This window comes from Aeromonas sp. FDAARGOS 1417 (assembly GCF_019046985.1).
In the GTDB taxonomy this organism is placed as follows: Bacteria; Pseudomonadota; Gammaproteobacteria; order Enterobacterales; family Aeromonadaceae; genus Aeromonas; species Aeromonas veronii.
In genome coordinates, this window is record NZ_CP077221.1 from 1,383,100 (window position 1) to 1,440,770 (window position 57,671).

A 57,671-nucleotide genomic window follows, 5' to 3' on the forward strand; every position below is an offset into this window, starting at 1 on the left:
CAACGGTATTCTGGAGTCCGAGATCGCCGCCATTCCGGCGATGCAGGCTACGCTCAACCGGCGCTACGGGGTTGAGGTCACCGGTCGACTGCTGCTGAAAAAAGACAGTCATCTGCCCATCTCCGGCTCCATCAAGGCGCGAGGCGGTATCTACGAGGTGCTGACTCACGCCGAACAGTTGGCGATCAAGGCGGGACTGCTCTGCGAAGATGATGACTACCGCAAGCTCTTTAGCGACGAGTTTCGCCAGTTCTTCAGCCAGTACAGCATCGCGGTAGGCTCCACCGGCAACCTTGGCATGTCCATCGGCATCATGAGCGCCAAGCTCGGCTTTACCGTCATCGTCCACATGTCAGCCGATGCGCGAGAGTGGAAGAAGCGCAAGCTGCGTGAACACGGTGTCATCGTGGTCGAATATGCCGAAGATTACGGGGTGGCGGTGGAACAGGGGCGCAAAGAGGCCGAACGCGACCCCAACTGCTTCTTTATCGACGACGAGAACTCCCGCACCCTGTTCCTCGGCTACTCGGTGGCGGGCGAGCGGGTGAAAAAGCAGTTCGACCAGATGGGTATCAAGGTGGATGCCGACCACCCGCTGTTTGTCTACCTCCCCTGCGGCGTGGGTGGCGGCCCGGGTGGCGTGGCCTTTGGTCTCAAACTCGCATTCGGGGATAACGTCCACTGCTTCTTCGCCGAGCCCACTCACTCCCCCTGCATGTTGCTGGGGGTCCACACCGGATTGCACGATGCCATTGCGGTGCAGGATCTGGGCATCGACAACCTCACCGCAGCCGACGGCCTCGCGGTAGGACGCGCCTCCGGCTTCGTCGGCCGTGCCATGGAACGGCTGCTTGATGGCTTCTACACCCTGAGCGATCAGGAGATGTATGACCTGCTGGGGCTGCTGGCACGCGATGAACAGATCACACTCGAACCTTCTGCTCTGGCGGGTATGGCCGGCCCGTGGCGGGTGGCTGCCAATCCCGAGTGGCTCACCGGGCGCGGTTTCGATGCCGCAACCATGGCACAGGCCACCCATCTGGTGTGGGCCACCGGCGGTGGCATGGTGCCCGCCGAGGAGATGGCAAAGTACCTGGCCAGCGCCAAGATCTAGGCTGTTTTGCCACATTTATCTGCAAATAAACCCGCCATCACGGCGGGTTTTCTGTTTTGGGAACAAAGGGATGGGGCAGTTCTGTCGCAATCCATGGCGACAATTTCCCCAAGTTGGTCAGTTTGTGCTAAGATGGCGCTCATTTTTTGACATCTCGCGTCACGTTCGCCGCCAGATTGCCCATCGGGCTCTCTGCCCGGGTCGTGACTTTGCACCATCATGCCTGATGATGTTCCCCCCAGGATGAGCCGACAGGCTCCCGTCAAGGTGGGCACCCTCAAAGGCACATGAGATAAGGAGATCGGGTAATGAAACAATATCAAAGCTGGCTGGGAGATTATCTGATGAGTCGACGTGACGGAGATCATGCGATGGCTTCGGAACTTGCCAACACCATCTGCGCCTTCTGGAAAGCCCAGGGTGATGAAGCAGAAACCAGCAAATGGCAGCAACGCTATCAGCAACACGTAGAGCAGGCGCAATAAGCCCCTTTACTCTTTCGCGATAAAAAAACCGGCGCACATGGCGCCGGTTTTGCATTTATGGCAAGCAGCAGATTACATCTGGTCGATCATGTCCTGAGCAAACTGGGAGCAGGAGCGCAGGGTGGCCCCTTCCATCAGACGCTCGAAGTCATAGGTGACGGTCTTGTTGCGGATCGCCGCTTCCATCCCCTTGATGATGAGATCGGCCGCTTCGACCCAGCCCATGTGGCGCAGCATCATCTCGGCGGAGAGGATGAGGGAGCCTGGATTGACCTTGTCCTGACCGGCATACTTCGGTGCAGTACCGTGGGTCGCTTCGAACAGGGCCACGCCGTCACCGATGTTGGCACCCGGTGCGATGCCGATACCGCCTACCTGAGCGGCCAGCGCGTCGGAGATGTAGTCGCCGTTGAGGTTCATACAGGCGATGACGTCATACTCGGCCGGGCGCAGCAGGATCTGCTGCAGGAAGGCATCGGCGATGACATCCTTGATGACGATGGTCTTGCCGGTTTTCGGGTTCTTGAAGGAGCACCAGGGGCCGCCGTCAATCAGCTGGGCACCGTACTCGTTCTGGGCCAGAGCATAGCCCCAATCCTTGAAGGCACCTTCGGTGAACTTCATGATGTTGCCCTTGTGCACCAGAGTCACGGAGTCACGATCGTTGTCGATGGCATACTCGATAGCGGCACGCACCAGACGCTCGGTACCAGCCTTGGACATCGGCTTGATGCCGATCCCGCAGGACTCGGGGAAGCGAATTTTCTTCACGCCCATCTCGTTTTGCAGGAAGGCGATCACCTTGTTCGCTTCGGCGCTGTCGGCCTTCCACTCGATACCGGCGTAGATGTCTTCGGCGTTTTCGCGGAAGATCACCATGTCGGTCAGATCAGGACGTTTCACCGGGCTCGGGGTGCCCTCGTAGTAACGCACCGGGCGCAGGCAGATGTAGAGATCCAGCTCCTGACGCAGGGCTACGTTGAGGGAGCGAATACCGCCACCGACCGGCGTGGTCAGCGGGCCCTTGATGGCCACGCAATATTCACGAATGAAATCTAGGGTTTCGGCCGGCAGCCAGGCACCTTCGCCATAGACATGAGTCGATTTCTCGCCGGTATAGATCTCCATCCAGGCGATCTTGCGCTCGCCCTTGTAGGCTTTCTCGACCGCAGCATTCACCACATTCAACATGGCCGGGGTTACGTCAACACCGATGCCATCCCCTTCAATAAACGGAATGATCGGATGGTTGGGAACCTGCAGCTTGCCGTTGGCATCGACTGTGATTTTCTGACCTTGGGTCGGGATTACTACTTTGCTTTCCATCGGCATCTCCTAACTTCCGTTTGTTATCAACTTGTTTGTTGCGCGCGGCCATCTTAGCCCATTCATTTTCATAATAAAACGACAAGAAAGCATGTCAGACCAAAGAGGTAGCCACCCGCCAGTACGCCGTCACCACGCCTTCCCGACACAGCCCCGTTATCCCTCCAGCTCGCTGGCCGCCGCCTGCGGCTGACTCAGGGAACGGTACTGGGAAGGAGTCAAGCCGGTCTTCTGTTTGAACACCCGGCAGAAGTAGTTCACGTCACTGTAACCGCAGCGACTGGCCACCTCTTCAAGCCGGAAGCGGTACTTTTTCAGCATGAATTTGGCCCGATCGATCCGCACCCAACTGATGTAATCGGCAAGGCGCATATGACCCTGCTCGCGGAACAGGTGGGAGAGATGGCTGGCTGAAACGTTGAAGCGGTGGGCGATGGAGTCACGGGTGATGGAGCGGTGAAAGTTCTCCTGGATATAGATGCAGATCCCGTGAAAGAGCTCTGCCCCCCGTGGCCGATCCGTGGCGGACTCCAGCAACAGCTGACGGGCACTCGCCAGCAGAGCCTGCAGCAGGTGATCATCGGTGGGGGAGCGACCGGGATCCTCGGTCAGTACGTTCAGCGCCGCCAAAATGTGTTCGATCACATGGCCCGCCCGCGCCATGATGCTGTGCTTTTGCACATCGAAGAAATCGGGATCTTCACGGCGCTTGCTCACCAGACTGAACCCCAGCTGGCGTTTGCCAAACAGCAGGCTCAGCACCGAGCAGTCGGTGGTCCAGAGCGGCTTGTTCCAGCCGTTGGGAGGGATATAGAGCACCTGTCCCGGCAATACACTGATCTCTCTGACCCCCTCCTCCCTGTCCCAAATTTGGTTGAGATACTCGCCGCTAAAGACCAGCTCGAGGCGGGGAAAGTTGACCTGATAGCTGAAACTGGGTGGCACCCCCTGTTCACTGGCAAACCAGATTTGGTCAAATGGAACCTGTTCGCTCAGGGCTCCGTCGAGCAGTTGGCTGAAGATGAGAGACATGGTGATCCTGATCAAGAGAGAGGCAAGCGGTTGCGGCGCGCACGACCGCCCATGTTATAGTCCGGTCCACAGCAGTAATGCCACCCTTTTCTGCACCCGATTTTCTTCAAACTAGACGAGGCGTCCCTTATGAGCAGTAGCGATCTGCCCTCCTTTCTGTTGATGCAAAACCCGATTCAAGGCTATGACTGGGGCAGTCATGACTCCCTCACCACCCTGTTTGGCATTCCCAACCCGCAAGGCAAACCCCAGGCCGAGCTCTGGATGGGGGCTCACCCCAACGGCTGCTCCGAGGTGACGCTGGCGGGCAGTGTGCAAAAGCTTTCTACGGTGATCGACCGGGCCCCGGCCGCCGCGCTGGGTGAGGCCACCTTCGCCCGTTTTGGCAGCCTGCCGTTCCTGTTCAAGGTGTTGTGTGCCGAGAAGGCTCTCTCCATTCAGGTGCACCCGAGCAAGGCTCAGGCCGAAGCGGGCTTTGCCAAAGAGGAGGCCGCAGGCATCGATATCAAGGCGAGCAATCGCAACTACAAGGACCCGAACCATAAGCCGGAGCTGGTCTTTGCCCTCACCCCCTATCAGGCGATGAACGGCTTTCGCGCCATTCCCGCCATTCTGGCACTGTTCGAGCGGGTCAATCTGGCGGCCATCGCCGATCTGACCGCAGCCCTTGCCGCCAGCCAGAATGAAGCGGGCCTGCAGCACTTCTTCCACCAGCTGCTGGTACTGGAAGGGGCGCGCAAGGACGAGGCGTTGGAAGGGCTGCTGGCCTATGCCGCCGCCCATCAGGATGAGGAGACGTTTGCCCTCATCACCAGTCTGGCGGCCCAGTACCCGGGAGATGTGGGCCTCTTCTCGCCGCTGCTGCTCAACGTGGTGACGCTTGAGCCCGGTCAGGCGATGTTCCTCGATGCCTGCACCCCGCACGCCTATCTGCGCGGCACCGGCCTCGAGATCATGGCCAACTCGGACAACGTGCTGCGCGCCGGTCTCACCCCCAAATACATCGATGTGGCAGAGCTCTTGGATTGCACCCGCTGCCAGGCCAAGCCGGATGACCAGATCCTGCTTGCTCCCCATGTTGAAGGATCGGTGCAACACTTCGAGGTACCGGTACCGGACTTCACCTTCAGCGTCTACCCGGCTGGCGAGCATCAGCTCACCACTGCCAGCGCCGAGATCCTGTTTGCCATCGATGACACAGTGACCCTCAAGCAGGGCGAACAGTCACTGCGTCTGGAAAAGGGGCAATCTGCCTTTATTCCTGCAGCGACTGGCACTTATCAACTGCTGGCCGAAGGGCGGGTCGCCCGCGCCGGCAACCGCTGCTAATCAGCATAAGAGCCGACTCTCGTTGGAGGGGGAATATGCCCCCCTCCCAACAGAACAATATGGCCTACCAATCAAGTCCGTCTGTATCTCTACTGCTCTCTTATGCCTACCTTCCTTCAGGCATATCACTCTGAAGCCCATCCCTGACTGCATCCTGCCCACAACCAGCTCCACAGGTTTGTCGCCTGAGCTTGGCGCACCCCTGATGCAGATGACTGGGTCTGCTGAAACGAAGAAAATTCCAGCCTGCACAAGCAACGGCGACACTCTGAGTATCCGAAAAAATGGAGGCAATAAAAATAACAACTCTATCCTCTACTATTTTCACCCCCTAATGAAAACTAAAACAGCGCATAGATGCATCATCATTAAATCTTTCCCCAGCTATCATCATTCGGTCTGTAAACATTTAGCACACGTAGTCATACAGAGCCATCAATAATGAAAACGAAAGAAATCTCTTTTGAATTTTCGAGATGCAGCCCTATTTTTTAGTCGTTCTATAATTTAATTCCAAGCAGACCATTCGATCTTTGTCGAAAATAACAACTTAAGAAAAAAGCATAACACTATGATGCGTAACATTTTTTTCTTTTACACCACACCTTCGACTGACGTAATCCGTAAAAAAGCCAGGCTGCATGAACTGACAATTCAATCAATTTAAAAGCAGGGTAATGAGAGATTTTATATTTATTTTTTGATATGCCAGCCAAACCTCATTGCAGTAAAGAAATAGACCTTAAATACCCTCTGTGATTAAGATTACTTTTATTTGATTTATTTTTAAGGTATCACATCTATTCGCCGACATAAATTTCACACAAAGATTCGCTGACAAAAATAGATAAAAGAGGATATATGCTGACAAAAATGACAATTGGGCAAAAGCTGACCATGGCGTTTACCACTCTCGCTTTGTTGATGCTGGGTTTTGCCTGGTTTGCCACTTTACAACTCTCCAATATTTACCGTGACGCCAGTGAGGTCAGCGACAATATCGTGCCCTCCATCCGGGCATCCAGCCAGATGCATGTGTCCTTGCTGGACGCTCGCCGTGCCGAACTGAACATGGTGATAGATGCACTGAGCAAGGATCCCGACTCCCTCAACAGCAGCACACAGTCTTTCGAAGCGGCAAAGAGTCAGTACATGGCCGCCGAGCAACGGTATGGATCGATGCCTTTTGTGTCGGAGCGAGATCGCAACATGTTTGCAGAGCTGAAAACTGCAGCAGCCAAATATTTTTCAGCTCATGGTGACTTGGAAACAGCCATACGGCAGGGAGATATTGCCAAGGTGCAGTCGCTGATCAAAAACGAATCTCGTGCAGCCCTCGAGCAGGCAGGACAGGATGGTCTGGAGCTGCGCAAGGAGAACGATCGGGTTGCCAACCTGCTGACCAAGCAGAGTGAGGCCTCCTATGAACGGGCAAAACTGCTGAGCACTACAGTCGGTGCGCTAACCTTGCTGTTCGTCGTTATTGTGGCCTGGCTGCTGATCCGGCAGATCCGCAATCCAGTGATGACCCTGCTGGAGCAGACCCGCCAGGTGGCGGCAGGCAACCTCACCAGCCAACTCGACATGAAGCAATTCTCCCATGACGAGCTGGGTAAGCTGGCTCAAGGGTTCAACGAGATGCAATCCAATCTGCGCATGCTGGTCAACGAGGTTTCCGGCTCGGTAGTGCAGTTGGGTGCGGCCGCCGAAGAGATCAGCGCGGTGGCACAGCAATCGGCCAACAACATGGGCGCCCAGCAACATGAGCTCAATCAGCTGGCCACAGCCATGAACGAGATGCAAGCCACGGTACAGGAGGTGGCCCGCAACACCAACGACGCCGCCAGCGCAGCAACGTCAGCCAGCGACACAGCCGCACAAGGCAGCGAGACCGTCAATGACTCAATCGGCAGGATTGAAAAGGTGGCTACCGCCATCGAAGAGACTGCTCTGGTGATCCGCCAGCTGGGTGATGACAGCCGAAATATCGGCATGGTGCTTGAAGTCATTCAGGGGATTGCCGAGCAAACCAACCTGCTGGCACTGAATGCGGCAATCGAGGCAGCCCGAGCCGGTGAACAAGGTCGTGGTTTCGCCGTGGTAGCAGATGAAGTCCGCACTCTGGCCAAACGAACCCAAGACTCCACTTCCCAGATCAACCACATCATCTCCGAACTGCAGCAGCGTGCTAACGAAGCGGGCGTCACCATGCAACAGAGTCAGGATATGATGTCCGAGACGGTCCACACTGCTCGCGAAGCGGGAGCCTCTATTGCCGAAATAAGCAGCTCGGTTAACAGTATCTCTCACATGAATATTCAGATTGCCACCGCAACTGAAGAGCAGGGGGCGGTAAGCGAGGAGCTCAATCGCAATGTAGTCAACATCAGCAATGCCTCGGAAGAGGTGGCGACCGGCGCCAAACAAATGGCTCAGGCTTGCAACGACCTCAACCTGTTGGCAACACAACTGCAGGAGGTTGTACGCAAGTTTCGGACATAACGCCCGATTGCCCCCCTCATTCATCAGCCCAATAAGGCTGAAGCACTAAACAGCCCGCCATTCATAAAAGTGGCGGGCTTTGTCAAATAAGGAACCATACAAAACCCGAAAACACCAATGCTGCACATAACAAGTGATCAGTGGAGGGATTAACTCACATCAAGAGCAGCCCCCCCTCTTTCTGATTGTTCTCTCAACGCTTTTTGCCAGCATCTTCACATTTTCCGCCCTCAAAGCAGCACACAAATCTCCATACCTCCGAAGGCGAAACCTTTTCGTCGCACTCATGTAAGTAGCAAGATCAACTCGCAACACATTATTTTTATTTAAAAAAATAAAGGTATCGGTATAAATTGGCTTTCATGATGATATGCGAGCTGGGTCACATGGCGACCTGAACAGCACAAAAATCCAGTAAACGGCACATTTGTCCGATTTCGGCACCGCGCCAACGGGAGAACAATATCCAAGTCAATTGTTCCCCCCATCATGCGGCTCGGCAACGGAGCCAGGAGTGTAATATGTTACCCACCATGACCAACGGCAGACTCATCTGCCTGGAGTTGAAGGCCACCAGCAAGGAGGCCCTGTTCGACGAGATGGCACAGATGCTGGCGCGCGATGGCGCCGTGTCTGATCAACAACAATTCGTCAAGGATATCTGGGCCCGCGAACAGCTGGACTGCACCGGCTTCGAGCAGGGTGTCGCCCTGCCCCACGCCAAGAGCAAGGCGGTCAGCCGTCCGGCCATTGCCATCGGTGTCAGCCGTCAGGGTATCGAGTACGGCGCCGAAGATGGCAAGCCGACCCAGCTGATCTTCATGATCGCCTCCCCGGATGGCGGCGCCAACCACCACATCGAAGTGCTGGCCGAGCTATCTACCCGTCTGCTGGAGCCGGGCTTTATCGAGCAGATGAAGGCGGCCACTACCGTCGAGCAAGCCCTGACCCTGCTCAAGCAAGGCCCGAAAGCGGAAAAACCGGCGCCAGCCGCCAAACCGGCAGCCACTGCCCCGGCGGCCCCGGAAGAGCGCACCTTCAAGGATCGCCTCAATACCATGAAGCAGCACCTGCTGTTTGGTACCTCCCACATGATCCCCTTCATCGTGGCGGGCGGTGTACTGCTGTCACTGTCGGTGATGATGAGCGGCAAGGGCGCCGTGCCGGAAGCGGGCTTCCTCAAAGACATGGCGACTATGGGTATCGCCGGTCTGACTCTGTTTACTGCCGTACTGGGTGGCTACATCGCCTACTCGCTGGCTGACAAGCCGGGCCTGGCCCCGGGCATGATCGGCTCCTGGATTGCCGTTCAGCACTATCAAACCGGTTTCCTCGGCGCCATTCTGGTGGGCTTTATCGCAGGTTTCGTGGTCAATCAGCTCAAACGGATCAAGCTGCCTGACTCCATGACCTCCCTTGGTTCTATCTTCATCTATCCGCTGATCGGTACCTTCCTGGTGTGTGGCATTGTGATGTGGGGGATCGGTGCCCCGATCGCCGCCATGATGGAAGGGATGAACCACTGGCTCTCCAGCATGGCGGGCTCAGGTAAAGTGATGCTGGGTGCCATTCTGGGTGGTATGACCGCCTTCGATATGGGCGGCCCGGTCAACAAGGTTGCGACCCTGTTTGCCCAGACTCAGGTCAACACCCAGCCCTGGCTGATGGGCGGCGTCGGTATCGCCATCTGTGTGCCGCCGCTGGGTATGGCGCTGGCGACCTTCATGTCTCCGAAGCGTTACAAGAAAGAGGAGCGTGAATCCGGTAAAGCGGCCGCCATCATGGGCATGATCGGTATCAGTGAAGGTGCCATCCCGTTTGCCGCTGCTGACCCCATGCGTGTTATCCCGGCCATCGTCGCAGGCGGCATCGTCGGCAACATCACTGGCTTTATGATGCACAGTATCAACCACGCCCCCTGGGGTGGCTGGATTGTCCTGCCGGTTGTTGAAGGCAAGATGGGCTACATCCTGGGTACCATCCTCGGCGCCCTGACCACCGCCATCATCGTCAACCTGCTGAAAAAGCCGGTGAGCGAAGAAGATGACGTGACCACCACCCAAACCAGCTTCGAGATCATTGAAGCGGAAGGGGAAGCAGACGTACTGGCCATCACTGCCTGCCCGTCTGGCGTGGCCCACACCTTCCTCGCCGCCAAGAGCCTGCAGAAGGCTGCCGCCAAGCAGGGGATCAAGCTCAAGGTCGAGACCCAGGGCGCCAACGGCATCATCAACCGCATTACCGCCAAAGATGTCGCCAATGCACGCTATGTCATCTTCGCCCACGACGTGGCTATCAAGAACCGCGAGCGCTTCACCAATATCGAGGTCATCGATGTGAAGACCAAGGAGGCGATTCACAATCCGGAAGCGCTGCTGGCCCGCACGCTGGGCAACAAGGTAAACGCCGCCTGATAACCGTCAGACTCCACCTATAACAAGGGGCCCATCACGGGCCCCTTTTCGTTACCTGCCGAGCAACCGCATATCATCCCACCGACCAAGCCACTGATTTAAAACATATTAACCTGTCACATCACGGATCTTGGCGAGCCGTCACAGAACGGTGACGTGTAAAAAAACAGCAATTGAAGCGCTGGTCAGATCTCATGTCAAATGGCTCCGCCTACTAAACTGGAGCATCACAAAAATGATAAAAATCAATAAATTGGTTCTGGCTGTTACCCTCACCCTCACGACTACCCCCTTGCTGGCCGCCCACTGGGCGTGTGGCGACCACGTGCGCTTTGGTCTGCCCTCCGAATCGGATCAGAAGCTCTGTCGTGAAGGGTATGCCGTCGGCTACAACTACGACTACAAGGTGGCGGACTGGGTCTCCTACCGGATGACCGCCCAGAGCGCACAGGGCACAGTGCCCCGCAAGGATGCCTTCGCCGAGGACAGGGAGATCCCGGTTGCCTACCGCGCCACCCTCTCCGACTACAAGGGCTCGGGCTACGACCGTGGCCATCAGGCCCCGGCGGGGGACATGAAATCGAACAAGAACACTATGAAAGAGAGCTTCCTGTTGAGCAACATGACGCCGCAGATCGGGGTGCTCAACCAGAAGGCGTGGCGCGTGCTGGAGGACAAGGTGAACAAGTGGGCGGTCTCCCGCAAGGATGTGCAGGTGATCACCGGCCCCATCTTTACCGGCTCTGAAGAGTCCATCGGTCAGGGTGTGGCGATCCCGAGCGCCTACTACAAGATCGTGATGGACCCGGCCAGACTGCAGGCCATCGCCTTTATCATGCCGCAGGAAGAGGTGCCCATCAGCCAGATCGCCGACTACCGGGTCTCGGTACGTGAGGTGGAGGAGCAAACCCAGCTCAACTTCTTCAGCGATATGCCCGAAGAGCAGCAAGAGACGCTGGAAGCCCGCGTCGCCCCGATGTGGAACTGACCGCGAATACTCATCAGCAGATAGATTGACACACCATCTGTCTTGCATCGCAACAGAGGGAGGGGGAGTCACGCTCCCCCTGTTTCAGATGGCTGCTGACCCGTTGCGGCCATTTTTGCGGCCACTGGTGTGGCATCACCCGACGACCCGCTCCGACTCACAGTTTGCCACGCCGTTAGCTGCTATATTGCCCCCTCTTTGGCACTAACAGACTGAATTGACGCACATTTGCCTCGTCGCATCGGCCCGCAAGCCGCTGCGCCACGGCGCGATTCAGCCCGACAGAGGACCTTTTGATGAAACAGACCCTTCTTGCCCTCACCCTCGGCGGCCTGCTGGCGCTCTCCCCCCTCGCCCTGCAAGCGGCCGAGAGCTCGATGCAGATGGAGCACGACCTCAATACCCTGGTCAGCAAACGCCAGGCGGTGGACATGCTGCTCGGCGAAGCGCTGCAGATCTACAAGTCGCCTGCCAAGATCTCCCACGCCGGTTTTACCGCCAAGATGCCGAGCAATATGGAGCTGGTGACCGAGCGGCTGCTGGCAGCCTACCAGCTTGAACCCTACCGCACCGACCTGCTCATCTCGGCGGCCAACGCCCAGATCTACAACGGCAACCTGAGCCGCGCCATCACCTTGCTGGAGCAGGCGCAGGCCGTCGCCCCAGATGATCTCGACATCAACAGCTATCTCGCCATCTGGCAGCTGGTGAAGGGTAACAAGGAGGCCTCCCGCAGCTATCTGGCGAAAGTGGCGGATCGCAACAGTGGCCGCGCCGCCGATCTGGAGGAGATCATCGCCCGGGTACAGCGGATCACCGCCGCCCCGCTGCAGACCGAACTGACCGAGGATCAGGTCAAGGCCAGCAGGGAGGGCAAGCGCGCCATCGTCACCCTGGGCTACGCCCTCAATCCCGACGGCAGCATGGACAAGATCCTGCTGGGCCGCCTGCAAACCACCCTTGAGCTGGCCAAAGCCGACCCGGAAGCGCTGATCATCCTGACCGGCGGCGTGCCCCAGAACCGCCAGACCGAGGGCAAGCTGATGGCCGACTGGCTGGCCAACCACGGCATCGACCGCAGCCGCCTGATTGAAGAGAACTACGCCACCAGCACGGTGGATAACGCCCTCTATAGCGCCTATGCCCTCGCCCGCCACCAAATTGACTATGCGGTGCTGGTAAGCTCCGCCAGCCATGTGCGCCGCGGTCAGACGGTGCTGGAAATCGCCTGCGACCAGATTGGCCCGGCCAACATCAAGGTGGCGAGCGTCAGCTACCCCGACAAACCCCTCGAGGAGCTGGCCACCCCGAGCGAGAGCGAGCTGCTCGGCATCTACCGCGACGCCCTGCGCACCTACGGCATGTGGAGCTACCGATCAGCACCGCTGATCGAGCGTTGATCGACAATCAACACGAAAAAGAGAGAGAGGCGTGATGCCTCCCTCTCTTTTTATTGACCGATGATTGGCTGATCCGCGCCCGTTAGCTGACGATAAAGCCCTGCGAGGGGGCCGCTTTAGGATCATCACCGAAGCGGTTTGGTCCCTGCTGGCCATTGCAGACCATAAAGTAGATAAGCACCAGAGTACCGATAATGGGGATAAGCCCGAGCAGCAGCCACCAAGCGCTGCGATCGGTATCGTGCAGGCGACGGGCCGCCACCGCCAGCGATGGCAGCAGCACCGCTAGCGAATAGATGGAGCTTATCAGCTCATTGTCGCCGCCGATCAGCTTGTCCACCATGCCGAGCAACAGCATGACGATGACGTTGCACAGCACAAACATCCAGTATTCGGTGCGATGGGCCCGCCCGCTGAATACCGCATATTGCTTGAGGACCGAGATATACCAGTTCATTGCGCCTCCTGAGTGGCCTTTATGCCTATGAATAAAAAGAGAGTCGATAAAACAAGTAGTTAAGAGCTTAGCGCGATCATCCCCCCGAGTCGACAATGATGCCCGAACGCCTCCCAAACTAATCAGCTGCGGCAATCATTGACCGACCGAGCCGGAAGATAATTTGCCCTTCAACAGGGCAAATCACCCCCATCAGCGCATCACTCTCGTCACAAGCAGGAAAATGGTGCTTAATAATCCATTAGCAATCGTATGGACTCAGCGTGAGGATAGCGGTAGATTCGGCGCCCAATCCTGAACAGGATCTGTGTCTCCCTCCCATAATGAATCCACTTATTCATTACTTCTCCTAACACAGGGATAGCCATGAGTATTACACGCAGAGATTTTCTCAACGGCGTTGCCATCACCATTGCGGCAGGCGTCGCTCCCATCAATCTGCTCAAGGCTGCCGAAGGCGGCAGCACGCTGGCGGATAAAACCCTAGCCTACCCGCCCGCCCTCACCGGGCTGCGCGGCAATCACCCGGGCTCCTTCGAACCGGCCCACAGCATCGCCCGTGACGGTAAGCAGTATGACTTTGCCAATATTCCCCTTGAGGGAGAATACGATCTGGTGATCGTCGGCGCCGGGATCAGCGGTCTGGCCGCCGCCTGCTTCTATCAGCAACTGCTCGGCGCGGATAAAAAGATCCTGCTGCTCGACAACCACGACGACTTTGGCGGCCACGCCAAGCGCAACGAGTTCACCACCCCCGATGGCCTGCGTCTGGGTTACGGCGGCAGTGAATCCCTGCAATCACCGCGTTCGGTCTACAGCCCGGTTGCGCTCGGTCTGCTCAAGGCGCTGGAGGTCAACATCGACGAGCTGGCCGCCGGTTTCCAGCAGACCTTCTATCCGGATCTGGGGCTGAGCCGCGGCGTCTATTTCGACGAGAAGCACTTTGGCGTCAACAAGATAGTGAACGGCGATCCGGGTCACAACGTGGCGGATGACATCCCGCGCGATCGCCTGAATGGCCGGCCGCTGGCAGAGTTTATCGGTGACTTCCCCCTCGATGATGCCGACAAGGCCGCCCTGTTGGCCCTGCACGAATCGAAGATCGACTACCTGAGCGGCATGACCCGCGAGCAGCAGGACGAGTGGGTCACCCGCAACAGCTACACCACCTTCCTGCGCGATAAAGTGGGTCTCAGCGAGCGGGCGATCACTTACTTCCAGCAGCGCACCAACGACTTCCAGGCGGTCGGCATCGACGCCACCGCCTGCGCCGATGCGCGCCTCTGCGCCTTGCCGGGTTTCGACGGCCTCAATCTGACGCCGCTGGATGCCGAGGAGCAGGCGGAGCTGGACGATCCCTACATTTTCCACTTCCCCGATGGCAACGCCGGTCTCACCCGCCTGATGGTACGCAAGCTCATTCCGCAGGTGGCGCCGGGTCACACCATGCAGGATGTGGTGCTGGCCAAGTTTGACTACAGCAAACTCGACCTGCCGGAGCACAAGGTGCAACTGCGCCTTGGCAGCACGGCGTTGCAGGCCAAAAACGTGCGCCTCGCCGACGGCAAGCTGGCGGTGGATGTCACCTACATCAAGGAGGGGAAACTGCACCGGGTGCGGGCCAAGCAGTCGATCATGGCTGGCTACAACATGATGATCCCCTACATGGTGCCCGAGATGCCGGAGCCCCAGAAGGAGGCGCTGCGCCAGAATGCCAAGGCGCCGCTGGTCTACACCAAGGTGGTGATCAAGAACTGGCAAGCCTTCGTCAAGCTCGGGGTGCACGAGGTCTACTCCCCCGCCGCACCCTACAGCCGGGTCAAGCTCGACTATCCGGTCAGCATGGGTGGCTATGAGCATCCCAAGAGCCCGGATCAGCCGATGTGCCTGCACATGGTCTATGTACCGACCCTGCCGGGCAGCGGCCTCTCGGCACGCGAACAGTCCCGCAAGGGGCGCGCCATGATCCTCGGCATGCCGTTCGAACAGCATGAGCAGATGATCCGCAAGCAGTTGCAGGGGATGCTGGGCAGCGCCGGTTTCAACCATGAGCAGGATATCCTCGCCATCACGGTCAACCGCTGGTCTCACGGTTACTCCTATGTCACCAACACCCTGTTTGATGACGAAGCGCAGTGCGAAAAATGGATTGAACTGGGTCGCCAGCCGATCGGCAACATCACCATCGCCAACTCGGATGCAGGCTGGAGCCCCTACGCCCACGCCGCCATCGACGAAGCATGGCGCGCCGTCAACGAGCTGGTAGCCATTAGCAAGGGAGGTGCCCAATGAGCCGCGCCCTGTCACTGACCGCCAGCGCCCTGCTGCTGGCCCTGCCCGCCCTTGCCGCCAACGCAGCCCCCGCCATGTCTGCGGGGGAATACGTGGCCAAGCTCGGCGATTGCGCTGCCTGTCACACCAGCGAAACCAGAAAGCCGCTGGCGGGCGGCAAAGGGTTCCCAACCCCCATCGGCACCGTATTTGCCACCAACATCACCCCCGACAAGACCCACGGTATCGGCAACTACAGCCTGCCGGAGTTCATCAAGGTGATGCGTGAAGGGGTGGCCCGCGATGGTCATCGCCTCTATCCGGCCATGCCCTACACCGCCTACACCAAGATGAGCGATAAGGATCTCGAAGATCTCTATCACTACCTGATGAAGGAGGTACAGCCGCTGGCCATCGCCAACAAGGAGAGTGACATCCCCTGGCCCCTCAACATGCGCTGGCCGCTGATGGGCTGGAACTGGGTCTACCACGATGACAGCCGCTTCACCCCGGTGGCTGGCAAGAGCGAAGAGTGGAACCGCGGCGCCTATCTGGTGCAGGGTGCCGGTCACTGCGGCAGCTGCCACACCCCACGCGGATTGGGGATGCAGGAGAAAGCGCTGACCGAGGCGGATCCCGTCTACCTGAGCGGGGCGGCGCTGGATGGCTGGTATGCCCCCGATATTCGCGGCAGCCGTTACAGCAAGCAGGCGCTGATCGACCTGCTGAAAACCGGCCGCAGCCAGCATGAAGCGGTCGCGGGCCCCATGGGGGAAGTGATCACTCACAGCAGCCAGTATTTCAGCGACGCCGATCTGGCCAGCATCGCCACCTATCTGACCGATCTGAAAGATGAGCCGGTCGTGGAGAAAGGGGCCCGTGCCTACGCCAGTGCCAGCGGCAAGGCGGACTACGCCATGTACTGCTCCACCTGTCACGGGGTCAACGGCCAGGGCAATGACCACGTCATCCCTTCGCTGGTCAACAACCGCACCGTGCTGGCGAGCGATCCGTCGAGCCTGATCAACGTGCTGCTGCACGGCGCCGAAACACCGGTTACCCACGACCATCTGGGTTACCACATGCCGGGCTATGGCTGGACCATGGATGACGAGCGGCTCGCCGAGCTGGTCAACACCCTGCGCGCCTCCTGGGGCAATGAAGGCACCGCCGTCAAGGCGGCGGCGGTCAAAGCCCAGCGCGAGCTGCACGGTAAGGAGTAAGGGCTGTCAGCTCTCTCTTGGCCAAGTGCCATAAAAAACGGGCCTCCACTGGAGGCCCGTTTGCTATTGATGAACCACGTTCCGGTACTTATCCCTTGCGGGATTTGGGCCCCGGCAGCGGCGCCGTTGGCTGGCGGTAATCGCCATAGGGGAAGATATTGCGAAAGCGCTGGGCCACCGGTTCGGGGATGGAGCGGGAGAAGATCAGCTTGACGCCATCGCCATCGCGCTGCCCCACAATGCGACCGCGCACCGTGTCGTGGCGCAGGATCTGCTTGGCATGCTCAATAAAGGCGGGTGACACCTTGCCCTGCTTGACCACTACCTTGCCGGGGGCAAGGCGGATTTCGAACAGGGCACCACGCCCCAGCTTCATCAACCACCAGATCAGGGCTATCGCCACTATCAAGGAAATCCAGGCCATCTTCATCCCTCCCAAGCTCTTGATATAAGGCAGTATAAGCGGCCGAGCGTTCCGATTGTTTGGCGCCGATCACAGCCCCCGCCTCAACGTAATAGCGCCTCTTTGCTCAGCAATCCTTGCCCCAGCCCACCAGCGTCTCGCGATAGAGCGCCAGCAAGGCTTCATCGCGCACCGCCACCCCGACCTGCTGCGGGCGATAGGCTGCCCAATCATCGTGGGAGTGACGTTTGCCATCGAACTTTTGCAGGGTGTGGCCGATGGCCGGGCCGCTGGTAATCACCCGCACCGGCCCCTCGCGCAGGGTAAAGAGGGTCGGGTCAATGACATAGGCGATGGCGGACGGATCGTGAACGTGGCAACCAGAGAGCCCCAGCTTCTCGGAGTAGAAGCGCAGGTAGAAGCGGCTGACATCCCACAGGAAGCGGCCCGGCTCCCCCGCCTTGTCCCTGAGCTCATCCAGATAGGCGCTGCTGAAGAAGCTCTGCTGGGTCACATCCAGCCCGATGATCACCACCGGCCAATCGGCGGTAAAGACCCTGTCGGCGGCATCGGGATCGTCGTGGATATTGGCTTCGGCATAGGGGGTGACGTTGCCACGATGGCCGTTGACGCCAAAGGCGCCGCCCATCACTACCACCTGTTTCACCAGCGAGACAATCTCGGGGGCCTGTTGCAGCGCCAGCGCCAGATTGGTCAGCGGGCCGATAGTGACGAGGGTGATCTCCCCCGGCGCGGCTTTCACCGCCTCGACTATGTACTGCCAGGCAGGACGGGGATCCGGGGTTATGGTCACCTCCCCCGCCTCCATGTCGCCAAAGCCGCTCGGGCCGTGGACTATGGTGGTGGGGCCGACCGGCTCGCGCAGCAGCGGGGCGGCAGCGCCTTTGGCCACATCCGCCTTCATGCCGTACTTCTGCTTGAGCCAGAGGGCGTTGCGGGTGCCATTGTCGATGGTGGCGTTACCAAAAACTGTGGTGATGGCGAGCAGCTCGATGGCGGGGTGGGCCTCGGCAAACAGGATGGCCATGGCATCGTCGATACCCGGATCGGTATCCAGAATGATTTTATGGGTCATGATAAATTCCTACGGTGACAAACCCTGCGACAAAAGGGAGAGTCTACCCGGCTGACACCCCCATATCCCGGCATGGGATCACAGAGCGGGCCTTTGCTCTCGGCAACGACACGCTGCTGGCGACAATCTGCACAAGAAACGGCGCGGCCCTGTTGCCAGCGCCGCGCCCTTTATCGTTGTTCGTTATCTGCTATCTGGCAGTGATCTGCCTTACTCCGACCCTCAGTGCTTGCGGTGCCAGCGCGGTGAGGTCGCCTTCTCCCCCCAGGGGGTGACGCAGGGGAGCAGCGCCCCTTCAATCACCATCTCGCTGCCTGCCAGCGCTTCGGCGATCTTCTGGTGCAGCACCCGCAGTACCTTGCCCTCGTGCTCGGCCAGAGAGTGGCCCGCGGCAAAGAATTCCGGCTGATATTGCAGTGCCAGCTTCTGGGCGAATTCGTAGGTGTTGAAGCAATCCGGCATCCGCTCAACCACATCTTCAAGTCGGGCCAACAAGCTGTTCAGTTCCCTGGTCATAGTGCTCTCTCCGTGTAGGTTAATAGCCAAAAACTACCCCTTATTGGATAAGTCACCAACGAGCAAACCACAAAAGTGTGGGGAAACACACAGTTCTCTCTTGCGTCCGGCTCATGGTGAACGGCAGTCAGCTTGCCAGCTTTACATTACGGTAACAAACAGCTAGATTTAGACCGACTAATCAGTCGGTCATTTTTCATGCGGAGAACAACATGGGTGCGGCGCAGCTTCAACACACTCCTGAGGATATCCTCGCCATCAAATTGTCCCTGCCGGATCAGCTGGCGCGGCTCAAGCGGGCGAGTCTGGCTCACCCCATGCCAACCCTGGCCGAGCGCCGGGCGCAGCTGACCAAACTCAAGCAGGCGTTGCTCGCCCACAAGGGGCAGCTGTGCAAGGCGCTGGCGGCAGATTATGGTCAGCGCAGCCACTACGACAGCCTGATCGCCGATGTGCTGCCCTGCATCATGCAGATCAACTACACCCAGAAGCGGCTCAAACGCTGGATGCAGCCCCACCGCCGTCACACCGGCCTGCTGCTGGCCCCCGCCAAAGTAGAGGTGCACTTCCAGCCGCTCGGGGTGGTCGGCATTATCGTGCCGTGGAACTTTCCGGTAATGCTGAGCCTTGGCCCCCTCATCACCGCCATCGCAGCGGGCAACCGGGCGATGCTGAAACTCTCCGAGTTCACCCCTCATACCAATGCCGTGCTGCGCACCATGCTCACCAGCGTGTTTGACGAAAACGAGATCGCCATCATCGAGGGAGATGCCCAGATGGCGGCGGCGTTCAGCTCACTGCCGTTCGATCACCTGCTCTTTACCGGCTCCACCATGGTGGGCAAGCTGGTGATGGCCGCCGCCGCGCCCCAGCTTACCCCCCTCACCCTTGAGCTGGGTGGCAAGAGCCCCTGTCTCATCGCCCCCGACATGCCGGTCGCCACCGCGGTCGAGCGGATGATCTTCGGCAAGAGCCTCAACGCCGGGCAGATCTGCGTCGCCCCCGACTATGTGCTGCTGCCCCGTAGCGAGGTGGATAACTTTATCGCCGCCTATCGCCGCCACTTCAGCAAGCTCTACCCGCAGGGGCTCAATAGCGCCGACTACGGCGCCATCATCAACGACCGCCAGTATCAACGTCTCGTCAGCTGGCTGGATGAAGCCGAGCAGGCGGGTGCCCAACTCCACCCCTGTGGCAGCCCGGCCCGCGATGACCAGCGTCGCCTGCTGGTGCCCCACCTGCTGACCGGAGTGCCGGGCCAGTGTCAGGTGATGCAGCAGGAGATCTTCGGCCCGCTGCTGCCGCTCATCCCCTACGACACCCTGGAGGAGGCGCTCGCCTATGTGGCTGAGCGGCCCCGCCCGCTGGCACTCTATCTGATGAGCTTTGACCCCGAGCTGCAGGCGCGAGTGACCCGGGAGACCCACTCCGGCGGCATGGCGATCAACGAGAGCCTGTTTCAGGTGGCGGCCGACGATGTGCCGTTTGGCGGCATCGGCGCCTCCGGCATGGGCCACTACCACGGCCACGAGGGGTTTCTTACCTTCTCCAAGGCGAAAACCGTGCTGACCCGCGGCAAGTTCACCACCGGCTCCCTGATCCATCCGCCCTACCACAGCTGGATCCAGAGGCTGATGATGGCCTTCTTCCTGCGCTGATGGAGATGACAATGAATCAGGCTATCCCACAGCCACAAACCATGACCGACAAGCGCCGCCAGATCCTGGATGCCGCCCTCGCCCTCTGCGCCGAAGATGGCCTGCAGGGGGCCGCCACCGCCCGTATCGCCAAGGCGGCCGGGGTGGCCAACGGCACTCTGTTCCACCACTTTCCGAGCAAGGAGGCGCTGATCCTCGCCCTCTATCAGGATGTGAAAACCCGGATGGGGTGCGCCATCCATGAAGCAGATCCCACCCTGCCGCTGTACGACCAGACCCGCCACTACTGGCAGCTGGCGATGGAGTGGATGCAGGCTAACCCCAATGAGCTCAAATTTGTGCTGGGCTTCTTTCACTCTCCGCTGCTGGCCAGACCGGCCCGCAGCCAGATCCTGAACGATGCCCTGCGCTTTCTGCCTGCCCTGCTGGCAAAGGGGCAGGCCAGCGGCGAGCTGATGCAGGCCCCCGCGCCACTGTTGCTGGAGGTGTGTCAGGGCCAGTTCCTCGCCTGCGCATCACTGTTTGTCGATCAACCGGAGCTGGGAGAGGACGACTACTGGCAAGCCAGTGCGTTCGCCCTCTTCTGGTCAGCCATCTCAGGAGCCAATCCTCATGCAAACACGGATGTTTGAACCTGCGGCAGCCCTTGGCCGCCGCCTCTGGATCACCACTCTGCTCTGGGTGGTGGGTCGTACCCTCTGCCGCGCCGCCCGCACCGATGAGGCGGTACGCCGCGAATTGGCGCCGTTGCCGGACGGGCTGGCAATCCGCCTCGAAGTGGGCGGCATCGGCTACTCCATGAACATGCACAAGCAGGGTGGGCGCTGGTATCCCGGCGCGCCAGTCGCCCCTCATGCCACCATCCATCCGCTGCGGGTGCGCTTCAAGCATCCCAATATCGCCTTTCGCGCCCTGAGTTTTCGGCTCGGGGTCAATCAGGCATTTGGCGAAAACCGGCTGCTGGTGGAGGGAGACCTGACCGTTGCCATGCATCTGGTGCGGGGGCTTGAGCAGTTGCAGTCCCTGATCCTGCCCGCCTTTATCGCGCGGCCTCTGCTGCGCCACTATCCCGCCCCGACCAACAAGATCGGCCGGGCCTGCAACATCTATCTGGGTCTGGTGACCGGCTAACGCGCAAGGAGCCTTGAAATGAGCCGCTATTACGATTTTTTCTGCCCGGTCAAACTGCTGGCCGGTGAACAGGCGCTGGAGCAGCTGGCCAGCGAGCTGGCCAGCCTGGGTGCCCGTCGCCCGCTGCTGCTGACCGACAAGGGGGTCAATGCCACCGGCCTTGCCACCCTGCTGGCCAATGTGCTGGCCGAGGGGGAACTGCCGGTCGCCGCCATCTGGGACGAGATCCCGGCTGACTCTTCCACTGCCGTGGTGGAGCGGATCGCCAAACGCTACCGCGAGCTTGACTGCGACAGTCTGGTGGCGCTGGGGGGCGGCTCGGTCATCGACACCGCCAAGGCAGTCAACATTCTCACTTCCATGGGGGGGGATCATCTGCTCGACTACTCGGGCGCCGGTTGCCTGACCCGTCCCCTCAAGCCGCTGGCGGTGGTGCCCACCACGGCGGGCACAGGATCAGAAGTGACATTGGTTGCAGTGATCAAGGATGAGGCGAGCGGGCGCAAGGTGCCCTTCACCTCCCCCTTCCTGCTGCCCCAGCTGGCGGTGCTCGACCCGCGCCTGACCCAGGGGCTGCCCCTCAATATCACCGCCGCTACCGCCATGGACGCCATGACCCACGCCATCGAGGCCTTTATCGGTACCGCCAAGAACCCGGTGAGCGATGCGCTGGCCCTGATGGCAGTGGAGAAGATCGCCAGCGCCCTGCCGCAAATCATCCACGACCCGCAAAACAAACAGCTGCGGCTGCAACTGGCGGAAGGCTCCACGCTGGCTGGCATGGCTTTTTCCAACTCTATGGTGGGGCTGGTGCACGCCCTCGGCCACAGTCTGGGAGCCCGCTGCCATCTGCCACACGGGCTGTGCATGAACCTCTTTTTGCCGACCGTGCTCGACTACAACCGCCCCGAGGTGGATAACGAGCTGGCCCGGCTGCTGTTGCCGCTGGTAGGTGCTGAGCGCTTTGCCGCCACCCCGGCCCATCAGCGAGCAGAGGCGACCATCACAGCCATTCGCACCCTGCGCGACACCTTGTGGCAAGCGGTCAAGCTGCCGCGCACCATGAGCGAGGCAGGGGTAAGCGATCGCTCGCTACTGACCGAGATCCGCGATCTGGCGATCAACGACGGCGCCCTTCTGTTCAATCGCAAGGACGCCGACCGTGAGCAGTTACTCACTCTGTTGGAGCGAGCCTGGGCCTGATCCCTCCCCTTTGCCAATACTCTTGTGCTGACACTAACGCAGTGCCCGACTCACCATCGGGCACCTTGATCTGCATCGCGATATCGATGCACCCTCTGTCAAAGGGGTATGATATTGACCACGGGCTCTCATTATCTGTTCTATACCTTGGCTAACAGTTATGTTGTGCCGAGAGACCCAACTTTATGCCAGAGGTGCCCACCATGAGCGACATCATCCATCAAGCCAACCAGCAGCAGTTCATCTGTATGGTGGAGGGGAAAGAGTCGAGACTGCGCTACCGGCGCCTCGATGCCAAGACCATCGACGCCTACAGCACCTTCGTGCCCCCCGAGCTGCGGGTGCAGGGGATTGCCGATCAGCTGGCGCGCGCCTTCTTCAACTGGACTCAGGCGGAGGGGCTCACTATAGTGCCGAGCTGCCGCTACATTGATGTCTGGTTACGCCGCAATGCCAACAACTGAACCTCTGAACACCGTCCTCGAACAGCAATTCCAAGCCAAAACAGAAGCCCTGCTGCGGGCCGATCCGCAGCGGATGGCCTGCCTGCAAGCCGCGGCCGAGCTCAATCTGCCCGACTGGGCGCTGGGGGCTGGTTTTATCCGCAACCTCATCTGGGATCACCTTCACCACAAGGCGGTGCCCACCCTGCTCAACGATATCGACCTTATCTATCTCGATAAAAGCGACCCGCAAGGGCTGGCCGAAGCGGAGCACGAAGCTTGGCTCGCCAAACGCCTGCCCGGCCAGCAGTGGGAAGTGCGCAATCAGGCCCGCATGCACACTCGTCAGCTGGTAGCGCCGTTTGCCAGCAGCCTTGAGGCGCTCAGCCACTGGGTCGAGGTGCCCACCTGCATAGGCGTACGCCTCACCCGAGATGGCGAGTTCGAGTGGCTTGCCCCCTACGGCTTTGCCATCAACTGGTCGCTGCAAGTGAATGCCAACCCCAGATGTCGCCAGGACAAACAGATTTTTACCCAGCGCATCAAGGAGAAACGCTGGCAGGCTATCTGGCCTGACCTTCAGGTAAACTGGCCATAACCTGATTGCAATCTTTCGATAACCTTGGGCACACTAGGGGAAAAGCTGGTTGTAACTCAATGGGTTAAATAATGCGCGACTTCTTCTCTCTCGAACGCTGGCTACCGGGCCTCGCCGCCCTGCTGCATTACCAGCGCGCCTGGTTGATGCCAGATCTTCGCGCCGGACTCTCGGTGGCGGCAGTGGCGCTGCCCGTCGCCATCGCCTATGCCGAGCTTGCCGGGGTGGGTGCCATCGTCGGTCTCTACTCCTGCATCCTGCCCATGCTGGTCTACGCCCTGTTTGGCACCTCCCGCCAGCTGATTGTCGGCCCCGATGCCGCCACCTGTGCTGTCATCGCCGCCGTGGTAACGCCGCTGGCCGCAGGCGACCCCACCCGTCACTGGCAACTGGTGATGACCATGACCGCCATGACCGGCTTCTGGTGCCTGATTGCCAGCCGCTTCAAGCTGGGAGTGCTGGCGGACTTTCTCTCCCGCCCCATCCTGATGGGGCTGCTCAATGGTGTGGCTATCACCATCATGGTGGGCCAGCTCTCCAAGATCTTCGGCTTCACCTTTAGCGAACGTTACCTCATCGAGCGGATCGCCAGCGGGGCCACCTATATCACCCAGACCCATCTGCCGACCCTGGCCATGAGTCTGGTAGCCCTGCTCACCCTGCTGCTGGCCAAGCGCTACAAACCGGCATGGCCCTCCTCCATGGTGGCCATGGTGGTGACCGCTGCGCTGGTGTGGGGCTTTAATCTCGGCCAGTTTGATATCGCCACCCTGGGGGCCGTGGGTTCCGGCCTGCCCGCGTTCCAGATGCCGGAGTTCCCCCCGGGTCTGATGCGGGAGCTGGTGCTACCTGCGCTTAACCTGGCCATGGTGAGCTTCGTCTCCATGATGCTGACCGCCCGCAGCTTTGCCGCCAAGAACGGTTACGAGATAGACGCGGACAAGGAATTTCGCGCCCTAGGTATGGCGAACCTCGCCTCGGCGGTCTCGCAAGGCTTTGCCATCAGTGGCGCGGATTCACGCACCGCGGTCAACGATGCCAACGGCGGCAAGAGCCAGCTGGTCTCCATCATCGCTGCGGCGGTGATCGCCCTCATCACCTTCTATCTGACGGCGCCGCTCAAATATATTCCCACCGCCGCCCTCGGGGTGGTACTGGTGATGGCCTCCCTGTCGCTCACCGATTTTCGTGGCCTCTGGGCGCTGCGTAACTCCGATCGCTCCGCCTTCTGGCTGGCGCTGGTCACCTTTATCAGCGTGCTTACCATGGGGGTGATCCCCGGGATCACCCTCGCCGTGTTGCTGGGGCTGTTCCAGTTCCTGCGCAATGTGATGCGTCCCACCGATCAACTGCTCGGCATGGATGACGAGGGGGTGGTGCGCACCCTGGGGGATAACGAACAGGCCAAGGCGATCCCGGGTATTCTGGTCTATCGCTTCAACTCGCCGCTGACCTACTTCAATGCCCCCTATTTCAAGCGCCGGGTGCTGGCCCTGCTGGTGCAGGATCCCCGAGCCCCCAAGTGTCTGGTGATCGATGCGGTCGCCTGCTTCACCCATCAGGACATCAGCGTGATGAGCATGGTGGGGGAACTGCACAAAGAGCTGAAACGGCGCGGCATCCATATGGTGATGGCGGGTCGCCACGGCCAGATGACTCACTGGTTAAAGCAGGCAGGCGTGCGGGTAGGCGATGAAGGGATCATCCTCTGCCCCGACATGTATCAGGCGCTGCGCCTGACCCGCTGCTATCGCGAGCCGGTGTTCAAGGATGATGCGGTGGTGGAGAGCACCACAGATGCCATCCGCTCAAATTGGCCGCAGGATGATGCCCTGCCCGACTCGGCGCGCCTCACCTTGCCAAGCGAACAGGAGGCGGGCACCACGCCTGCCTGATCCCTTGGCCGGTGCAATCCTGCACAAGGATTGCACCGGCCTTGGCCTTGGTGTTAAATGCGCCCCCAGAGGGCACTCCCCCGTGCCCTCCCAGCTGTTGGACATGCCATGCAATCTCAATCCCATGCAGGCCCGGGCACGCTATTTGCGCTGACCTGGCCGCTCTTTATCGATCTCGCCCTGCACTTTCTGACCGGTGCCCTCAATACCTTCATGGTGGGTCACGTCTCCTATCAGGGAGTGGCGGCGCTGGCGGTCGGCAATCAGGTGTTCGATCTCGCCATCACATTGTTCAGCTTCGTCAGTATCGGTACCAGCGTGGTGATCACCCAGTATCTGGGGGCGGGCGATCGGGAGAAGAGTCGGGTGGTGATCCACACCGCCATCGGCTTCAACCTGCTGATCGGTCTGGTGGCCGCCATCGGCGTGATGGCGGGGGCCAGCACCATGCTGGCGCTGATGAACCTGCCTGCCAACCTGATGAGCGACGGGACGCTTTACTTGCAGATCATCGGTCTCTGCCTGTTGCCGGAAGCGGCAGCCCTCTGTCTGGCGGCCACCCTGCGCGCCCATGGCCACACCCGTCAGGCGATGTATGTGACCCTCATCGTCAACCTCATCACCTTCGTCGGTAACCTGCTGCTGCTCTACGGCTGGTTCGGCCTGCCCCAGCTTGGCGTCGCCGGTGTCGCCATCAGCACGGTCGCGGGCCGACTGGTGGGTGTGGTGCTGCTGGTGTGGCTGGTAGCCCGCAAGACCGGCATTCGACTGGTGGTGCGCGATATCGTCCACCCCAGCCGGGAGATGCTGGGCAAGGTACTCCATATCGGCCTGCCGGCGGCAGGGGAGAACCTCTCCTGGATGCTGCAGTTTATGGTGGTGACAGCCTTTGTCGGACTGCTGGGTGACAAGGCGCTGGCGACCCAGTCCTACTTCTTTCAGATCTGCCTGTTTATCCTGCTGTTTGGCCTCTCTATCGGCCTTGGCAACGAGATCATCATCGGTCATCTGGCAGGGGCCAGGCAGTTCGATCGCGCCTATCAACAGCTGCTCAAAAGCCTCAAGCTGGGGCTGGCAGTCACCTGCGTCATCGCCGTGGCGGCAGCCCTCAATGGCCGCACCATTATCAGCCTCTTTACCGATGATGCCGACATCATCACCCAGGTGGCGCAACTGTTTCTTATCAGCCTTATCCTCGAGCCCGGCCGCACCTTCAATCTGGTGGTGATCAACGCCCTGCGAGCCACCGGGGATGCCCGTTTCCCCCTCTACATGGCGTTGCTCTCCATGTGGGGAATTGCCGTGCCACTCTCCTATTTCCTCGGTATCATGCAGGGTTATGGACTGGTCGGTATCTGGCTGGCGCTGGCCTGCGACGAGTGGGTGCGCGGTCTGGCCATGTTCTGGCGCTGGCGCAGTCGTCGCTGGCAAAACAAAATTCTTGTTGAAACAAAAGCGGAATCACAATGAAGAAGATAGGACTCTTGCTGGCTGCCATCCTGCTCAGCCCCCTGGCCATGGCACAAACTGCCCCTGCCGCTCCCAAGGCTCAAGCCACCCAGACCTGGTATGTGGCCCCCATCGCCATCGATGAAACCAGCGACGCCCAGAAGGCGCTGACCAAGGACTTCATGGCCCAGATGATCAAGACCATCAAGATCAACGAGTACCAGACCGGCAAGGCGGTGGGCAACACCAAAAAGCCCAAGTGGCTGATCCGCACCAAGCTGATCCCCGCCAGCAACGAGCCGCTGGTCGGCAAGAAGCACCCGCAGGGTCTCACCTACGGCAAGGGCAATCCGACCCAGGAGATCGTCGGCGAGCTGTTGATGAACGGCACCCTGGTGGCCCACATCGGCCAGGGCTGGCGCGAGCCTATCGTCCCGGGCACGCCGGTGGCCGAAAAGCTCTCCATCGCCAACTATCGCTACGCCATCGGGGATCAGGCCAAGTCGGCGGATCTGGAGGAGCTGGCGGCCCAGATTGGCTTTGAGGCGGGCAAGGTGATCCACCGCGATGGCAAGCCGCTGCCCGAGAAGAAAAAGAAAAAAGAGCAGGCGGACGAAGATAAAGAGTAACGTTGCCTGCATCCATAAAAAGGGGCCTCTCGGCCCCTTTTTTGATCCTGCACCCTCACGCCAACACTGCCCCTGTTGTGACTTGTCGCACAGATTGGCTCACCATTCAGATTGATAAATCACTTATCTTGTTTTGATTCAACAAGTTATAAATATCCCGCCGAATACCCTAAATCATTGCCCCCAAATCCGATCAGGATCACATTTATCCCCGGCACTAAGGGGTAGCTTTGGTCTTACAGGCACAATCAAACGAAACCAAGGAGGCTCCATTACATGTTCCCAGAGTACAGAGAACTCATCTCGAAACTGAAGAGCAGTGATGTCCATTTCCAGAAGAAGTTTGACTTGCACAACGACCTGGATGCGGAGATTAGAAAGTTGGAAAAGCATCACGCCAGCGACTATAGCGCCGAGGTGAGAGATCTGAAAAAACAGAAACTCAAACTGAAAGAGGAGATATACGACATCCTCAAACAACATCCACAATAGATGCCTCGAAGAATATGCGGATAAGCAATTTATCCCCCAGCCCGGCCCACGCGCCGGGCTTTTTGTTGTTTCAGTCAATTAGTTGACACCCGAGCCTACCGTTCTTGCCGGTAGTTTGTTAAATTTTTCCCTTGGAATTCAGGGAATAACGGTGATGATAACATGAGCAGAAAACGATCTTTTTATCATCTCTTGCTGCTTTGCCTGTTCGCATTGAGCCACCCCCTACAGGCTCAGGAGCCTGAACTGGAGCTGTGGCACTCCCAGCAAGCCGGTTACGTGATCGACGATGTGATCGCCCGCTTCAATCAGGAGGGGAACCACAGAGTACGGGTCACCCAGATTGAGCCGGGCAAGATCAAGGCGGATCTCCTGCTGGCAGCTCAGGCCAGGGGGCTGCCCGATCTGATGCTAATCCCCTCCGATTTTATCGGCCTCTATCGCCAGATGACCCTCGCCCCGCTCCCGGCCGAGTGGTTTTCCCCCGCGCTGATGGCCAGCGCCTTGCGCTATGTCACCCTGGATCGGCAACGCTGGGGCATGCCCATGATGCAGGGCAACCATCTGATGCTGTTTTACAACAAGGCGCTGGTCTCGACTCCGGTGACCCAATGGCAGCAACTGACTGCTATCACCCCGGCCCTCAAGACCAAGGGGGTCTACCCCGTCAGCTGGCCCTATCACGACATGTACTACTTCGCCGCCTTTTTACACACCTTTGGCGGCTCGCCGGTGACCGAAGGGCGCATCACCCTCGACAGCCCGGCCATGGTGCAGGCGCTGGAGGCCTACCGCACCGTCGCCAGCGAACAGTGGGTCGATCCCGAGTGCGACTATGACACCGCCCTCGCCCGCTTCAATGAGGGCAAGAGCGCCTACCTCATCAATGGGGACTGGGCGTTCAATGATCTGGTGAAGAGCATGGGGGATAAGCTGGGCGTTGCCCTGCTGCCCCGCTGGCAAAGCCATCCCATGCACTCCATGAGCGGCGCCTACGTAATGGGAGCCTCCCGCTGGGCGATGGACGATGAGGATCGGAAACCCGTCATCAAGGCATTGATGGCCTTTATCCAGCGTCAGGATATTCAGCAGTTCATCTATCATCAGGGGGCGCTGCTGCCGGTCAATCAGCAGTCTTTTACCGCCATCAGCCGCCGTCCCACGCCTCAGGAAAAAGTGCTGCTGGAACAGTTCACCCTCAGTACCCCCATGCCCTCCGACAGCGCCATGTCCATCGCCTGGCAAGCGATGGAGAAAGGGTTCGAGCGCTTTAAAGAGGGGATCAGTGCCGCCGACACCGCCCGCTATATGCAGCAGCTGGCCGATCAGCAGTACCGGCAGGTCAAAACACCATGAAACATCGCACCTTTCGGCTCGGCCCGACCCTCATCATCATCCTGTTCACCGTCGCCTTGCTGCCGGCACTGCTGGCCAGCACTGTGCTGCTGATCCGCCAGCACCAGATCATCGCCCAGAGCGAGCAGTCGCAGCTGGAGCGGGCCCTCACCAGCATGACCCGCGAGGCCCGCTTTCGCAGCGAGCTGATCGGCACCCAGCTCAATCAGCTCAGCCAGGATCGGGTGCTCCATCAGGCCCTCGACAACTTTCTCTTCTCCAGCCATGCCCGGCTGGCGCTGGCCACCTTTGTCAAATCCAACAGCCTGATCACCTCGGCCTACCTCATCGATGACAAGGGGTTGGTGGTGGAGTACATCAATGGCCAGGCCTCCCACCTCGAGTCGAGCGACCTGATGCCGCAGCTGATGGCCTGGGGCAAGACCCGCGAGGCGAAACAGGGCAAGCATCTGCTGCTGCCCGTCGATGATCCCGTGCTGGTCGACGACATGGAGCAAAACCGCAGCGGCGGGCTGGCGCTGGTGGCCCCTATCTATCGCAACCACCAGCGAGCAGGGGTGATGCAGACCCCTTCCGGCTTCGTGATGGCCATTCTCCCCTGGCGGCAGATGGCCCAGTTGCTGGAACCCTATCTCAAGGGAAGCGAATATCTGGTGATCTCCCAGGGCGAGAACCCTCTTTACGAAGGGGCTCACCAGAGCGCCAACGCCATGGATGACAGGGAGCCAAGCAAGATGGCGCAGCCCCTGGCCATTGGCTGGCCCCAGCTGGAGCAGGAGATCACCCCCACCATCACCCTCTACAGCTACAGCAATGACAGGGTCAGCGAGCTCAACAAATCCCAGCAGTTGCTGACCGTCAGCATCGCTGTCATGTTGCTGCTGGTGGCCATCGGCTGCGTCTGGCTCACCCGCTGGCTCACCCGACCGCTGCGCTCGCTGGCCGCGCTGGTGCGCAGCTATGGCAAGGGCAATTACCAGCAACGGCAGGCACCGCTGCGCTTTGTGGAGTACGACGAGGTGCGCCAGTTGCTGCAGGAGATGGCGAGCACCATCTCGGATCAGGTGCGGGCGCTCTATCAGCAAAATGAACAGCTGCAGCAGGCCAATAGCGAGAAAGAGGCCTTCAACCAGCGGCTGCTCGGCTTCAACGACGAACTGGAGCAAGAGGTCGCCTCGCAAACGACCGCCCTGCGCTCGGCCCTGAGCCGGGAGGAGCGCAGCCGCCATATCCTGCAATCCTGGTTGCAGTTCGGTCTGCACCAGCAGCTGGATATCGATATTGCCGAGCTGGCCAGCTCCGCCCTGCTGCAACTCTCGCAGCTCTATCCCGGCCACCGCTGGGGGCTGGTGATCCGCCGCGATGGCCAGCCTCACTACTCCCTGACCCAGGGGGTCGATGCCCCCTTGCGGGATGCCCTGCAGGAGAAACTGGCTCAACTGATGGATGAGGAGGTCAAACACTCCGAATGCCAGTGGGGTAACGCACTCTGGAAGATCATGACCCTGCCCGGCAGCCAAAGCGGCGTGCTGTTTGGCTATCTGATGGTGAGCGCAGAAGGGTTGGAGTCCGAAGACAGGGCCATCTTGCGGCTGTTTGCCAAGCAGTTGGCGGTGGGCATCGAGGGGCGCCTCTTCACCGACGAGCTGGCGCGGGTCGCCCGCACCGACAACCTCACCGGGCTACCCAACCGGCAGGCGTTCGAAGAGGCCTTCCACCACTATCAAGCAGTGCTGGCGCGCCATCCGGAGCGTCACCTCGCCCTCTTCATGCTCGATCTCAACGGCCTCAAGCGTACCAACGACCAGTATGGGCACGAGGCAGGCGACGCCCTGCTAATCCAGATGGCTCGCCAGCTGCGCACCCTCTGCCGTCAGGATGAGAAGATTTTCCGTATCGGCGGCGACGAGTTCGTCCTACTGGCGGAGGCGGATCACCTCGCCAGCCAGCTGCTGGCAGGCAGGTTGGAGGCAAGCCAGCAGCACGCCATTGTGCAGCATGGGGAGCACAGCTTCCCACTGCGTTTTGCCATCGGCTGGAGCAGCAGCGACCAGACACCGCTGGCGGAGCTGAGCCGGGTGGCTGACGACGCCATGTATGCCAATAAGGCGCGCTTCTATCAGGGGCAGCGATAAAAAGCAGAGGTCTGTGGCGTTGGCGAGCCTTTCGCCAACGCCCTGATCAGCTCGCAAAAATGGCGCGCAACGCTAGACGCGGCGCGGACCATGACTAAGATAGGGGCTCTTGATGTCTCGATTTGGAAGGGAGTAGGAAATGGAGTTAGTACTTGGCCCGCTGGAAGCCCGCGTCATCGGCTGTCTGATTGAAAAAGAGATCTGCACCCCGGATCAATATCCCCTCTCCCTTAATGCACTGGTCAACGCCTGCAACCAGAAGAGCAACCGCGAGCCGGTGCTGGAGCTCTCCGAGCTCGATATCCGCGCCGTGGTGGACGAGCTGATCCGCAAGCGGCTGGTGGTCAACACTGCAGGCTTCAACGCCCGGGTGCCCCGCTATCAGCACAGATTCTGCAACACCGAATTTGGCGAGCTGAAATTCAGTGCCCGGGAACTCGGCATTGTCTGCGAACTGCTGCTGCGCGGCCCACAAACCCCGGGGGAGCTGCGCTCGCGCACCAACCGCCTCTGCAGCTTCGATGATGTCACCGAGGTGGATGCGGTGCTGACCCAGCTTATCGAGCGTGGCCCCTACGTGGTCAAGCTGCCGCGCGAGCCGGGCAAGCGCGAATCCCGCTATGCCCACCTGTTTAGCGGCGAAGTGGATATTCAGGCGATGATGGATGCCGCCCCCGCCGCGGCCTATGCCTCCCCTGCTGCCGACCGTCTGAGCGAGCTGGAGCAGGAGGTAAACGAGCTCAAGAGCCGTCTCGCCGCCATGGAAGCGCGGCTGGCTGCGCTGGATGGTCAGGGCTGATCGCCTTTACCATCGCCACTCTCTATCAGGGAGCCGGGGCAGATGTCCCCGGCTCCCTGCGTTTTTTTATCGTGAGGAAGTGCCCGTGATCACCCTGATTAAAGAGTCTGACCACCAGAAGATGCCTTGGAAAAACCAACAGGGCACCACCAGCCAGATCCTCATCTCCCCCAAGGGGAGCAGCCTTGCCAAACTCGACTTTGACTATCGACTGAGCTCGGCCCCCATCAAGAGCGCGGGTCCCTTCTCCCCCTTTCCCGGCTATCAGCGCATTTTGCTGCCGGTGAACGGGGCAGGCTTTGTGCTCAACGGTCACCCCTACGCCACCTTCGAGGCGGCGCACTTTAGCGGCGATGAGGAGACCCACTGCGAATTGCTTAAAAAAGAGGTGACCGATCTGGGGCTTATCTACCATCCGGACCGCATCAGCGCCAACGTGCGGGTGCTGAACCTCCCCTTTCCGCTGACCCTTACCCTCGAGCCAGAGAAAACCTACCTCTGTCACCTGCTGAGCGGCCAGCTGGCCGTGCAGGGCAAAGAGGTGGCCATCAACGAGACGCTGGTGGTGACCGGTGAAGAGAGCATTCACTTCGAATGCCAGAAGAAGACCGCCATCGCCTTCTTTACCCTGCAGGCCAAATAGCGCGAAAGTCGGCGGTGTGCAGTCATGCCATGCCACGCCACACACAAACAGCAGAGATGAAAAAGCCGGGAAATCCCGGCTTTTGCTATTGAGGCAACCGGCTCGATGCCGGTCAGCGCCTTAGTTGACCTTGAAGGAGCCCTTCATCATGGCGAAGTGGCCGGGGAAGGAGCAGAAGAAGGTGAGATCCTTGCCCGCCAGACCGTCGGTCTTGAAAGTGACGCTGCTGCTCTCGCCGCCGCCGATCAGCTTGGTGTGTGCCAGCACACGGGCATCATCCTTGGGCAGATAACCGTTCTCGGCCCCGGCGCTCATCCCGGCAGTTGCCACTGTCTGATAGTCGGCGGTGCTGGCCAGCACCCAGTTGTGACCCATGGCGGTCACAGGCAGCTTGCCGGTGTGATTCAGGGTGACCGTCACCTCCTTGCAGGTGGCCGGCACGCTCATCTCTTTGAGGTTGTACTGCATGGCATCATTGCCTTCGATGACCAGTGCACACTCATCCGCCAGCACAGGGGCAGCCAGGGTACTCAGAAACAGCAGGGTAATCGCCTTTTTCATCATCTTCTCCTTTGATTGGCAATGGATGGCAACGACTTGGCGGATGCGGTGAACGCTTCGCAAAGATGCCGTCTAAATCGACCTTCATTTTACTCAATTGTCTTCAATCGGCTATGGCTTTTGGCCAAAGCTGCGGGCCAAGTCACCAGACGGTGCTCTACTCGCCACTCTCTCCCTCATGGATGGACGATACGGCGCTCGGCTGTCACAGGTTCAAAACTGTTTAATTTTTTCTGCCCTTTTCCCTCCGATTGGCCCTATCAGGGCTCGCCCGGCGGGCGCCCCTTGGCTAAGCTAGCGCCCCGATATGAACCTTCTCCAGATGAGAGCGCCGGATGATTGCGATAACCCCCGTGGCGGCCCTGCGCGGCCTGCTGCTGACCCTGCTGCTGGCGCTGGCCGGCTGCCAGCCCACCCCGCCTGCCCAGACCCGTATTCAGGGCAAAACCATGGGCACCTACTATGTGGTGACCCTGAGCGATAGCTACCCCGGTGGGGAGCCCGCCCTCAAAAGCGACGTAGAGAGCCTGCTGGCCCGGATGAACAAGGAGATCTCCACCTACGATCCGGGCTCGCTCATCTCCCGTTTCAATCAGGGGCCCGCCAACACCCCGTTTGCCATCCCACCCGCCATGGCCATCATAGTCCAGCAGGGGATTGATGCCGGTAAACTGACCGACGGCAAGCTGGATGTGACCGTGGGGCCTCTGGTCAATCTGTGGGGCTTTGGCCCGGACAAACGGCCGGTCAAGCGACCCGATGAGGCGGCCATCGCCGCCGCCCGCCACAAGGTGGGCATCGACAAGCTGAGCCTGACCCCGCAGGGGGATCACTTCCTGCTCGAAAAAACGATCCCGGATCTCTATCTCGACCTCTCCACTCTCGGCGAGGGGGCTGCCTCTGACGAGATTGCCGCCCTGCTCGAAGGCAAGGGGGTACACAACTACCTGATCGAAGTGGCCGGTGCGGTGCGCAGCAAGGGCAACAACAGCAAGGGCTCGCCATGGAAAGTGGCCATCGTCGAACCCTCCGATCAGCCGGGGGCGTTTTCCGATATCGTCATCCCCAACGGCATGGCGCTCAGCACCGCGGGCAGCTATCGCAACTACTACGAGCTGGATGGCCAGCGTTACTCCCATATCATCGACCCCGCCACCGGCCAGCCGGTCACCCACAAGTTGGTCTCCGCCAGCGTCATCACCCCGACCGCACTGGAGGCCGACGCCCTCGATACCGCGCTGATGGTGATGGGGCCTGAAGCGGGGATGGCATTTGCCAAACAGCACCAGCTGGCGGTCTATCTCATCATCAAGACCGAACAGGGGTTCAAGGCCGAGTACACGCCGCAATTTGCTCCCTATCTGGCAGAGAAAAAACGGTGAGTTCAAGGCCCTGGCAACAGGGCCTTTTTCTTTCACTCATCGCGGACAAAAGGCGGACAAACGGAGATGGTTCGCAATCGACAACTTGGCTAATTGCCTCTTCGGGCGCTTTGGTGGCACACTTTCTCCCATCAGCCCGCAGCGCCTCGACCCAGACAGATGCAGACACCTGAACAAGAGCCAGAAAAAAAGAGCCCAGCCAAGCCACAACGCATTCTGATGGTCAATGAGCAGCGCTCGTTTCAGGTGATGATGAAGGCGATGCTGCTCAATCTGGGTATCAGCAACATCACCTACTCCAATACCGCCGAGGATGCGCGGCGCCGCTGCCAGAAGGGCAGTTTCGACATCTATCTCATCGATTACGATCTCGGGGTTGGCGAGAATGGCCGCCAGTTGCTCGAAAGCCTGCGCGACAAAGACCTGATCCCGCCCCAGAGCGTGGTGATCATGGTGAGTGGCGACAGTTCCCGCGCCATGGTACTGAGCGCGCTGGAAGCCGAGCCCGACGAATACCTGATGAAGCCCTTCTCTCAGGAGCAGTTCTCGTTTCGCTTGAAGCGTGCCCTCGCCCGGCGCAACGCCCTGGCCAGCGTCTTTACCGCGCTGGCCGATGACAATCTGGCAGCCCTCATTACCGCCTGTGCCGAGCGGGCCGATGCGGTGCCCCGTTTTGCCAACTACTGCCGCTGCCTGCAGGCCGATACCCACCTCAAGCTGGGTCAGGCGCAGGAGGCACGCGCCCTGATGCGCCAGCTGCTGGCCGGGCAGGAGAACAGCTGGGCCCGCCTGACACTGGGCAAGGCGTGCAACACCCTGGGGCTCCACGAAGAGGCGGTCAGCCATCTGCAGGCGACCCTCAAAAATACCCCGCTGATGGTGGAGGCTCACCTCTGGCTGGCAGAATCCCTGCTGGCCCTTGGCAATGACGAGCAGGCGCAGCAGGAGCTCAGACGGGCGGTGGATATCTCCCCCCAGTCGGTACAACTCTCCCGCCGGCTGGCGGAGGTGTGCCTGCAGCGCCACGACTACGCCCAGGCCAAGGATGTGCTGATGTCGCTGATCGACCTGTCGCGCAACTCCATTCACCGCACGCCCCATTATCTGGGGGCCTATATCCAGACCCTGACCCTCTACGCCCTCAACAGCAACGACAGCTACCACATCGCCAACCTGCAAAAGCAGGTCAATTCTGCCCTGTCGCGCATCCGCGATTCGCTGATGATGTCGGAGTTCAACTACCCGGTGTTCGAGCAGATCTGTCAGGCCCGGGTGCAGATTGCGCTGGGGGAGCTGCTCAAGGGCAAGAAGATGCTCTATCGCGCCAATCAGAACTGGCTCGATGAACCGGCCACCATGCCCCCCGCCCTGCTTGGTGAGACCATCCTCGCCCTCTATCAGCTCGGCGAGTTTGAATATGCCGAAAGCCTGCAGGGGCTGCTGGCGGAGGACGAAGATCGGCTGCTCACCACCTGCATTCAGGCAACCCGGGATGACAAGACGGTGCTGGAGCGGCGTCAGCGCTACCAGCAGCTCAACGATCTGGGGATCAAGGCCTATCAGAGCGGCGAGCTGGAGCAGGCCCTCGGCCATTTCCGCGAAGCACTGCGCCGCGCCCCCGCCAATACCGGTGCGGCTCTCAACAAGATCCAGGTGCTGCTGCAACTGATGCAGAAAAACCGCAAGAGTCCGGAATTTGGTGCCGAATGCAAAGACACTCTGGACGTGCTCGACGGCATCCCCCTCAACCCGGCCCAGCAGGAGCGTTTTCGCAAGCTGCGTCAGGAGTTCAACCAGTTCAGCTAAGACGACGCCGCCACGCCCCCTTTTCCCCGCCTATGCTGAAACCAGTTCGGCAATGCGAGGGAAACGAAGATGGCGATGTGTCGTTATCTGGTGGCCGATGGCCGCCACTGCAGTGAAGAGGCTGGCGAGCACGATCTCTGCCACTGGCATGATCCCCACCATACCCATCAGGAAGCCCATACCGCCGAGGCGCTTGAACAGTACGTTCGCGCTGGCGGACTCTGCCACGGCCTGCAGCTGTCACGGGCCAATCTGGCGGGCCTCAATCTGGTCAACAAGGAGTCCGATCAGGGATTTTTGCTGGAGCAGTGCAACCTCTATCGTGCCAACCTGCGCGGTGGTCACCTCTACGGCCTGCGCATGAAGGGCGGCAGCCTGATGAAGGCCGATCTCAGTGATGCCAACCTCCAGTGCGCCACCCTCGATGACGTCAACCTGCTCGGCATCCGCTGGCACAACACCCGGCTCGACAACATGCAGACCGGCAAACGGGTGATGCAGGATCGCAAGGGGCGCCGCGAACGGGATCCCAAACAGGCGCGCATCTGGTTCAAGGAGGCGGAAGATACCTACCGGGATCTGCGCAAAGCCTCCGAGGCACAGGGGATCTTCACCATGTCCGGCAACTATATCCAGCAGGAACTCACCATGCGCCGCCTGCAACTGCCGTTCTGGTCGACCCAGCGTTTTACCTCCTGGGTGGTCGATCTCTTCTGCGGCTATGGCGAGGCCCCGATGCGGGTGGTGCTCTTCTCGTTGCTGCTCATCTTTATCTGCAGCATTTTTTACTTCTTCTGCGGACTGCATTTTCAGGGCGAGCACCTCATCTACCAACCCGGTGCCCCGCTCGAGCAAAATGCCATCTTCCTGCTCGAATGCCTCTACTACAGCGTGGTCACCTTCACCACATTGGGGTACGGCGACTTCACTCCGGTCGGCCTCTCCAGGATCTTCGCCGCCTTCGAAGCCTTCACCGGCAGCTTTACGCTGGCGCTGTTTGTGGTGGTTTTCGTCAAGAAGATGACCCGCTGAAAACCTGTCCACGATCCTACTGCGAGGCTGTGATCAAGGCTCATGTGCTGCTCGGAATCCTCATGTATACATATACAATCCGGTTCCTGTGCTGCGCTTCACCTTGCTGACAGCCTCTCGCGACGGATCGTGAACAGGTTACCAAGCCGCTGCACCAGTCACAGCCCCCGAACTTGCATCCACAGCCGATTCCTAGTCCAATAGCCACTTATAAAAATGACATGAGCATCCCGGACATGAAGATTATCTCTTTCAATATCAACGGCCTGCGCGCCCGTCTGCACCAGCTGCAAGCCATCATCGACAAGCACCAGCCCGATGTGATCGGCCTGCAAGAGATCAAGGTGCACGATGAAGCCTTCCCGCTGGCCGATGTGGAGGCCATGGGCTATCACGTGGAGTTTCACGGCCAGAAGGCCCACTACGGGGTGGCCATCATGAGCAAGCAGAAGCCGGTCAAGGTGGAGAAAGGCTTCCCCACCGATGATGAAGAGGCCCAGCGCCGGATGATCATGGCCACCTTCGAACGTGAAGACGGCTCTCTCATCAAGGTGATGAACGGCTACTTCCCGCAGGGTGAAAGTCAGGATCACGAGACCAAGTTCCCGGCCAAGCAGAAGTTTTACGAGGATCTGCAGCACTACCTCGAGACCAACCACACCCCGGACGACCAGCTGGTGCTGATCGGGGATATGAATATCTCCCCCACCGATCTCGACATCGGCATCGGCGAGGCAAACCGCAAGCGCTGGCTGCGGGATGGCAAATGCTCCTTCCTGCCCATCGAGCGCGAATGGATGGAGCGACTGAAAGGGTTCGGCCTGACCGACACCTTCCGCGCCGCCAACCCCACCGAGTGCGAGCGATTCTCCTGGTTTGACTACCGCTCCAAGGGCTTTGACGAGAACCGCGGCCTGCGCATCGATCTCATCATGGCCTCCGACGCCCTCAAGGACAAGGTGACCGAGACCGGTATCGACTACGAGCTGCGCGGTATCGAGAAACCCTCCGACCACGCACCCATCTGGGCCTGCTTCGCCTGATTCGGCACAAGATTAACCGATGAGCCGCGACGAATTCGTAAACTGTGAAGCGGCTCGCGGTTGCCCGCGATAAAAGGGCGTAAAAAAACCATCCAGACAAGGTGCCTTATGGCACCTTATTTTTTGCAGCAAGGAGTGGCTGGCGTGATACGGTTGCGAAGAGCCCTGGCCCGGGATGAATATCCCCGAAGACCCCCGCCCATATCGGAAAAGTCAGACTTTTTTCGTCAATCGGCAACCCTAATTGCCACTTTGAGAAGGTTGTGTTCAAGGTTGCCGCCCTATCATCTCCCATTCCAATCATAAAGAAGTTGTTTTTTTAATCATGAAGTTAATGATGTGTATGGAGAAACATGCTGAACGCAGCAGCCGAAATCGATCCAACAGGAGTGTGATGATGAAGGTGCCCAATGCCGGAAGAGAGGTTTACAAACGCAGCTTGCTGACCCTGGCGCTGATCAGCGGTCTGAGTGCCTGTGGCGGCGAGACGACCCAGACGGCCCAGACCATGCCCGCCGTCCCTGTGGTGGTCGCCGAGGTCAAGCTGACCGATGTGCCGCTCACTACCGAGATGGTGGGAGAGACCGCCGGTTTTCGCGAGATCGATGTGCGATCCCGGGTCAGTGGCATCCTGCTCAAGCGCACTTATGTGGAAGGCCAGCCGGTTACCGCCGGTCAGGAGCTGTTTCTGATTGACCCGGAGCCCTACAAGGTGGCGCTGGAACAGGCCAAAGGGACCCTGGCTCAGGAGCAGGCCCGTCTCAACAAGGCCCGTGCCGATCGGGATCGCATCATTCCCCTCTTCAAGCGTCAGGTGGTGAGCCGCAAGGACTATGACGACACCATCGCCAACTACGAAGCGGCCATCGCCAGTCATCAGGCCGCTCAGGCCAAGGTGAAAGAGGCGGAGCTCAACCTCAGCTACACCCAGGTGACCGCCCCCATCAACGGCATGGCGAGCAAGAGCTCCCAGTCCGAGGGGAGCCTTATCTCCACCAGCGGCGACAACGGCCTGCTCACCACCATCACCCAGTTTGATCCGCTCTACGTCAACTTCTCCTACTCGGAGCAGGATCGCCTCAACTTCGAAAACTCGGTAAAAAAAGGGGTGATTGAGGCGAAGGATGCCACCACCTGGCGCACCCATATTCGTCTGGCCGATGGATCCCTCTATCCGGAGGCGGGCAAGCTCAACTTCTCCGACAACCGGGTCGATCCCCAGACCGGCACCATCCGTGCCCGCGCCATCTTCGACAACAAGGACGGCGTACTGCTGCCGGGCCAGTTTGTCCGCATGACCATCGATCTGGGCACCCGCAAAAACGCCATCGTGGTGCCGCCGCGCGCCATCGTCCAGTCCCAGGCTGACCGCATGGTGATGGTGGTCGATGCCGACAACAAGGTAGTGCCCCGTCCGGTGACCCTGGGCGCGGCAGTCGACTCCGGCGTGCTGATCGAGAGCGGCCTGCAGGCGGGTGAGCGCTATATCGTCGAAGGCTTGATGAAGGCTCGCCCCGGCGCCGTGGTAAAACCTGTCTCTGCCGACGAGATGAAGGCGATCACCGGCAAGGTGGTCAGCCAGTCTGCGGCCAAGTAAGGAGTTCGCATGTTTTCCAAGTTCTTCATAGAACGCCCCATCTTCGCCAGCGTGATTTCGATCATTATCGTGCTGGGCGGTTTGGCGGCGATGCGGGCGCTCCCCATCGAGCAATATCCCCAGATCACCCCGCCGGTGGTCTCGGTCACGGCGTTTTATCCGGGCGCAACCCCGGAGGTGATCTCCCAGACCGTGGCTGCGCCGCTGGAGCAGCAGATCAACGGCGTCGAGCGGATGATCTACATGCAGTCGGGGTCGGCCTCCAACGGCCAGATGAACCTCAACGTCTACTTCGAGATCGGCACCGATCCGGATCAGGCCACCATCAACGTCAACAACCGGGTCTCGGCCGCCATGGCCCAGCTGCCGGAAGAGGTGAAAAAGCAGGGGGTGACGGTCAAGAAGAAATCGACCTCCATCCTGCAGGTGGTCACCCTCCAGTCACCGAACGGCTCGTTTGATACCACCTATCTGTCGAATTACGCCCTGCTCAACATCATCGACGAGCTCAAGCGGATTCCCGGCATCGGTGATACCACTCTGTTTGGCGGTACCGACTATGCGATGCGTATCTGGCTGCGGCCGGATCGACTGGCCCAGCTCGAGCTCACCCCGAGCGACGTGATTGGCGCCATTCGCGAGCAGAACACCCAGTTCGCGGCAGGCAAGATCGGTGCCCAACCCACCACGGCCCCCATCGACTTCACCTACACGGTGCAGACCAAGGGGCGCCTTGAGGATGTGAAGGAGTTCCAGAACATCATCGTCCGCTCCATGCCCGATGGCTCAAAGATCCGGGTCCGCGATGTCGCCCGGGTCGAGCTGGGGGGCAAGGATTATGATCTGGTCGCCCGTGCCAACGGCAAACCGGCCATCGGTATCGCCACCTATCTGCAACCGGGCGCCAACGCCGTCGCGGTCGCCGATGCGGTACACGCAACCATGGAGCGACTCAAGGAGCGCTTCCCGCAGGATATTGAGTACCAGATCCCCTATGACACCACCGAGTTCGTGAAGATCTCCATCGAAGAGGTGGTACACACCCTGTTCGAGGCGATCGTACTGGTGTTCGTGGTGGTCTATCTGTTCCTGCAAAACTTCCGCGCCACCCTGATCCCCTGTATCGCGGTGCCGGTGTCCCTTATCGGGACCTTCGCCGGCATGCTGGTGCTCGGTTTCTCCATCAACCTACTGACCCTGTTCGGCATGGTGCTTGCCATCGGTATCGTAGTGGATGACGCCATCGTGGTGCTGGAGAACGTCGAGCGGATCATGAGCGAGAAGAAGTGTTCGCCCAAAGAGGCTGCCATCCTCGCCATGCAGGAGGTCTCCGGTCCGGTGGTCGCCATCGTGCTGGTGCTCTGCGCCGTGTTCCTGCCGGTCGCCTTTATGGGCGGCATGACCGGGGTGATGTACAAGCAGTTCGCCATCACGGTCGCGGTCTCGGTCGCCATCTCCGGTCTGGTGGCACTGACTCTCTCCCCGGCCCTCTGCGCCGTGTTGCTCAAAGAGGGACACCACAAACCGGCCCGCTTCTTCGTCTGGTTCAACGAAAAATTTGACCAGCTGACCCGCGGCTATGTACGGGGTGTGGCCTTCCTCAACCGTCGGGTGGGGGTCGCCTTTGCCATCATCGCCGTGCTGATCCTCTCGATCTACGGCCTCTTCCTGAAAGTGCCGGGCGAACTGGTACCAAACGAAGATCAGGGCTACCTCATCTCCGCCGTCATGCTGCCGGATGCGGCCGCGATGAGCCGGACCCAGGCGGTGGCGGATCAGTTCGACAAGATCGCCATGGCCAACCCCCATGTGAAGGATGTGATCACCTTCTCGGGCTTTGACATTCTCTCCAATGCCATCATCAGCAACAGCGGCATGACCTTCATTACCCTGAAGGACTGGAGTGAGCGTCAGGGGGCCGGGCAGGACTCCTTCTCGCTGGCCAAGACCTTCCAGGGCTTGAGCCTGATGGGGCTGGCGGATGGCTTTGTCGCCTCCTTCAACCCGCCTCCCATTCAGGGGATGTCCACCACAGGTGGCCTTGAGGCCTATCTGCAAAACCGTGGCACCGGCAACGCCCAGGCCTTCTCAGGCGAAGTACAGCGCTTCCTCGAAGCGGCCAAGGCGCGCCCGGAGTTTGCCAGCGTCACCAGCACCTACCGCGCCAACGTGCCGCAGGTCTATCTCGACCTGGATCGCGAAAAGGCCAAGGCGCTGGGGCTGCCGATCAACGCGGTGTTCGACACCATGCAAGCCACCTTCGGCCAGGTCTATGTCAACGACTTCAACCAGTTCGGCCGTACCTACCGGGTGCAGTTGCAGTCCGAGGCCGACTATCGCGCCAAGAAGAGCGACATCCGCAACGTCTATGTCCGCTCCGACAAGGGGGAGATGATCCCGCTCAGCAGTCTGGTGACGGTGCGTGATGCCACCGGCCCCGAACTGGTCGAACGCTTCAACATATTCCAGGCCGCCAAGATCATGGCCCAGCCCGCCCCAGGCTACAGCTCGGGTCAAGCCATCGCCGCGCTGGAAGAGGTTGCTAATGAAGCTCTTGGCAACGACGCCAAGCTGGAGTGGACCGGCTCCGCCTATCAGGAGAAAGCGGCCGCAGGCAGTGCTGGCATGGCCTTTGGTTTCGGTATCGTGATGATCTTCCTCATTCTGGCCGCCCAGTATGAGCGCTGGAGCCTGCCGTTTGCGGTGATCACCGCCGTACCGTTCGCCCTGTTCGGTGCCCTGCTCGCCACCTGGCTGGTGGGGCTGACCAACAACGTCTACTTCCAGATCGGGCTGGTGACCCTGGTCGGCCTTGCCGCCAAGAACGCCATCCTGATCGTGGAGTTCGCGGTGATGAAGCACGAAGAGGGGATGAGCCTCATCGAGTCGGCACTGGAGGCGGCGCGCCTGCGTTTCCGTCCCATCGTCATGACCTCGCTCGCCTTCATCCTCGGCTGTGTGCCGCTGGTCACCTCCAGCGGGGCCGGTGCGGCAAGCCGTCACGCCCTCGGCTGGCCGGTCATCGGCGGCATGCTGGCGGCCACCTTTATCGCCATCTTCTTTATCCCGCTCTTCTTCCGGCTCATCATGAGAGGATCGGAAAAGCGCGCCAAGCAGTAACGCTCTCCCCAGGCGTTCCACCGATAACAAACTACCTCCGCCCGTGCGGGGGTATTTTTTTGTCTGCGGTGTGCTTCAATGACACACATCGAGACTTTTTTGCACAGGATCCGGATATGCTGGCTCAGCTCTGGCTCGCGACGACCTTGACGACCACGACCCTCTCCGCCTGTGGTCATCACGATTATCCCCCCTGGAACTGGCTGAGCGATGGCAAGATCATCGGCGTTTGTGCCGAAGTAGTCAGTACACTCTATCAACGGTTGGGGTTCAATGTGGATCTCGCCTATGTGGGCCCCTGGGCCCGCTGTCAGCAGAAAGTGGCGAAAGGAGAGGTCGACATCAATATCTGTGCGCTGCGCAACGAAGAGAGAGCGCACTACTCCCGCTTTACCCGAACCCCCATGGCCATCAATGACATGGCGGTGTTCGTGCGCCAACCCGGAAGCCGCTTGCTGCAGCGGCGGGAGGATCTGACCGGACTGCGGGGAGCCATGATGATAGGTGTCAGCCTTGGCAGCGAAATGGATGATTTTTTGCAAGCGAATACCCGCATCTACAGGGTCAACTCCCTCAAGCAGGTATTTGGCCTGCTGGCCAGTGACCGGGTCGACTTCGTTCCTTACGGCCGCTCTTCCGGTCGCCTGTTTCTGAGCGAGAATTACCCGGACAGCGGGCTGGCTGATCTGCAGTGGCCACTGCAGCGTGGTGAACTCTATATTTCTGTTTCACTGCAATCTCCGCATCTTGGCACCCTCGAACAACTGGAGCCCATGTTGCAAGCGCCCGGCATGAGTCAATGGATAGACCAGTTGCTGGAAAAATACAGTGACCTCTACCTGCAACAGCAGCGCCAGCAGAAGCCTTGACCTTCTCCTGCGAGCAAGGTTTAGAGTTTGGCAACTTGCCCCCTAAGGATGCCCGGATTGTCACTCACCCAGCTTGCTGCAAGATTGCCCTCTGTTGCTATGGCCCGGCTATTGCTGGCGCTGCTGCTCGTCTGCAATCTGACTCTCTGCATCAGCTGGCATGGTTCTCCCCTCTCCTCCGAGCCGACCCCAAGCAGCGCCCAGTCGATGGTGATATTCGATTCATCCATGGCGATGGCGGATGGCGATATCTCTCATGCAATGCCCGCGATGGATCACCCGGGCGATGTCAGGACCCTCTCCTGCCATCAGGGAGACGAGGGGTCAACCATGGGCGATGAGTGCCAGATGCAGACCGGCATCAATGCCCCCTCCTTCGGCGCGATGACTCTGCTTGGGGTACTGGTCGCTCTGCTGCTCTTTCCCTTGCTACTTGGCAATAACGTCGCAGCGTCACTGCTTGATAACTGGTTGCGGGATCCCTTCCTGCGCTCGCGCGGTACTCACCCTCCCTCCTGGCCGCGCCGACATCTGATGCTGTCGGTGTTACGCCACTAGAAAGTCCTTCTCTTGCGGCACAGGCAAGCTTCAACTTGCCCGTTCTCTGCCGCCTTGCCTGACCCTGTGCCCCGGCCAAACCGGTCCGCTCACAGGGAGCCGTGCGCACTGATACAGCTGCGCCCCGTTTGCCGCCAGCCCCTTTGGTGATGCCTTGCACCTCACCCGACCGGCGGCCTGCAAAAGAGAAGACGTATTATGTCACCAGCCCACTTTTCACCGTCCAAGGTTGCTGCCTTTGCGGGCGCATTACCCTCCTGCACTTTCTGCATGCAGATCCGCGCCGGAGGCCAGTCATGAACAAGACCGTCCTGATGTCGGCCCTGCTGCTCGCCCTTGGCGCCGGTGGCGGCTACTGGGCCGCCAAACAGACCTCCGATGGCGCCAGCGCCAAAGAGAAGACGCCCCTCTACTGGGTCAACCCCATGGATCCACGCGACAAGCGTGATGGCCCCGCCAAGGACAACATGGGGATGGACTTTATCCCCGTCTATGAGGAAAAACAGGGCGGCTCACCGGGCACCGTCACCATCAGCCCCGAGATCCAGCAGAACCTGGGGGTGCGGCTTGCCAAGGTGGAGAAGCTCCCTATCCACCAGCAGATCGAGACGGTGGGCTACGTCGGCTATGACGAGGACAAGCTGGAGGCGATCAACGCCCGCATGGCGGGCTGGATCCGCACCCTCGCAATCAAGAGCGAGGGGCAGCAGGTGAGCAAGGGGAGCCTGATTTACGAGCTCTACGCTCCGGACCTGGTCAATGCCCAGCACGAGTACCTGCTGGCACTCAACACAGCCAACCCGCTGCTGCTGCGCGCAGCCGAGGGCAAGCTTAAATCCCTGCAGGTGCCAGCGGATCAGATAGCGGCCCTCAAACGTACCCGTCAGGTGCGCGAAACCATCAGCATTTACGCCCCCAGCAGCGGTTATGTCTCCGAGCTCAAGGTGCGCGAGGGCCAGTATGTGGAGCCCGCTGCGGCGCTCTTTAACATCAGCACCCTCAAGAAGGTGTGGGTCAGTGCCGAGGTGTTCGAGCGTCAAGCCGCCCAGCTGAAGGTGGGGGATCCGGTCACCATGACTCTCGACTATGCCCCCGGTCGCAGCTGGCAAGGTAAGGTGGATTACCTCTATCCGACCCTCGATGCCGCTACTCGCACCCTCAAGGTGCGGCTGCGCTTTGACAACCCGGACGAGTTTTTGAAACCCAATATGTTTGCCAAGGTGAGCATTCGCACCGGGCAGGGAGAGCCGCAATTGGTGGTGCCGAGCGAAGCGGTGATCCGCACCGGTAGTCAGGATCGGCTGGTGCTGGCGCTGGGGGATGGCAACTTCAAGTCGGTCGCCGTCACTCTCGGCCCCCAGTTTGGCGACAAGGTTGCCATCAAGGCAGGGGTAGAGGCTGGGGATAACATCGTCAGCTCGGCCCAGTTCCTGCTCGACTCCGAGTCGGCCATCGATTCGGACTTCCAGCGCATGACGGCAGTGCGCCCCGCCCAGGTGTGGACTCAGGGCGAGGTTGAAAGCATCGATCTGGCCAACCGTACCCTGATGGTCTCCCACCAGCCCATCCCCGAGTGGCAGTGGCCCGCCATGGAGATGGAGTTCACCGTCGCCGACGGGGTCGATATCAGCAAGCTGGCCGAAGGGCAGACCTTGCACCTGCAAGTGATCCAGGAGGGGGATGAGTACCGCATCACCAATATCCATCAGGAGAAGGCCCCGACCAGCGGCCACGCTCTGGAGCAGGCAAAAGATGAGATGGAAGGGATGGGCCATAGCCAGCACAATATGGGAGCCAAGCCATGATCCCCTCGATTATTCGCTGGTCCATCGGCAACCGCTTTCTGGTGCTGCTATTGACCCTCATGCTTACCGCCTGGGGGCTCTGGTCGGTCAAGCAAACCCCGGTGGATGCCCTGCCGGATCTCTCCGATGTGCAGGTGATCATCAAGACCTCCTATCCGGGCCAGGCGCCCCAGGTGGTGGAGGATCAGGTGACCTACCCGCTCACCACCGCCATGCTGGCGGTGCCGGGGGCCACCACGGTGCGCGGCTACTCCTTCTTCGGCGACTCCTTCGTCTATGTGCTGTTTGACGACAACACCGACCTCTACTGGGCCCGCGCCCGGGTACTGGAGTATTTGAGCCAGGTCGCCCCCAACCTGCCCGCCTCCGCCCGTCCCCAGCTCGGCCCCGATGCCACTGGGGTGGGCTGGGTCTATCAGTACGCACTGGTGGACAAAACCGGCAAGCATGACCTCAGCCAGCTCACCTCGCTGCAGAACTGGTTCCTCAAGTACGAGTTGCAGACGGTGGACGGGGTCTCCGAGGTCGCCACCGTCGGTGGCATGGTGCGCCAGTATCAGGTGCGGGTCGATCCGGACAAGCTGCGCGCCTACGGCATCCCGCTCTCCCTTATCGAGACCGCCATCAAACAGGGCAATCAGGAGACAGGTGCTTCCGTCATCGAGATGGCGGAAGCGGAGTACATGGTGCGCTCCAACGGCTATCTCAAGAGCGTCGAGGATCTGAAGCAGATCCCGCTCGGCACCACTGTGCGCGGCGCCCCGCTGCTGCTGGGGGATGTGGCAGATGTGGTCACCGGTCCCCAGATGCGGCGCGGTATCGCCGAGCTCAACGGCGAAGGGGAAGTGGTCGGTGGCATCATCGTCATGCGCTACGGCGAGAATGCCCAGCACACCATCGATGGGGTCAAGGCACGGCTGGCGGAGCTAAAAAGCAGCCTGCCAGAGGGGGTGGAGATCGTCACCGTCTACGATCGCTCCGACCTTATCCAGCGCGCCATCGACAACCTCTCCGGCAAGCTGGTGGAGGAGTTTGCCGTGGTGGTGCTGGTCTGCCTCGCCTTCCTGTTCCACCTGCGCTCGTCCCTGGTGGTGGTCATTACCCTGCCCATCGCCATTCTGGTGGCCTTTATCGTGATGCATCTGCAGGGGATCAACGCCAACATCATGTCGCTCGGGGGCATCGCCATTGCCATCGGCGCCATGGTGGATGGCGCCATCGTGATGATCGAGAACGTCCACAAACACATGGAGCGGGAAGCGCTCACCGACAAGAACCGCTGGCGCATCATCACCGAGGCGAGCATCGAGGTGGGGCCTGCCATCTTCTTCTCCCTGCTGATCATCACCATCAGCTTCCTGCCGGTGTTTGCGCTGGAGGCGCAGGAGGGGCGGATGTTCCACCCCCTCGCCTTCACCAAGACCTATGCCATGGCCGCCGCTGCCGCGCTCGCCATCACCCTGGTGCCGGTGATCATGGGTTACTTTATCCGTGGCAAGGTGCTGGCGGAGCAGGCCAACCCGCTGAACCGTGGCTTAAGCCAGGCATATGTGCCGCTGCTCAAGGCCGTCTTGGCCCGCCCGAAAACCACTCTGGCTGTCGCCGCCGTGGTGACGGTGGCGGGCTTCTGGCCGCTCAAGTACCTGGGCTCCGAGTTCATTCCGCCGCTCGATGAGGGGGACATCATGTATATGCCCACCACAGCAGCCAATATCTCGGTGGGCAAGGCGCGGGAGATATTGCAGCAGACCGACAAACTCATTCGTACCGTGCCCGAGGTGCAGAACGTGTTCGGCAAGGCGGGTCGCGCCGAGACCGCTACCGACCCCGCCGATCTGGTGATGATGGAGACCAGCATCCAGCTTAAACCCCGGGATCAGTGGCGCCCCGGCATGACCCCGGAGAAGCTCAAAGAGGAGCTCGACTCCCTCATCCGCTTCCCCGGTCTCACCAACGCCTGGGTGCCCCCCATCAAGACCCGCATCGACATGCTGGCCACCGGCATCAAGACCCCGGTCGGCATCAAGATAGCGGGGCCGGATCTCAAGGTGATCCAGCAACTCGGCCAGCAGCTGGAACAGATCGTTGGCAAGGTGGAGGGCGCCTCATCGGTCTACGCCGAGCGGGTGGCCGGTGGCCGCTACGTCAAGGTGGATATCGACCGGCTCAAAGCAGCCCGCTACGGCCTCAACATCGCCGACGTGCAGGCGGTGCTCGCCACCGCGGTGGGCGGCATGGAGGTGGGCCAGACCATCGAGGGGCGCGAGCGCTATCCCATCAACCTGCGCTACCCCCAGAGCTATCGCGATTCGGTGGCGAGCCTCGAGCTGTTGCCGGTGGTGACCCCGAGCGGGGCGCGCATCGCGCTGGCGGATGTAGCCCGGGTCTACATCAGCGATGAAGCCCCCATGTTGCGCAGTGAAAACGCGCGGCTCAACGGCTGGGTCTACGTCGATATTCGCGGCCGCGATATCGGCTCCTTCGTCGATGAGGCCAAAGCCGAGGTGGGCAAGCAGCTGGTGCTGCCGGCGGGCTACGCCCTCATCTGGTCTGGCCAATACGAGTACATGGAACGGGCCAAGGCGCGCCTCGCCTACGTGGTGCCGCTGACGGTCGCCATCATCGTGCTGCTGCTCTATCTGGCGTTTCGCCGCGTTCAGGAGGTACTGCTCATTCTCACCACCTTGCCGCTGGCGGTGGTGGGCGGGATCTGGACCCTCTGGCTGCTCGACTTCAACCTCTCGGTGGCGGTCGGGGTGGGCTTTATCGCTCTGGCGGGGGTGGCGGTGGAGACCGGCGTCTTGATGCTGGTCTACCTCAACCACGCCTGGGATGACCTGGTGGCCAGCGGCAAGCCGGACAAGGCGGGTCTGCATCGGGCGGTGATCCAGGGCGCCGCCCTGCGCCTGCGTCCCAAGATGATGACGGTGGTGACCATTATCGCCGGCCTCTTGCCCATCATGTGGAGCCACGGCACCGGCTCCGAGGTGATGCAGCGCATCGCCGCCCCCATGATCGGCGGCATGGTGAGCGCGCTGGTGCTGACCCTCTTGGTGCTGCCAGCGGCCTATTACCTGTGGCGCAGCCGAAGCCTTGGCAAGAGCGCGAACCCGCAATCCGAATAACCCGATTTCACGATCCATATTGACTGAACGATGAGGAAACCATCATGAACTACAAGACGCTGACCCTGACATTGCTGCTTGGCCTTGCCACCCAGACCAACCTGCAAGCAGAAGAGATGATGCACCATGAAGGGCACGATATGAGTCAGACGGGTGAGATGAGCGAACAGGCCGCAATGGTGATGACCAAGGGGGTCATTACCCGCCTCGATGAGGGGAGCGGCAAAGTCGGCATCAAGCACGAGGCGATCGAGAATCTCAAGATGCCCCCCATGACCATGGTCTTTCGAGTGGCAGATCCGGCCCAGCTCAAAGGGCTCAAGGTGGGGGATGCCATCCACTTTCATGCGGAAAGCCAGAGCGGCAAGCTCACAGTGACAGCCATCCAGCCGCAATAAACGGCTCTGGCTCGCCGAAAAGGTCACGATAGACAGTGACAACGCAAGAGGGAGGCATCAGCCTCCCTCTTCTTTTGATCAACCTGTTCGTGTGGTCAACCTCTGGCGCGCGATAGCACTCAGCTGCGGGTTGCCAGCAACTGCTCCACATCCTCGATCACCTTGAGGGCCGCCTGCGGGCCGCCGCTCGAAGTCCAGAGCGACCCGTCCACGGCGCCAAAGCGCTTGGCCTTGATCACCGGCAGCTGCTGGAACGCCGGGGTCTGCTCCGCCTGACGCATGGCATCCACCGCATCACCGGTGGCACTCAGAGTGCCGACCACCAGCCAGTCGGCATCCAGCAGATTGAGGGACTCCAGACTCAGCGCCGGTGAGTGGGGTGCGCCAGTGCCCTGCTGCTTGCTTGGGCGTACCAGCCCCATCGACTCCACTACGCTGCTGGCAAAGGTGCCCTGATACATAAAGCTCGGCCCCTTGGGGTTCCAGCGCACTATGCTGATGCTCTCCCCCTGATGATTTGCCAGCTTGCTGCGAGCCTGAGTCAACCGCTCGGCATACTGCAGCAAGAAAGTATCCCCTTGCTGGTCGCGGTTAAGGGTGTGGGCGGTGCGGCGGAAGCTATCCTGCCACGGCTCACCCCACTTGCTGGTTACCACGGTCGGCGCGATCTCCCCCAGCAAGGTCAGCAGCTCGGGACGGGTCTGGCCTGTCAGGATAAGGTCGGGCTCCAGCGCAATCAGCGACTCCAGATTGGGGCTGTCGAGATCGCCGATCACCTGGATCCCCATGCCCGCCTTGTTCAGCAAATAGCGAGGCAAGGTGGGTTGACCACGGCCATTGACGGCGCCGATGGGGGTCAGCCCCAGGGTCAGGGTGCTGTCGAGTTCGAGCTCGCTCAGCACCACCACCCGCGTTGGCTGGACTGGCACCTGCACCTTCTGGCCAAACGCATCGGTCACTTCACGCATCTCCTGCGCCTGAACCAACGGCGCGGCCAGCATCAGGATGGCTGCTGCCAGGGCGGCAAAACGCTTCATCATCTCACTCCTTCTCGTTGCACGGCCCGGATAATCGGCCGCGTGAATACACTCGGTGGGCCCACAGAGCAGGCCCATATGACTCAACTCGCCGAACGCAGGGCGCGGCCATGTTCGTGACGACGGGGCACGATAATGGGCGCCCCGTCGCCGGGGGCATGCAGAATGTCAACACTGGTCTGGTAGAGCCGGTCGATCAGGGACTTGGTCACCACCTCACGGGCCGGGCCCATGGCGGCAATGGTCCCCTCGCCAATGGCGATCAGCTCGTCACAGTAACGGGCCGCCATCGCCAAATCGTGGATCACCAGCAGCACGGTTTTGCCCTCGGCGGTGATGCGGTGGATTGCCTCCATCACCTCGGTCTGGTGACCGATATCGAGGGCGCTGGTGGGCTCGTCGAGCAGTACCATGTCGCTGTCCTGCGCCAGGATCATCGCAAGCCACGCCCGCTGTGCCTGCCCGCCGGAGAGGGACGCTGCGCTCTGCTGCCAGATGCTTTCAAGCTGCATCCGCTCGCAGGCAATACGCACCATGCGGGCATCCTCCTCACCCCACTGATTGAACCAGCCCTGATGAGGGTGGCGGCCATACTGCACCAGCTGCTCCACCAGAATGCCGGCAGGCAGGGTCGGCCGCTGGGGCAGATAAGCGAGCTCCCGCGCCAGCCCCTTCATGGGGTAGCTGGCAAGCGGCTTGCCTTTGAGCAGGATCTCGCCGCGTTGGGCTTTCATCTGGCCGGATAGCAGCTTGAGCAGGGTCGATTTGCCGCAGCCGTTGGGGCCGACGATCCCCACCAGCTTGCCTCTCGGCACGCTGAAAGAGATGTCCCGCAAAATGGGGGTCTGCTGATAGGCGAAATGGAGGCGATTTACGGTGAGCGTCATCAGTCAGCCCTCTGGCGATCGTTAACGAGAAGAAACAGCAGCAACAGGCCGCCGAGAATGCGGGTCATGATGCCGGTCGCCACCTCGTGAGGGCTAGCCAGCACCCGGACCAAGGTATCGCTGGCAAGCAGCAGCAAGGCGCCGCTGAGTGCAGCCAGCCAGAGCGGCACCACCCGGTCTTTCACCAGCCAGGAGGCAAGAATGGGGGCCGCCATGGCGATAAAGACCACGGGGCCGCCGATGGCGGTGCCGAGCGCCGCCACCAGAATGGCCTGCGCCAGAATGCCCAGTTGCACCCGATCGCCGTTGACGCCAAGCCCTCGGGCCATCTCGGGGCCAAAGCGCAGCACCGCCAGCGAGCGGGAGAGATAGACGATCCAGGGGCAGAGCAGCAGCAACAGGATGGCGATAGGGGTGATGGTGCTGTAACCCACGGCGATAAAGCTGCCCATATTCCACAGATAGAGGGAGCTCAGGTGCAGCAGGGCCTGAGTGGACATCACAAACTGGCCGAGCGCCTCGAACAGCTCGGAGAGGCCGATGCCGATCACCACGAACAGATAGCCCTGCTCACCCGGTTTGCGGCAGAGGGCATAGAGCACCAGCGCCGCGAAGATGGCTCCGATAGGTGCCGCCCACCAGGGCCAGCTGCCAACCGTCAGGTAGAGGGAGAAGACGATGATGGCCAGAGAGGCCCCGTTGTTGACTCCCACCATGTCGGGTGTGGCCAGCCGATTGCGAACCAGAGTCTGCACCAGACAGCCCGAGAGCCCCATGGCCGCTCCCGCCACCACCACCCCAAGGATGCGCGGCAACCGGATCTTGAACAGAGTGAGCTGCTCAAGCCGCGTCCCCTCCCCCAGCAGGGTGTTGACCACCCCGGCAAAACCGAGCTTGCCGCCGCCAACGCTCAGGGCCAGCAGAGCCAGCGCCAGCAGCACCACGGCCAGCAGAGCCAGCCAGCGCCAGCTCGGCAGATGGATCAGCAAAGAGCGGTTGCCGGCCCGCAGGCAGAGCATATCGGTAGGTGTACGCATCAGCCCCTCACTTGACGGTCAGCAGGGTACGAAAGCCCCCGCGGTGAACGATGGCGATCAGTACAGGCGCGCCAATCAGGGCCAGAATGACCCCGTTGGGCAGCTCGAACGGCTGGATCAGCCAGCGCGCCAGAATATCGGCCAACAGCAGAAACAGCATGCCGAACAGGGCGGAGAAACAGACCTGCACCGACAGCTTTACCGGTTCTACCAGTCGGCCACAGTAGGCGGCCAGAAAGCCGACAAAGCCGATGGGGCCAGCGATGGCGATGGCACTGGCGGTAAACAGGGTGGCGGCCAACAGCACGCCAATTCGCACCCGGTTTGGGCGGATCCCCAGCGCCTGGGCCTGACTGTCCCCCATCTGCATCAGGGTCAGCTGGCGACAGAGCAGCAGGGTGATGACAAACGCCGCCAGCACGAAGGGCAGCACGGCGATGATGGCATCGAGATTGGCCGCCGACAGGGAGCCGAGGTTCCAGAAGCGGTACTGCTCCAGCACCATCTTGTTGGAGAGCAGCAGAAAGCTGGAGAGACCGCCGAAGGTGGCGGAGAGCGCCACCCCGACCAGAATAAGCTTCAGCGGATTGGAGCGGCCAATCATCATGCCTAGCCCCAGCACAATCACGTTGCCGAGCAGCGCGCCGAGGCCGGCCCAGAGCAGATAGCCGTAGGCGGACTCCACCCCGAACCAGGTGAGCCCCACCACCAGCGCAAAGACGGCCCCGGCGTTGACCCCCAGCAGGCCGGGCTCCGCCAGCGGGTTGCGGGTCGCGCTCTGCAACAAGGAGGCAGCCAGAGATAAAGAGGCGCCGACCACCATGGCGCAGAGGGTGCGCGGCAGTCGCAAGGTATTGAGCACCATGGCGAGCTTCTCGTCACTCGCCCAAGGCGCGTCACCCATCAGGTAGCCGAACACCTCGCGAGCACCATAAACACCCGCACCGGTGGCGAGCGAGAGAGAAAGCAGTACGAACAGGAGGAACAATCCCAGCCAGAACAGCGAGGTCTGGTCTCTAAACACCCTTTAACTCCTTATGATTGCAATGCCATCTTGTTGACACAAAAGCCGTCATCCGAGGTGATACCGTGGCAACAACGGAAGCCCGCCAGTGCGGGCTCCGCTCAGCCATTACAGCTTGTAGGCCACACCGGCATAGACAGTGCGCCCGTCGAGGATCTGATCGGCCTCGGTGGCAACCCAGTCACGCTTGGTATTGGTCAGGTTGTTGAGCCCGAACTTCAGATCCAGTGCCCGGGTGGCGTTCCAGACTGCCCCGATATCCAGGGTGTGGAATCCGGCGGTGGTCTCATAGGTGGTGCCGCTCATGCGCGGAACCGGCAGGATCTGGCTGCCGGTGTAGTTCCAGCCGAGCTGGGTACTCAGGCTCTCGATGACCTGCCACTCCAGCTTGGCGTTGGCGGTATGCTCCGGCGTCCGATAGAGATCCTTGCCGCTGGTCTTGTCCTCTCCGTCGATCAGGGTGACGTTGCTGGAAAGGGTCAGGGTATCGGTGATATCAAACCAGCCGCTCAGCTCCACCCCCTTGATGCGGGCCTTGCTGACGTTCTGATAGGTCATCACCGCCGGACGCCAGGTGGAGGTCCATGCCTCGCTCTGGATCTTGTCCTTGATATCGTTGTGGAAGGCGGTAACCCCGGCGCCCCAGAACGAACCATCATAGGCAGTGCCCAGCTCGTAGCTGACGGCGGTTTCCGGCTTCAGGTCCGGGTTGCCCACCACAGCGCAGCGACCGCGACAGGCGGCTACCGCATAATCCGGGTTGGACTGGGCAATGGTCGGTGCCTTGAATGCCTTGCCAATGCCGCCCTTGACCACCCAGTTGTCAGTCAGGCTGTAGAGGGCATAACCGCGGGGGCTGAACTCGGTGCCATAGGTCTCGTGGTGATCGACCCGGCCACTCAGTGTCAACGCCAGATCGCCAAAGCCAAACTCATCCTGCAGATAGAGCGCGCTCTGGTTGACGCTGACATCACCCCCCTTGAGGTTGACGTTATGCTTGAGTTCGGTGATGCGGTACTCGGCACCACTGGTCAGCAGGTGGCTGCCCAGATTACCGCTCAGCTGGCCATCGAAGGTGTGGTTGGTCTGGCTCACATCGCCGCTGGTCTTGCTCAGCGCCGTCATCAGTTCGGAGTCGTCAAACAGGTCAACCTGCTCGAAGGCATAGCCGACCCGGCTGTCGAACTGATCCCAACGGCCGACGTGAGTGGCATTGAGCCCCAGTCGCTCCATCTGCTGGATATTGCGCGGCGTCTGGCCGTAGTTGTTCCAGTGGGCCTCCCGATCGTCTTTGGCGTAGTTCATCCCTACATCCAGACCCTGACGATCATCGATCAACCATTTGACGTTGGAGAGGATCCCCAGCTTTTCACGCTGCTCGATGGCATCGGCCTTGGGGTTGATGCTCTGCTCGCTCTGCCAGGCATCCCGGTGATTCCCTTCTACCACCAGGTTGGCCAGCAGCTTGTTGTCGATCAGCGCCCCGCCCACATAGGCGCTCGCCTTGTTGATAGTCCCGCCGTGACCATCGGTGGGATCGCTGAAGGTATAGGTGGCCGCCGCTTCGGTCTTCTCCCCAGGTTGGCGCAAGATGACATTGACCACCCCACCCAGCGCATCGGCACCGTAGAGGGAGGAGATAGGGCCACGGATCACTTCGATACGCTCGATGGCCGCCATCGGGATGGCGGAGAGATCGAAATCATTGCCATAACCGGAGGTAAGAGCATCGCGGGAGCTGATACGCCGACCATTGACCAGCAACAGGGTGTAATCCCCCTCCAGCCCGCGCAACTTGATCTCGCTGCGGCCGTAGCTGGTGGCAGGGCTGATATTGACCCCCGGCAACTGTTTCAGAGCGCCGGTCAGATCATTGACATTGAGCTTGTCGAGCTCGGCCCGGGTCACCACAGAGACGCTGGCCGGGGCGGTCAGCTCGCTGTGCCGGGTTTTACTCGCCGTCACCACCATAGTTTCATGAGCGGCGACAGGCGCAGTCCCTTGGGCCAGAACTGGCAGGGTAAAAAGGGACAACACCAGCGGATGCACTGCAAATCGTCGGGATGATGTACGCATCATCAACACTCCACATAAAACAACCAGGGCCAACACCACCGACATCCCTGTCTGACCTCGCCAGACCCGGTGCAAAGTGATGGAGTTCATTGGCATGAACAGTCGTCCATGCCCCATCACCCCGAACATCAGTGCATTACGGCAGGCCCTGCGTTGTGCTATGCCACTCGCAGCCATCAATAACAAAAGCGCCGTACCGACTGACATCGGGACGGCGCAATACTAAATGCAAATCATTTTTATTTGCAAGAGTGAATCAGGTATTCTTTCGCATCCGCTTAATTATCCATCACATCATGACGGGTCTGGTGATAGGCCTCTTCACTCTTGCCCCGGCGCCAGTACGGCACGGCGTAGAGCGACTGGCGATCCACCTCGAGCACGGAACGAAAATGGCGGCGCAGCGGCAGCACCAGCGCCTCTTCCCCACCCAGCCAGAAGAAGCCACCATCGCGCACCAGCGGCAGAGCAATCACATGCTCCAGCAGGCCGCTGGACTCGGGCTCGCCGACAAACCAGTGACAGCGCACCCCGACCGGCAGCGTCAACGGCTGAGCATCGGCCTGATCCGGCACCAGAATCGCAATTTCCCCTCTGGCATCGGCAGGCATCACCTCACACATCGCCATGATGGCGGGCAAGGCGGTGAGATCCCCCACCAGGCAGTAGTGATCGGCCGGTTGCAGCATGGGGTTGGGGCCACCCGGCCCGGAGAGGATCACCTTCTCTCCCGGCTTGGCATGGGTAGCAAAGGCGCTGGCGGGCCCGCCGTCACCGTGCAGCACGAAGTCGATATCAATTTCCTGCTCATCACGGCGAAACGCGCGGATGGTGTAGGTGCGGATCACCGGCTTGTCAGTCGGGTCACTCCAGCGCGGGCCGCTCGGGGTCATGGCAGGCAGCACCGGCTCTACCTGATGGGGCTGGGCCAGCATCACCTTGATATGGGCCCCACCGCAGGTAAAGGGATAGTCAGCCAGTTCGCTGCCACCAAAGGTGATGCGACGCAAATGGGGGGTGATCTGGGTAATGGCTTTGACAGTCAGCAGACGGGGGCGATTGGGAGGCAGAGATGGGGACACGATGGGGCTCCTCGTTGAGTGTGTCGCCCATGCTACACGCAAATAGGAATCACTATCAAATAAGATTGTTTCTCGTCTAATAGCTACAAGATGGATTCAAACATCCCCAACCACTGGCGTCCACACCCCAATCCAGACATAGGCTTTATGCACGCTAGCTCCATGATTGGGCAAAGAAAGCAGCCGGACAACGCCACAATTACAAAGGGTTCCATTTGCTTATTTCGACCATAGTTTTTCGAGAT

47 protein-coding genes (1 of these 47 running past the window's edge) are annotated in these 57,671 nt (G+C 60.3%); 34 read left to right on the top strand and 13 right to left on the bottom strand.

The window, feature by feature from the left end:
- Both I6L47_RS06060 and I6L47_RS06065 read left to right on the top strand, forming a co-directional pair.
- Positions 1-1,114, top strand: partial view of a D-serine ammonia-lyase gene (locus tag I6L47_RS06060; protein WP_216948895.1) — the 3' portion only. 218 nt of this gene lie to the left of the window's left edge; 1,114 of the gene's 1,332 nt are visible here — the last part of the coding sequence; its start codon lies off the left edge, out of view; it ends in the stop codon at positions 1,112-1,114.
- A gap of 308 nt (positions 1,115-1,422) precedes the next feature.
- A complete protein-coding gene (locus I6L47_RS06065; protein WP_005337712.1) occupies positions 1,423-1,599 on the top strand; it encodes a hypothetical protein in 177 nt (58 codons plus the stop codon).
- 72 nt (positions 1,600-1,671) lie between these two features.
- Here the strand turns inward: I6L47_RS06065 and icd are convergent, their stop codons facing one another.
- Together icd and I6L47_RS06075 are read right to left on the bottom strand one after the other, a co-directional pair.
- Positions 1,672-2,925: an NADP-dependent isocitrate dehydrogenase gene (icd, locus tag I6L47_RS06070; protein ID WP_043821327.1), complete on the bottom strand. Its 1,254-nt coding sequence runs from the start codon at positions 2,923-2,925 to the stop codon at positions 1,672-1,674.
- 156 nt (positions 2,926-3,081) lie between these two features.
- Complete coding sequence (locus I6L47_RS06075) at positions 3,082-3,957, bottom strand: AraC family transcriptional regulator (protein ID WP_216948896.1); 876 nt, start codon at positions 3,955-3,957, stop codon at positions 3,082-3,084.
- A 129-nt stretch (positions 3,958-4,086) separates the two neighbouring features.
- Between I6L47_RS06075 and manA the strand changes: the two genes are divergently transcribed.
- From manA to I6L47_RS06100, 5 genes are all read left to right on the top strand, one after another.
- Positions 4,087-5,286: a mannose-6-phosphate isomerase, class I gene (gene manA / locus I6L47_RS06080; RefSeq protein ID WP_216948897.1), complete on the top strand. Its 1,200-nt coding sequence runs from the start codon at positions 4,087-4,089 to the stop codon at positions 5,284-5,286.
- A gap of 861 nt (positions 5,287-6,147) precedes the next feature.
- Positions 6,148-7,788 (top strand): methyl-accepting chemotaxis protein, encoded by a 1,641-nt coding sequence (locus tag I6L47_RS06085; protein WP_058058859.1) that lies wholly within the window; start codon positions 6,148-6,150, stop codon positions 7,786-7,788.
- Between the two features lie 521 nt (positions 7,789-8,309).
- Positions 8,310-10,202, top strand: coding sequence for a PTS fructose transporter subunit EIIC (locus I6L47_RS06090; RefSeq protein ID WP_216948898.1), 1,893 nt, complete (start codon positions 8,310-8,312; stop codon positions 10,200-10,202).
- Positions 10,203-10,437: 235 nt separating this feature from the next.
- A complete protein-coding gene (locus I6L47_RS06095; protein WP_216948899.1) occupies positions 10,438-11,190 on the top strand; it encodes a DNA/RNA non-specific endonuclease in 753 nt (250 codons plus the stop codon).
- 296 nt (positions 11,191-11,486) lie between these two features.
- A complete protein-coding gene (locus I6L47_RS06100; RefSeq protein WP_111899504.1) occupies positions 11,487-12,590 on the top strand; it encodes a YdcF family protein in 1,104 nt (367 codons plus the stop codon).
- 82 nt (positions 12,591-12,672) lie between these two features.
- Here the strand turns inward: I6L47_RS06100 and I6L47_RS06105 are convergent, their stop codons facing one another.
- A complete protein-coding gene (locus tag I6L47_RS06105) occupies positions 12,673-13,047 on the bottom strand; it encodes a DUF805 domain-containing protein (RefSeq protein ID WP_216948900.1) in 375 nt (124 codons plus the stop codon).
- Between the two features lie 366 nt (positions 13,048-13,413).
- Between I6L47_RS06105 and I6L47_RS06110 the strand changes: the two genes are divergently transcribed.
- Together I6L47_RS06110 and I6L47_RS06115 are read left to right on the top strand one after the other, a co-directional pair.
- Entirely contained in the window at positions 13,414-15,339 is a 1,926-nt protein-coding gene (locus I6L47_RS06110) for an FAD/NAD(P)-binding protein (protein WP_216948901.1), read from the top strand.
- The gene (locus I6L47_RS06115; protein WP_216948902.1) at positions 15,336-16,541 is read left to right on the top strand and encodes a cytochrome c; all 1,206 of its coding nucleotides are present in this window, start codon (positions 15,336-15,338) and stop codon (positions 16,539-16,541) included. The genes I6L47_RS06110 and I6L47_RS06115 overlap by 4 nt, the downstream gene beginning before the upstream one ends.
- Before the next feature lie 88 nt (positions 16,542-16,629).
- On the opposite strand, the gene I6L47_RS06120 is transcribed toward I6L47_RS06115, so the two are convergent.
- From I6L47_RS06120 to I6L47_RS06130, 3 genes are all read right to left on the bottom strand, one after another.
- Entirely contained in the window at positions 16,630-16,965 is a 336-nt protein-coding gene (locus tag I6L47_RS06120; protein WP_005353195.1) for a DUF3634 family protein, read from the bottom strand.
- 106 nt (positions 16,966-17,071) lie between these two features.
- A complete protein-coding gene (locus I6L47_RS06125) occupies positions 17,072-18,040 on the bottom strand; it encodes a nucleoside hydrolase (protein WP_101529747.1) in 969 nt (322 codons plus the stop codon).
- Positions 18,041-18,262: 222 nt separating this feature from the next.
- Positions 18,263-18,556, bottom strand: coding sequence for a hypothetical protein (locus I6L47_RS06130; RefSeq protein WP_005353197.1), 294 nt, complete (start codon positions 18,554-18,556; stop codon positions 18,263-18,265).
- 212 nt (positions 18,557-18,768) lie between these two features.
- Between I6L47_RS06130 and I6L47_RS06135 the strand changes: the two genes are divergently transcribed.
- The 14 genes from I6L47_RS06135 to I6L47_RS06200 all read left to right on the top strand — a co-directional run bounded on the left by I6L47_RS06135 (position 18,769) and on the right by I6L47_RS06200 (position 32,987).
- Positions 18,769-20,214 carry a coniferyl aldehyde dehydrogenase gene (locus I6L47_RS06135; protein WP_216948903.1) on the top strand — a complete coding sequence of 482 codons (1,446 nt, stop codon included), beginning with the start codon at positions 18,769-18,771 and terminating at the stop codon, positions 20,212-20,214.
- An 11-nt stretch (positions 20,215-20,225) separates the two neighbouring features.
- Positions 20,226-20,846, top strand: coding sequence for a TetR/AcrR family transcriptional regulator (locus I6L47_RS06140; protein WP_216948904.1), 621 nt, complete (start codon positions 20,226-20,228; stop codon positions 20,844-20,846).
- The gene (locus I6L47_RS06145; RefSeq protein WP_216948905.1) at positions 20,827-21,345 is read left to right on the top strand and encodes a hypothetical protein; all 519 of its coding nucleotides are present in this window, start codon (positions 20,827-20,829) and stop codon (positions 21,343-21,345) included. The genes I6L47_RS06140 and I6L47_RS06145 overlap by 20 nt, the downstream gene beginning before the upstream one ends.
- An 18-nt stretch (positions 21,346-21,363) precedes the next feature.
- On the top strand, positions 21,364-22,548 hold the full coding sequence (locus I6L47_RS06150) for an iron-containing alcohol dehydrogenase (protein WP_216948906.1): 1,185 nt from the start codon (positions 21,364-21,366) through the stop codon (positions 22,546-22,548).
- Between the two features lie 203 nt (positions 22,549-22,751).
- Entirely contained in the window at positions 22,752-23,012 is a 261-nt protein-coding gene (locus I6L47_RS06155) for a GNAT family N-acetyltransferase (RefSeq protein ID WP_005337747.1), read from the top strand.
- Complete coding sequence (locus I6L47_RS06160; RefSeq protein WP_216948907.1) at positions 22,999-23,589, top strand: nucleotidyltransferase family protein; 591 nt, start codon at positions 22,999-23,001, stop codon at positions 23,587-23,589. The genes I6L47_RS06155 and I6L47_RS06160 overlap by 14 nt, the downstream gene beginning before the upstream one ends.
- Before the next feature lie 71 nt (positions 23,590-23,660).
- The gene (locus tag I6L47_RS06165) at positions 23,661-25,484 is read left to right on the top strand and encodes a SulP family inorganic anion transporter (RefSeq protein WP_216948908.1); all 1,824 of its coding nucleotides are present in this window, start codon (positions 23,661-23,663) and stop codon (positions 25,482-25,484) included.
- 108 nt (positions 25,485-25,592) lie between these two features.
- Positions 25,593-26,954: an MATE family efflux transporter gene (locus tag I6L47_RS06170; protein ID WP_005361670.1), complete on the top strand. Its 1,362-nt coding sequence runs from the start codon at positions 25,593-25,595 to the stop codon at positions 26,952-26,954.
- The gene (locus tag I6L47_RS06175; protein WP_021230678.1) at positions 26,951-27,562 is read left to right on the top strand and encodes a hypothetical protein; all 612 of its coding nucleotides are present in this window, start codon (positions 26,951-26,953) and stop codon (positions 27,560-27,562) included. Before I6L47_RS06170 ends, I6L47_RS06175 begins: the two co-directional genes overlap by 4 nt.
- Before the next feature lie 276 nt (positions 27,563-27,838).
- Entirely contained in the window at positions 27,839-28,054 is a 216-nt protein-coding gene (locus tag I6L47_RS06180) for a YdcH family protein (RefSeq protein WP_005337763.1), read from the top strand.
- A 162-nt stretch (positions 28,055-28,216) separates the two neighbouring features.
- Positions 28,217-29,410 carry an extracellular solute-binding protein gene (locus I6L47_RS06185; protein ID WP_216948909.1) on the top strand — a complete coding sequence of 398 codons (1,194 nt, stop codon included), beginning with the start codon at positions 28,217-28,219 and terminating at the stop codon, positions 29,408-29,410.
- Complete coding sequence (locus I6L47_RS06190) at positions 29,407-31,545, top strand: diguanylate cyclase (RefSeq protein WP_216948910.1); 2,139 nt, start codon at positions 29,407-29,409, stop codon at positions 31,543-31,545. Before I6L47_RS06185 ends, I6L47_RS06190 begins: the two co-directional genes overlap by 4 nt.
- 139 nt (positions 31,546-31,684) lie before the next feature.
- Entirely contained in the window at positions 31,685-32,344 is a 660-nt protein-coding gene (locus I6L47_RS06195) for a YceH family protein (protein WP_216948911.1), read from the top strand.
- 85 nt (positions 32,345-32,429) lie between these two features.
- On the top strand, positions 32,430-32,987 hold the full coding sequence (locus tag I6L47_RS06200) for a HutD family protein (RefSeq protein WP_216948912.1): 558 nt from the start codon (positions 32,430-32,432) through the stop codon (positions 32,985-32,987).
- A gap of 120 nt (positions 32,988-33,107) precedes the next feature.
- On the opposite strand, the gene azu is transcribed toward I6L47_RS06200, so the two are convergent.
- Complete coding sequence (gene azu / locus I6L47_RS06205) at positions 33,108-33,548, bottom strand: azurin (protein ID WP_076494211.1); 441 nt, start codon at positions 33,546-33,548, stop codon at positions 33,108-33,110.
- Positions 33,549-33,883: 335 nt separating this feature from the next.
- Between azu and I6L47_RS06210 the strand changes: the two genes are divergently transcribed.
- The 11 genes from I6L47_RS06210 (at position 33,884) to I6L47_RS06260 (ending at position 50,283) form a co-directional block, all read left to right on the top strand.
- The gene (locus tag I6L47_RS06210) at positions 33,884-34,930 is read left to right on the top strand and encodes an FAD:protein FMN transferase (RefSeq protein WP_216948913.1); all 1,047 of its coding nucleotides are present in this window, start codon (positions 33,884-33,886) and stop codon (positions 34,928-34,930) included.
- Between the two features lie 159 nt (positions 34,931-35,089).
- The gene (locus I6L47_RS06215; protein ID WP_005361691.1) at positions 35,090-36,736 is read left to right on the top strand and encodes a tetratricopeptide repeat-containing response regulator; all 1,647 of its coding nucleotides are present in this window, start codon (positions 35,090-35,092) and stop codon (positions 36,734-36,736) included.
- Between the two features lie 69 nt (positions 36,737-36,805).
- The gene (locus tag I6L47_RS06220) at positions 36,806-37,768 is read left to right on the top strand and encodes an ion channel (RefSeq protein ID WP_216948914.1); all 963 of its coding nucleotides are present in this window, start codon (positions 36,806-36,808) and stop codon (positions 37,766-37,768) included.
- 236 nt (positions 37,769-38,004) lie between these two features.
- Positions 38,005-38,811, top strand: coding sequence for an exodeoxyribonuclease III (gene xthA, locus I6L47_RS06225; RefSeq protein ID WP_005337776.1), 807 nt, complete (start codon positions 38,005-38,007; stop codon positions 38,809-38,811).
- Between the two features lie 397 nt (positions 38,812-39,208).
- Positions 39,209-40,408, top strand: a complete 1,200-nt coding sequence (locus I6L47_RS06230) for an efflux RND transporter periplasmic adaptor subunit (RefSeq protein WP_005353223.1) — start codon at positions 39,209-39,211, stop codon at positions 40,406-40,408.
- Positions 40,409-40,417: 9 nt separating this feature from the next.
- Entirely contained in the window at positions 40,418-43,528 is a 3,111-nt protein-coding gene (locus tag I6L47_RS06235; protein WP_075115235.1) for an efflux RND transporter permease subunit, read from the top strand.
- Between the two features lie 116 nt (positions 43,529-43,644).
- On the top strand, positions 43,645-44,397 hold the full coding sequence (locus tag I6L47_RS06240; RefSeq protein WP_157162292.1) for an ABC transporter substrate-binding protein: 753 nt from the start codon (positions 43,645-43,647) through the stop codon (positions 44,395-44,397).
- Positions 44,398-44,454: 57 nt separating this feature from the next.
- On the top strand, positions 44,455-44,955 hold the full coding sequence (locus I6L47_RS06245) for a hypothetical protein (protein ID WP_216948915.1): 501 nt from the start codon (positions 44,455-44,457) through the stop codon (positions 44,953-44,955).
- A gap of 296 nt (positions 44,956-45,251) precedes the next feature.
- The gene (locus tag I6L47_RS06250) at positions 45,252-46,760 is read left to right on the top strand and encodes an efflux RND transporter periplasmic adaptor subunit (RefSeq protein WP_216948916.1); all 1,509 of its coding nucleotides are present in this window, start codon (positions 45,252-45,254) and stop codon (positions 46,758-46,760) included.
- Complete coding sequence (locus tag I6L47_RS06255) at positions 46,757-49,885, top strand: efflux RND transporter permease subunit (RefSeq protein WP_216948917.1); 3,129 nt, start codon at positions 46,757-46,759, stop codon at positions 49,883-49,885. Before I6L47_RS06250 ends, I6L47_RS06255 begins: the two co-directional genes overlap by 4 nt.
- Before the next feature lie 44 nt (positions 49,886-49,929).
- Entirely contained in the window at positions 49,930-50,283 is a 354-nt protein-coding gene (locus tag I6L47_RS06260) for a copper-binding protein (protein ID WP_113739181.1), read from the top strand.
- A gap of 119 nt (positions 50,284-50,402) precedes the next feature.
- On the opposite strand, the gene I6L47_RS06265 is transcribed toward I6L47_RS06260, so the two are convergent.
- The 6 genes from I6L47_RS06265 to I6L47_RS06290 form a co-directional block, all read right to left on the bottom strand.
- Positions 50,403-51,320, bottom strand: coding sequence for an iron-siderophore ABC transporter substrate-binding protein (locus tag I6L47_RS06265; RefSeq protein ID WP_076495129.1), 918 nt, complete (start codon positions 51,318-51,320; stop codon positions 50,403-50,405).
- Positions 51,321-51,403: 83 nt separating this feature from the next.
- Positions 51,404-52,207, bottom strand: a complete 804-nt coding sequence (locus I6L47_RS06270; protein WP_005337795.1) for an ABC transporter ATP-binding protein — start codon at positions 52,205-52,207, stop codon at positions 51,404-51,406.
- Positions 52,207-53,244, bottom strand: a complete 1,038-nt coding sequence (locus tag I6L47_RS06275; protein ID WP_208735932.1) for an iron chelate uptake ABC transporter family permease subunit — start codon at positions 53,242-53,244, stop codon at positions 52,207-52,209. Before I6L47_RS06275 ends, I6L47_RS06270 begins: the two co-directional genes overlap by 1 nt.
- Positions 53,245-53,251: 7 nt before the next feature.
- Entirely contained in the window at positions 53,252-54,268 is a 1,017-nt protein-coding gene (locus I6L47_RS06280; RefSeq protein WP_216948918.1) for an iron ABC transporter permease, read from the bottom strand.
- A gap of 108 nt (positions 54,269-54,376) precedes the next feature.
- On the bottom strand, positions 54,377-56,344 hold the full coding sequence (locus I6L47_RS06285; protein WP_216949323.1) for a TonB-dependent receptor: 1,968 nt from the start codon (positions 56,342-56,344) through the stop codon (positions 54,377-54,379).
- Between the two features lie 278 nt (positions 56,345-56,622).
- Positions 56,623-57,426 (bottom strand): siderophore-interacting protein, encoded by an 804-nt coding sequence (locus I6L47_RS06290; RefSeq protein WP_216948919.1) that lies wholly within the window; start codon positions 57,424-57,426, stop codon positions 56,623-56,625.
- Positions 57,427-57,671: the final 245 nt, after the last annotated feature.

Bases quoted from the DNA above. Each gene is read 5' to 3' on its own strand.
- I6L47_RS06175 (WP_021230678.1), top strand. From the start codon at position 26,951: ATGAAGAAGATAGGACTCTTGCTGGCTGCCATCCTGCTCAGCCCCCTG.
- I6L47_RS06085 (WP_058058859.1), top strand. From the start codon at position 6,148: ATGCTGACAAAAATGACAATTGGGCAAAAGCTGACCATGGCGTTTACC.
- I6L47_RS06215 (WP_005361691.1), top strand. From the start codon at position 35,090: ATGCAGACACCTGAACAAGAGCCAGAAAAAAAGAGCCCAGCCAAGCCA.
- I6L47_RS06165 (WP_216948908.1), top strand. From the start codon at position 23,661: ATGCGCGACTTCTTCTCTCTCGAACGCTGGCTACCGGGCCTCGCCGCC.
- I6L47_RS06270 (WP_005337795.1), bottom strand. From the start codon at position 52,207: ATGACGCTCACCGTAAATCGCCTCCATTTCGCCTATCAGCAGACCCCC.
- I6L47_RS06160 (WP_216948907.1), top strand. From the start codon at position 22,999: ATGCCAACAACTGAACCTCTGAACACCGTCCTCGAACAGCAATTCCAA.
- I6L47_RS06185 (WP_216948909.1), top strand. From the start codon at position 28,217: ATGAGCAGAAAACGATCTTTTTATCATCTCTTGCTGCTTTGCCTGTTC.
- icd (WP_043821327.1), bottom strand. From the start codon at position 2,925: ATGGAAAGCAAAGTAGTAATCCCGACCCAAGGTCAGAAAATCACAGTC.
- I6L47_RS06260 (WP_113739181.1), top strand. From the start codon at position 49,930: ATGAACTACAAGACGCTGACCCTGACATTGCTGCTTGGCCTTGCCACC.
- I6L47_RS06155 (WP_005337747.1), top strand. From the start codon at position 22,752: ATGAGCGACATCATCCATCAAGCCAACCAGCAGCAGTTCATCTGTATG.
- I6L47_RS06105 (WP_216948900.1), bottom strand. From the start codon at position 13,047: ATGAACTGGTATATCTCGGTCCTCAAGCAATATGCGGTATTCAGCGGG.
- I6L47_RS06140 (WP_216948904.1), top strand. From the start codon at position 20,226: ATGAATCAGGCTATCCCACAGCCACAAACCATGACCGACAAGCGCCGC.
- I6L47_RS06170 (WP_005361670.1), top strand. From the start codon at position 25,593: ATGCAATCTCAATCCCATGCAGGCCCGGGCACGCTATTTGCGCTGACC.
- I6L47_RS06075 (WP_216948896.1), bottom strand. From the start codon at position 3,957: ATGTCTCTCATCTTCAGCCAACTGCTCGACGGAGCCCTGAGCGAACAG.
- I6L47_RS06120 (WP_005353195.1), bottom strand. From the start codon at position 16,965: ATGGCCTGGATTTCCTTGATAGTGGCGATAGCCCTGATCTGGTGGTTG.
- I6L47_RS06130 (WP_005353197.1), bottom strand. From the start codon at position 18,556: ATGACCAGGGAACTGAACAGCTTGTTGGCCCGACTTGAAGATGTGGTT.
- xthA (WP_005337776.1), top strand. From the start codon at position 38,005: ATGAAGATTATCTCTTTCAATATCAACGGCCTGCGCGCCCGTCTGCAC.
- I6L47_RS06230 (WP_005353223.1), top strand. From the start codon at position 39,209: ATGAAGGTGCCCAATGCCGGAAGAGAGGTTTACAAACGCAGCTTGCTG.
- I6L47_RS06110 (WP_216948901.1), top strand. From the start codon at position 13,414: ATGAGTATTACACGCAGAGATTTTCTCAACGGCGTTGCCATCACCATT.
- I6L47_RS06115 (WP_216948902.1), top strand. From the start codon at position 15,336: ATGAGCCGCGCCCTGTCACTGACCGCCAGCGCCCTGCTGCTGGCCCTG.
- I6L47_RS06240 (WP_157162292.1), top strand. From the start codon at position 43,645: ATGCTGGCTCAGCTCTGGCTCGCGACGACCTTGACGACCACGACCCTC.
- I6L47_RS06135 (WP_216948903.1), top strand. From the start codon at position 18,769: ATGGGTGCGGCGCAGCTTCAACACACTCCTGAGGATATCCTCGCCATC.
- azu (WP_076494211.1), bottom strand. From the start codon at position 33,548: ATGAAAAAGGCGATTACCCTGCTGTTTCTGAGTACCCTGGCTGCCCCT.
- I6L47_RS06180 (WP_005337763.1), top strand. From the start codon at position 27,839: ATGTTCCCAGAGTACAGAGAACTCATCTCGAAACTGAAGAGCAGTGAT.
- I6L47_RS06275 (WP_208735932.1), bottom strand. From the start codon at position 53,244: ATGCGTACACCTACCGATATGCTCTGCCTGCGGGCCGGCAACCGCTCT.
- I6L47_RS06235 (WP_075115235.1), top strand. From the start codon at position 40,418: ATGTTTTCCAAGTTCTTCATAGAACGCCCCATCTTCGCCAGCGTGATT.
- I6L47_RS06250 (WP_216948916.1), top strand. From the start codon at position 45,252: ATGAACAAGACCGTCCTGATGTCGGCCCTGCTGCTCGCCCTTGGCGCC.
- manA (WP_216948897.1), top strand. From the start codon at position 4,087: ATGAGCAGTAGCGATCTGCCCTCCTTTCTGTTGATGCAAAACCCGATT.
- I6L47_RS06190 (WP_216948910.1), top strand. From the start codon at position 29,407: ATGAAACATCGCACCTTTCGGCTCGGCCCGACCCTCATCATCATCCTG.
- I6L47_RS06090 (WP_216948898.1), top strand. From the start codon at position 8,310: ATGTTACCCACCATGACCAACGGCAGACTCATCTGCCTGGAGTTGAAG.
- I6L47_RS06210 (WP_216948913.1), top strand. From the start codon at position 33,884: ATGATTGCGATAACCCCCGTGGCGGCCCTGCGCGGCCTGCTGCTGACC.
- I6L47_RS06125 (WP_101529747.1), bottom strand. From the start codon at position 18,040: ATGACCCATAAAATCATTCTGGATACCGATCCGGGTATCGACGATGCC.
- I6L47_RS06145 (WP_216948905.1), top strand. From the start codon at position 20,827: ATGCAAACACGGATGTTTGAACCTGCGGCAGCCCTTGGCCGCCGCCTC.
- I6L47_RS06285 (WP_216949323.1), bottom strand. From the start codon at position 56,344: ATGCGTACATCATCCCGACGATTTGCAGTGCATCCGCTGGTGTTGTCC.
- I6L47_RS06265 (WP_076495129.1), bottom strand. From the start codon at position 51,320: ATGAAGCGTTTTGCCGCCCTGGCAGCAGCCATCCTGATGCTGGCCGCG.
- I6L47_RS06095 (WP_216948899.1), top strand. From the start codon at position 10,438: ATGATAAAAATCAATAAATTGGTTCTGGCTGTTACCCTCACCCTCACG.
- I6L47_RS06220 (WP_216948914.1), top strand. From the start codon at position 36,806: ATGGCGATGTGTCGTTATCTGGTGGCCGATGGCCGCCACTGCAGTGAA.
- I6L47_RS06100 (WP_111899504.1), top strand. From the start codon at position 11,487: ATGAAACAGACCCTTCTTGCCCTCACCCTCGGCGGCCTGCTGGCGCTC.
- I6L47_RS06150 (WP_216948906.1), top strand. From the start codon at position 21,364: ATGAGCCGCTATTACGATTTTTTCTGCCCGGTCAAACTGCTGGCCGGT.
- I6L47_RS06255 (WP_216948917.1), top strand. From the start codon at position 46,757: ATGATCCCCTCGATTATTCGCTGGTCCATCGGCAACCGCTTTCTGGTG.
- I6L47_RS06065 (WP_005337712.1), top strand. From the start codon at position 1,423: ATGAAACAATATCAAAGCTGGCTGGGAGATTATCTGATGAGTCGACGT.
- I6L47_RS06195 (WP_216948911.1), top strand. From the start codon at position 31,685: ATGGAGTTAGTACTTGGCCCGCTGGAAGCCCGCGTCATCGGCTGTCTG.